Here is a 57,671-nt window from a genome sequence, read left to right as displayed (position 1 = left end):
CAGAAGCGCTGCAACCAGAATAATGCCGATCGTGACGTTGCTTCCGCTTGAGATGATCCAGAACAAGAGCGCTGCCGAATAGACGGCCACCAGGATATAGCAGCCGAGCTGCAGCTTTCTTTTAAACGACAAAGAACTCATCAAAATCCTCCTTCAAATGACATTCGTTGGTAGTTTAGTTGCATTATATCACTGGGATTCAAAACGGTCTATAGCTTTTATACAGCCTTTTGTACTAGTACCTTTAGTGCTATCGTCCGTGCACATCTGTGACTTATAATGAAAGTAAATTGTTGTCGGAATGAGGGATTGGATGTCGCTGGCCAACTGCAAACATTGCGGGAAATTGTTTATTCGGCAGAAGGAGCCGTACTGCACCGAGTGCCATTCCAAACAGGCAAGCATGTACCGCGAGATGCGGGAATATTTGAAACGCAATCCGAAAAGCACGGTGCTTGACGTTCACCGGAACACCGGTATCCCGCTCGCGACCGTCCTTCAGTTGCAAAAGGAAAGCTTCGTCCCGTATAGTTAAGCTAGCGATCGAAGAGGGGATGGAGCCGATGATTGAATATACGATGCTGCATCATGTGAGCATTATTGTACAGGATCTGGACGCCGCCAAACGCTTTTACCGGGAAGTGCTGTGTTTAAAGGAAATCGAAAGGCCGCCGTTTGATTTTGCGGGCGCCTGGTTCGGCATTGGGGACGGACAGCAGCTGCACTTGATCGTGCACCGGGGCGAAACGCAGCGTCATGGCGGCATCGATACGCGGGACGGTCATCTGGCGCTGCGTGTTTCAAGCTACAAAAAAACGCGGGAGTGGCTCGATCGGTGCGGGGTTCCATACGAAGCGAGGCCTCATGCGAAGGCGGGATTTCCGCAAATTTACGTGCTTGACCCGGACCGGAATGTCGTGGAGCTGAACGCGGACGTTTTGGACGAGTAAGCGGTACGGATTATAGCCGGTTGATGCGAAGCTCTAACCAAATATTATGCAAACAGGCTGCCGGTTGCCGGCAGCCTGTTGTTTTCGCAGGAGGTCACTCATCTCCAAAACGAACTTCCTTATCCAAAATGACTTCTTTAGGGGCGGTGTCCATCGGCATTGCAAAAGGAATTAAAGAGAAGACCAGCTCCGAGACGTCTTCCGGCAAACGCGGGGTTACGAAAAAATTCAGGTGGGCTTGTCCGCCTCCGCCATGGGAACCGTGTCTGTGCACATTGTATGGCTCGGCGCCGGTGATTTCAAGGTGGAGGTGCGGCCGTACATGGACTCTGGCGTCCTGCCGGATTTGCCTGATGTCGAGATGCACCATGCTCCCGTTTTCGTGCTGCATCGAATGGGTCAGCACATATTCGAACCCGTCGACGGTCGTTTTTTTCATGATCGAAATGACGTTAAGCAGCTCCCCGGGGCCATCGGAAAAGACGGGCGCGTCCCCTTCGTTCAAGCGGTGCAGCAGCCAATTGATTTGGGGAACGGGTATTTCATAAGTTTCCGCCCATTGCCGGATCAGTTCTTTCGGCGGAGAAAACCTTTTGCCCCCGGCGAGGGTTTTGCGCTCGACGATAAGCTCGAGCAGCTTCTGGTCGATTTGCTTCACGGCATCATTATATTCGCTCGGCAGCAATCGCAGTTCGGACCATCCCATTTCCGCTCATCTCCTGAAATAAATATGCAGCAATATCCTTTTCCAATCATACCAAATTTAGGCGGTCGGTGGAATTTTTCCGAATGAACGCGAAAAAGACGGTCCTGGTGGAGGGCCGTCTTCGGTTAAGTATGATGAATCGATTTATCTTGCGAATTTGCCGGCGAGTTGCTGCTCGGCGATTTGTACGAGACGGCGGGTGATATGACCACCGATTGCGCCGGTGTCGCGAGTAGCCATGTAGCCGTAGTAGCCGTCTTGAGGAATTTGAATGCCCAGCTCCTGAGCCACTTCATATTTCAGTTGATCCAGCGCCTGATTAGCTTGAGGCACAACCAGTTGGTTGCTGCTGCGAGATTGTCCTGCTCCCATTGTTATCACCTCCTTCGTTACGTTAGGTAGTATGTGCCAAAACAAAGATTATACGCATAGGAGCGTCTGGGAATTTTATCCTGGATCTTTCGTGTCGCGAAACGCCGCCCATGTTATAATAAATCATCGAATTTTTCATATACCGGAGGGCGCTATGTTTATATTAAGCTGTACGAATTGGTCGTTTGATCACGGGCTGCAAATCATCCATGCCGATGTGAAGATGGAGGCGGATGGAGCTGTTTTGATAGAGGAACCTTTATGCGTCGATGTCGGGCTGCCGGCGCTTTTGCTGAGCGGGCTGGAGGATACGGACAGCAACAGGTGGGCCAGCCCCGAGGAATGGCGGAAGATGCCGTTTTTTTGCTGCGGCTGCGGGGACCCCGAGTGCAGGGCGTTTTCGTTTCGCGTGCGGCATGACGGAGATTTCGTCAGGTTGACGGAACTGGAGGAAAGGCCGGACAGAGAGCCGCGGGAATTGTTCGAAGCCGAGATTGCCGCGGATGAGTACCGCCGGGAAATATTGCAGGCCGGCCGGCAGTTTCTTCGTTTTATCGAAGGTTTGGATTACCGGCCTTACTACGGGAATACGGTTTCCGAAGTAAAGCAGCTGATCGGCAGGCTGGAAGAGGCGGTCCGGAAGATCTGATTTTTGCATAAAAATAGTTATGTACTCCTTTAAAAAGAACGGGTAAAATTAGAGCCAGGAAGGCATGAATTCGGCACTTGGGCGTTAATTCCGGCCGCTGGAAGTTGCGGCCGGGTTGCCGCAGTTCGCAAGTCCCGTCGCTGGAGGAGGGATTGTCATGTTTTTGGAGCGTATTTGGCCGAAGCGTCGGAGTATCGTGCTCAAATGGCTTTTCTCTTATATCGTCGTCCTGCTGCTGCCGATCGTCATCAACGTTGTCGTGTACTACGAGTCGAGCAAAACGCTCGAGAGCGAAATCCATCAAGCCAACAGCTCCTTGCTGAAGCAGGTGAAGGAGGACATGGATAATCAATTCCGCAACATGGAGCGGCTGAATTTCGAGCTGACCTGGAATTTGAAAGTACAGGACATGCTCTATTCCAATAAATATGATTCCTATCCCAACGAACTGCCTTACGACCAATACCAGGTAACGCAGGATATGAAGGTTTACAAATCCGCGTATCCTTCGATCGACGATTTTTATATGTACATCGGTTCCCAAGACGCTGTGCTGCTGCCGGGTACTCGAAGAGACAGCGATTTGGCTTATAAGCTGCTCGTTGATTATAAAGCGCTTACATTTGAACAGTGGAAAGGGCTGATGAGACAGCGCGAGCTTCGCGGATTTATGCCCATCGTTCGCCTCGATGAGGAAGGGAAGCCGAGGAAGGCGATTGCTTACGTGAGCAGCTACCCGGGCCGCACGTCCGACCAGACCGTCGCAACCAACGTGATCCTGGTGGACCGGTCGCGCCTGATCAAATCGATGGAAAACGTCCAGCTGTTTACAAGCGGCCTGGTCATGGTCATGAACAAAAACAACGAAGTGCTGCTGGCCAATACCGACGCTCCGTTGCCGGCCGCGCTGCCTTTGGATAAATTCAAAGACGCATCCGGTTTGTTTTATTACGAAGAGGGCAGCAAAAAATTCGAAGTATTTTATATTCAATCCGCCGCTTCCGAGATGAAATACGTTTCGATCATCCCGAGCCAGCTGTACTGGGAAAAGGCGGAGCATGTGCGCACGTTCACCTACATGAGCATACTTATCAGCATTTTGGGCGGCAGCGTTTTGATGTACATTTTCGTGTGGAGGAACTATGAGCCGATCCGGCGGCTGGTCAAATCGTTCGCAGGTAAAATCAGCTTCCCGTATGCGAAAGATGAGAACGAGCTGAACTTCCTGCAGCAGGCGATGGACGTCACTCTTCATGAAATGGATAAGCTGTACGACCGCATGAAGCAGCAGAACAGCCAGCTGCGCTCCAATTTTATCGTGAAGCTGCTTAAAGGTCGTCTTGACAGCCAGTTGCCCGTGGACGAAGCTTTGACCGCCTACAACATGCGGTTTCAGTCGGAGGAGTTTGCCGTGCTGCTGTTTTATGCGGAAGACAGCCAGCCGTTTTACGAAAGAATTCCCAATATGGATATAGGGGAAAAAAGGAAGCTGATGCAGTTTGTCATTACGAATGTGGTTGAAGAGCTCGCATCGCAGAAGCATCGCGGCTTCGTAGCCGAGATGGACGATACGATGGCATGTTTGATCAATATTGGCATCGCGGCGGAAGGCGGTACGGAGGAACTGATGAGAATCGCCCGCGAGGCTCAGCAGTTTTTGGCGAACACGTATCACATCCGGCTCACGGTATCCGTCAGTGCCGTTCACTCCGGCTTGAACGGTATTCCCCAAGCGTATATGGAGGCGCTGGACGCGATGGAATACAAGCTGGTTATCGGCAGCAAGGAAGTGCTCTCTTACGAGGAGATCCAGAAGGATGCGGGGAGCGACGCGGAAAAGGCGTATTATTATCCGCTGCAGGTGGAGCAGCAGTTGATCAATTACGTCAAGATCGGCGATGTGGAGAAGGCGAAGCGGACGCTGGAGGATGTGTTCGCGGCGAACTTCTCCAAGCCGGTGGTCCCGGTCCAGCTCGCGAAATGCCTGATGTTCGACCTGGTCGGCACGATGATCAAGACGATTAACGAAATCGGCGACATACACGATACCTTTTTCATCGAAAATCCGAAGAGAATCGAACGTTTGATGGCTTGCGAAACGGTCCGGGACATGCAGCAGCAGCTCGGCGAGCTTTTGATCAAAGTATGCGAATACACATCAGCCAAACGGCAAAAGCATATCCAGCAATCCCGGCAGCGGGCGCTAAGCGAGCTCGTGCAGGAGGTCAGCGCTTTTATCGAGGAACACTACAACGATGTGAATTTGAACATTTCGATGATCGGCGACCATTTTGACATGAAGGCGACGTATTTGTCCAAGCTGTTTAAAGACCATACGGGCGAAGGACTGCTCGATTACATCAACAAGGCGCGCATCCGCAAGGCCAAGCAGATGATCGCCGACCACAAGAAAAGCGTGACGGACGTGGCCGGGCTGGTCGGCTACAACGATGTGAACGCGTTTATCCGCACCTTCAAGAAATACGAGGGAATCACCCCCGGAAAATATAAGGAATCGCTTGATGCATAAGCCGCCGCGAGGCGGCTTTTTATGCGTGCTGGAGTGGAATAGAGCACAGAGTCAAGCGAGCCGGCATCAGATTTTGCGCAAGCAAAATCCATGCAGGCAAACGCGGGCAAGAGGCACGCAGGAGCTCACAAGGCATCGCGCCAAAAGTAAAGCGAGCCGGCATAGAATTTTTTAGCCATAGGCAAAAAATTCATGCCGGACAAACGCGAACTAGCAGCGAGCAGTCACGCACTACGGGCGGGTCCAGGGCGCCCGAGCGCCTGGGGTCCCCCCGGTGGGGGGAATTAGGGGGGGCCTTCATATATTTTGCATACCGTTTTGGATATTTTGCAGATACCGATTGGAGGTTTTGCATATGCCGATGGATATATTCAGCATACCCAAAATGAAAACGCTGTCATATGATTGGAATGTGAGATTCATCTCTCGCCACTTTGCTTATATGATCAGGAGGTCAACAAAAATGACAAAGAAAAGCAAACTCATCTCTGTCTTACTGTCAGCCACCATGATGAGCAGCTTTGCAATCGCTTGCTCCAAGCAAGACGCTCCTGCCCCAAGCAACTCGGGTTCGTCGTCACCTCAGTCGGGCGCTACCGCAACAACGTATCCTATAAAAACAGACAAAACGCTGACATACTGGGGAGAACTCCCGGGCAACCTGACCGGCGTGAAGTCGAGCCATCAGGATACGCCGTTTTTCCAGGAATGGCAAAAGAAAACCGGCGTGCCGATTAAATTTACTTCGGCTCCGACCAACCAGGCCAAGGAAGCGCTTAACGTGATGCTCGCATCGGGCGATTTGCCGGATATGATCGAATTTGACTTTCTGAACGGCTTCCCGGGCGGGCCGGAGAAGGCGATCAAAGACGGGTACATCTTGAAGCTGAACGATGTCATCGACAAATATGCACCGAACCTGAAAAAATATTTGAAGGAGCATCCGGAAGTCGACAAGATGGTCAAAACGGACAACGGCAGCTACTACGCCTTCCCGTTCATCCGCGGCGACGCCGACCTGATGGTGTACCAAGGCCCGATCGTCCGCAAGGACTGGCTTGACGAGCTCGGTCTGCCGGTTCCGCAGACGGTCGACGATTGGACCGCCATGTTGAAAGCGTTTAAGGAGAAAAAAGGCGCTGCCGCCGCATTCTCCGTCAACAGCAAGCCGCGTGTGTTCAACGACTTTGACAACGGCGCATTTTCCGGCGCATTCGGGGTCACCCGCAAGTTTTACCAGGAGAACGGCCAGATCAAATTCGGCCCGGCGGAAAAAGGCTACAAAGATTTCCTCGCCTTGTTCCGCAGCTGGTACGCGGATGGGCTGCTTGACAAAAACATCGCTACGATCGATACGAAGGCGATGGACTCCACGCTCGCCACAGGCGCAACAGGCGCGACGGTCGGCAACGCGGGAGGCGGCATCGGCAGATGGCAGCCGCTCGTTCAGGAGAAGGATCCGAAGGCTCAACTGATCGCAGTGCCGTATCCGGTGCTGAAAAAAGGCGATACCCCGAAATTCGGTCAGCTGGATCAGCCTTATTCTCCGGGCGGCATGGTCGCCATCACGGCGAAGTCCAAAAACGTCGAGCTCGCCGCACGGATGCTGGACTACGGTTATTCCGAGGAAGGGCATATGTACTTTAACTTCGGAACCGAAGGCGTCAGCTACAAGATGGAAAACGGCTATCCGAAGTATACGGACCTGCTGATGAAAAACCCGGATAAACTCGCTCCGGCGCAGGCGATGTCCTTGTACGTCAGAGCCAACTACAACGGGCCTTTCGTTCAGGATAAACGCTATATCGAGCAGTACCTGGCTCTGCCGACGCAGCGCGATGCGATCAAAATATGGCAAAAAACCGACATGGCCAAATACCAGCTCCCGCCGATCACGCCGACGCCGGAGGAAAGCTCGGAATACGCGAAGATCATGACCGACGTGAATACGCTGGTTGACGAAATGACGCTGAAAATCATTTTGGGCGCTGAACCGCTCGACAGCTTTGACAAATATGTGGAAAAAATGAAATCCGTCAAGCTCGACAGAGCGATTGAGATCCAGAAAGCCGCGCTTGACCGTTATAACAAACGTTAAGGATGAAAAGGGGGAGGAGTCTCTTCCTCCCCCCCATTTACCTCGTCATGACGGCGAAAGATGAGGAAGGAGGGGACGCAGATGGCCAAAACTGTGGCGATGGAAGCCACCCGAGCTGCGGCATCCCGGCAAAATACGTTTGCAAAACGGGTTGTCAGGGATTTTTTGCTGAACAAATATTTGTACCTGATGATGGTTCCGGTTCTTGCGTATTACGGCATATTTCATTATACGCCGATGTACGGCGCCATTATCGCCTTCAAAGATTACACCCCGATGAAGGGGATTACCGGAAGCGAGTGGGTCGGCCTTGAGCATTTCAAAGCTTTCATGGGGAGCTATTACTTTTGGCGAATTTTAAAAAACACAGTCATCATCAGCTTGTATTCCCTCTGTTTTGAATTTCCTATGCCTATTATATTGGCGCTTCTCATCAATGAAGTTCGGCACCAGTTGTTTAAGCGGGCGGTGCAGACGATCACGTATATGCCTTACTTCGTTTCTTTGGTCGTCATCTGCGGTATGATCGTCGACTTTACGAATAGCGACGGGGTTATCAATACCCTGCTCACCTATTTCGGTTATGACGGCAAGTCGATGCTGCAAAAGCAGGAATTATTCCGATCCATTTATATCATTTCCGAAATTTGGCAAAAAATCGGCTGGGAGTCGATTATTTATATTGCGGCGCTGATGGGCATCGATCAGGAGCAATTTGAGGCGGCCCGGATCGACGGGGCCAGCCGCTGGAAGCAAATGATTCATATCACGCTTCCCGGTATTCTGCCGACGATTACGATTCTGTTCATTTTACGGATGGGCAACATGCTGAACGTCGGGTTTGAAAAGATCATTTTGCTCTATAATCCGGCGATCTACGATACGGCGGACGTCATTTCCTCATTCGTCTACCGCAAAGGCTTGCTGGAGCTCAGCTGGAGCTACAGCTCGGCGGTCGGTATCTTTAACTCGATCGTTAACCTCTGCCTGCTGATCTCGGCCAACTACATCAGCCGCAAGGTTAATGAAAACAGCTTGTGGTAAGGAGGAACTGTCATGAATCGAGAGTCCGGCGCGATCGATAAACTGTTTGACATCATCATCCATGCTCTCCTGATCCTGCTTGTTGCAGCGACGCTGTATCCGCTGCTTTATGTCGCCTTCGCTTCCATCAGCGATGCGGGAGAATTGATCAGACATAAGGGATTTCTCTACAAGCCGCTCGGTTTTAGCCTGGAAGCGTACAAAAGCGTTTTTTCCAACCCCGGTATATTGACAGGATATCGCAATACGCTGTTTATCGTCGTTTTTGGTGTAGTCATCAATCTGCTGATGACCGCTCTCGGCGCGTACGTATTATCCCGGAAAAACGTCATGTGGAACAAATTGTTTACGTTTCTGATCGTGTTTACGATGTTTTTTCAAGGCGGCATGATTCCGGTCTACCTTACGGTCAAAAACGTAGGGTTAGTCAATTCCTTATGGTCCCTGATCCTGCCGTTTGCGATTAATACGTTCAACCTGATCATCATGCGCACGGCGTTTTTGGCGGTGCCCGACAGCCTGGAGGAATCGGCCAAAATCGATGGAGCCAACCACTTTACGATCTTGTTCAGAATCATTATGCCTCTTTCCATGCCGGTGATCGCCGTCATGATTCTGTACTATGCGGTGGAAAAGTGGAACGGCTGGTTCTGGGCTTCGATCTTCCTGAAGGACCGTGAGCTGTTCCCGCTGCAGATCATCCTGCGCGAGATTTTGCTGGCGAATTCGACGGACAGCATGTCCACAGGCGCCGCGGCCGCGGAACGCTTCCAAATCGGCGAGACGATCAAATATGCGACGATCATGGTTTCGACGATTCCGATTTTGTGCGTGTATCCGTTTGTGCAGAAGTATTTTGTTAAAGGGGTAATGATCGGGGCGGTGAAGGGATAAAACGACGACGGCATGCCAAGGGGCGTGCCGTTTTTTTTGGGGAGGAACTCGATGATGAGACGCTGAATCCATTTGTCTTTCGTGGGGGTATTCCCTTCGGCCTGCTCTTGAAATCGTATGATTTGATTGAAACTAGCGGATTTCATACGATTTCAAAGGCAGGACGTAAACTCCTCCGGGAACACCCCTCACCTTGTCAAGGGATTCATCGAACAGTCAAGTTCCTAACAAATGACGGCATGACGTCAACGTTTTATCCCGTATTTGGTGAAGCAGGCAAGAAGGGACTACCGGGAGTGTATCCGGACTTCCTTGCCGGCGAAGGCGATGCCGAGATTCGCGATGTCGCTTACTCCGCGCTCGATCAGATCGTTTGCGTACCGTTTAGCTTCAATTTGCCGCAGAGCGGCATCGGCCGCCTGCTCCAGCGTTTCGCCTTTGCGTACTTTTTTGAACTCAAGGATGACTCCTTCGCCGGGGTTTTTGGAATAAGCATGACATCGTACCGTCCGTAACCGGTCTCCCGGTTTGATTTTACCTCGTAGGTATCCTGCTGGCTAACCAGAAGGCCGGGGACGAACGCGTGGTAAACCTTTTCCGGCTCACCTTCTCCCGTATCGAACATGCTGAACGTCTTCTCCACAAAATCGCTGAAAATGTCGGCAAAGGTCTCCGTATTCCCGCTTGTCAGCGCCTCCAGCATCATGCGGTGATGCCTGCTCTGGATGCTCGTGTTGAACCAACTCCTGATTATGTCCTCGTACAAATATTCGACTTCCCGGTTGGGGATTTTCAGCTCGCAGATCAACTGCTTGTCCTGCTCTTTCGCCACCGGTTTGAGGTATCCGCAAAACAGCAGGAAGCTCCAGAGGGCAGCCGAGCTGCTCTCGATTTCCTGAAGGCGGTATGATCGGTGATTTCTTTGCGGATTCCTTCTCCACGGATCAAATCTTCGAGCTCCTGCTTCACTTCACCGCCGCTGCGCATAAGCATGAGCCGCACCAGATCATTGCTGCTCGTATTGACCCAATATGGACGGAATCCGTCCTTCGGGTTGCTTGCATAATTCAAGACGACCAAGGATTATAAATGACGGTTTCGCCAAAAATGTAACCGTTGTACCACTTTTTCACTTCAGCCATTTCCGTGCCGATGACGTAATATTCCAGCAGCTGCTCGACCTCCGGTTCCTCAAGTCCGAAAAAGCGGCTGTATCGCTCATTCAGTACGGCCATCTCGCCCTTTCCCGAATCTTAATAACCATAGTTTACCAAACTGTTCGGGAGTTCGAAAACGGAGCAGAGTCCCGTGAGAAACTCACGGCAGCAAACCGATACGCTGAAGGAACCAATACAGCGCGACCAGAAGGACCAGGGCGGAGGCGCCGACAACGCCGGTGCGGTAGCGCGGGGACCGCTGCAGCCTCAGCAGCAAAGGCAGGGCGAGCGCGACCAGGGCGAGCTGGCCGGTTTCGACGCCGATATTGAACGAGAGCAGTGAGCTGATCATGTACTGCTCCGGCAGACCGATTTCGCCGATCGCTCCGGCGAAGCCCATGCCGTGAATGAGCCCGAACAGGAAGGTGACGGGCCAGCGCAGGCGGAAGGAGCGGGCCGTCATATTTTCTACGGCGACGTAGGCGATGGTGAGTGCGATACCTGACTCGATCCAGCGGGAATCGGCGGCAATGTGGCCTGTTGCGGCGAGAAACAGCGTGATGCTGTGTGCGATCGTGAAGGCGGTGACGATCTTGACGATCTCCTTCAGCTTTTGGGCAACGAGGACGAGCGAGAGCAGGAACAGCAGATGGTCGTAGCCTCCCAAAATATGTTTGAGGCCCTGAACAAAAAAGGTCCAGGCGGAGCCCAGCATGTTTGTCCTGACCATCGGCTCGTAGTGATATATGCGGTTCATCGTATCGAAGACGGTTTGGTCCATATCGTTGCCCCGCGTAATGACGGCGAAATTCAGATGCAGCGGATCGGCATCGTCAAACAGCAGGCTGTAACGTATGGTGAGGCCGGTGACGGCGGATTGTCCGGCGAAGCTGAGGCGGAACGAAACGGCGGGAATCCCCGTCTTTTCGGTGGTTTCTATGGAATTCAGGGCAAGCGGAAGCGGGCCGGACGGCGTTTCCAGCTCCAGATGCGCGCGAATATAAGCTTCGAGCGCCGCGCGCTGGGCATCCAGCTCGGCGGGCTCCAGCTTGTTGTCTTTGTTCGTATCGTACGCGAGCAGGCTGGGCTCAGGAATCGTCAGCTCGTATTGAACGGTCTTTCCTTCGATCGAGATTTGCGAGTAGCCGTTATTAAGCGGGTGCGCCTCGGCGGCAGGCAGCCATCCCCATCCGAGGGGCAGCGCCGCCAAGAGCCATATGCCTGCGCGAAGCAGACGGAACAGACGGGTCAGCATGTTATCGTTATGCTCCTTTAAGCGTCAAGAGAACTCCAGCGTTCCTCCAGCCGGAACCATTTCCATATGGCGACGGAGACGGCCCACGCCAGCACGAACAATGCGACCAGCATATAGCCGAGCGTGCCGAAGTCGATGTTTTGGACCTGGTCCCAGATGCCGCCGGACAGGCCGAGCTTCTCGGAAACGACTTGAACCAGCTCGATCGTGCCGATCAAGAGAGCGGCTACGACGGCCAGCGCGGTGACCGACAAATTATAGTATAACTTTCGCATAGGAGTATTGAAAGCCCAGCGGTAAGCCCTGTTCATGAAAATGCCGTCGGCGGTGTCCATCAGGCTCATCCCCGCAGCAAACAGCAGCGGAAACGACAATATGCCGAGCACGGGCAGCTGATCCTGGGCCGCTCCGGCCGATATCGCCAGCAGCGCGATTTCGCTTGCCGTATCGAAGCCGAGGCCGAATAAAAAACCGAGCGGATACACGTGCCAGCTCCGGCTCACGAACCGGTACAGCGGGCTCAGCAGGCGGGAGAAAAATCCGCGCGACTGCAGCAGCTGCTCGAACTCGTCGGGCCCGCTGCTTCCTTTGCGGTACTGGCGAAACAGCCGGAACAGATTGATTAAAATGACCAGGTTGATGATGCCGATGATCACAAGGAAAGCGCCGGATACCGAAGCGCCGATCATGCCGCCGATTTCCTGCATTTCCGGCATTTCCTCCTGCACCCAGTGGACGGAGAGCGCCGTGGCGATCGCCATCAGAAACACTACGCTAGAATGACCGAGAGAAAAATAAAAGCCGACTCCGAGGGCGTTTTTCTTTTGCTCGACGAGCTTGCGGACCGTATTGTCGATAGCTGCGATATGATCGACGTCAAACGCGTGGCGCAGTCCCAGAGTATAGGCGAGCAGCCCCATTCCCCACAGTCCCGGATGCTGCCGCGCAGCGACGAACAAAAAGGCGATGCCCGCCACGTGCAGCAGTGCGACGACTCCGGCGTAGCCGAGCCAGGAGCCTTGTTTTGCGGCATTATGCCGATTTTTTCGCAAAAAGATCCACCTTCTCCCGAAACTTCGTGTTACGAATCGTTTTCAATGTAACACAGATTGCCTTTAGTGTGAAGATAATGGGAGGAATCTTTTTCTACCAATGCTCCGAAATAGATTGACAAATACAATATATTGATATAAATTTAAATTCACTAACTACATATGGTTTTGAATAGGTGCGATTCGACCGTTAAACGACGAATCGCTTAAAAGGGAAGCCGGTGAGAAGCCGGCGCGGTCCCGCCACTGTAAGAGAGGAGTATCGGTCCGGGCAGCCACTGGCATTGTCTTGTCGGACAAGCCGGGAAGGCGGACCTTACGTACGTTGAACCTCGAGCCAGGAGACCTGCCTGTTCATAGATACACACCCTGCGGAGAACAGGAAGGTGTTCGCTTCGTCCAAGACGCAAGTGCGCATTTGTTGCGTGCACGTACTGGCGCATTCGGCCCTTCTTTGCCGGATGCGCTTTTTCATTCGGGTGAATTCTTCGCGAATGCCGGAAGGAGACGAGAGATTTGCTCATTGTTTATGATTCCAAGACGGGAAATGTCCGGCGGTTTGTCGGCAAGCTGGATATGCCCGCGGTACAAATCGAAGAGCAATTGACGGTGGACGAGCCGTTCGTGCTCGTTACATATACGACCGGGTTCGGTCAGGTGCCGGATAAGGTGGCCGCTTTTCTGAAAAGAAACCATCGCCGTCTCGTCGGCGTATCGGCCAGCGGCAACCGCAACTGGGGCGAAGGCTTTGCGCGGAGCGCGGACCGGATCGCCCGCGAGTACGGAGTGCCGGTGCTGAGCAAATTCGAGCTGTCCGGAACAAGCGGCGATGTGGAAAAATTTAAGAGAGAGGTGAGCCTCGTTGCGGCACATTGAATTAAACAACTTGCTTATGCGAAGAGGAACGGACGGATTTTTCCAATTGGATAAAGATAAGGAAGCCGTTCGGGCTTTCATGGAAGAAGTACATACGAAGAGCATGCGCTTTGCCGATACGGCGTCTAAAATTCGCTACATGATCGACAACGACTACTATGAGAATGTGTACGAGCGGTATTCGCAGGCCGATGTGGAGGAGATTTTTGCGATCGCGCACGGCTACGGCTTCGAATTTCCTTCCTATATGGCGGCGTCGAAATTTTATACCGATTATGCGATGAAAAGCAACGACCGCTCGCTGTATCTCGAGCATTATCCCGACCGGGTGGCGATCGTCGCCCTGCATCTCGCCCGCGGCGATATGAGCGCGGCGAGGGCGCTCGCTTCGGCGATGATGGAGCAGCGGCTGCAGCCGGCCACGCCGACGTTTCTGAATGCGGGCAAAAGCCGGCGCGGCGAGATGGTGTCCTGCTTCCTGCTCGAAATGGACGATTCGCTGAATTCGATCAACTTCATCCTTGGCGTCTGCATGCAGCTTTCGAAAATCGGGGGCGGCGTCGCCGTCAATCTGTCGAAGCTGCGCGGCCGGGGAGAGCCGATCAAAGGCGTGGAAGGCGCGGCGAAAGGCATTATGCCGGTGCTGAAGCTGATGGAGGACGCGTTTTCCTACGCGGATCAGATGGGGCAGCGCAGAGGTTCCGGAGCGGCGTATTACAACATTTTCGGCTGGGATGTCATGGAGTTTCTCGACAGCAAGAAAATTAACGCCGACGAGAAAACGCGCCTGAAGACGCTGTCGATCGGACTCATCGTGCCGGATAAGTTTTACAAGCTTGCCGAGGAAAACAAGCCGCTTCACGTGTTCGCTCCGTATACGGTCCGTCAGGCTTACGGCGTGCATTTGGACGATATGGACATGGACGAGATGTACGACACCCTGCTCGCCGACGACCGCGTGCGCAAGAAAGCGGTCATGAGCGCGCGGGATATGCTGGTCAAGATCGCCACGATCCAGCTCGAATCCGGCTACCCGTACATCATGAACAAAAGCAACGCCAACCGCGTGCATGCATTGAAAAATCTCGGTTCGATCAAGATGTCGAACCTGTGCACGGAAATTTTCCAGCTGCAGGAAACGTCGGAAATCGGCGATTACGGCGTGGCCGATCTGATCCGCAGAGATATAAGCTGCAATCTTGCGTCCCTTAACATCGTCAATGTGATGGAACGGAAAAAGATCAAGGAATCGGTGCACGAAGGGATGATCGCCTTAACGGCGGTCAGCGACATGACGAGTGTCGCCAATGCGCCGGGCGTAGCGAAAGCGAACCGCGAGCTGCATTCGGTCGGACTCGGCGCGATGAATTTGCACGGCTATTTGGCGAAAAACCAAATCGCGTACGAAAGCGAAGAAGCGAAAGATTTCGCCCGCACTTTTTTCATGACGATGAACTTCCACTCGCTGGAAAAAAGCATGGACATCGCCAAAACAACCGGCATCACGTTTGACGGCTTCGAGCGGTCGGACTATGCGAGCGGAGTCTATTTCGACCGGTATACGGAAACCGACTTCCGCCCGGTAACGGACAAGGTAAAGCAGCTGTTCGAGGGCATTCATGTCCCGTCTCCGGAAGATTGGAGGAAGCTGAAGGAAGCGGTGCGGGCTCACGGGCTGTACCACGCCTACCGGATGGCGATTGCTCCGACGCAAAGCATTTCCTACATCCAGAACGCGACGTCCAGCGTCATGCCGGTAGTGGAGACGATCGAAACGCGGACTTACGCCAATTCGACGACTTACTATCCGATGCCGTATTTGAGCCCTGATAATTACTTTTTCTATAAATCGGCTTACCAAATGAATCAGTTCAAAGTGTTGGATCTGATCGCGGAAATCCAGGCACACGTCGATCAGGGAATATCGACCGTGCTTCACGTCAACAGCGACGTCACGACGAGGGAGCTCGCCCGCTATTACATTTACGCGGCGAAAAAAGGCTTGAAGTCGCTGTATTACACCCGGACGAACCGCTTGTCCGTTGAGGAGTGCGTCAGCTGCTCCGTATAAGATACATACAGAAATGGGAGAGACAAGGATGAGTTCTTGGAAAGCTGTGAATTGGAACCGCCCGGACGACGATTTTTCGATCACGTTCTGGAATCAAAATATTATGCAGTTTTGGACGGACGAGGAAATTCCGCTCTCCGACGACAAGATGTCGTGGCTGACTTTGAGTGAGGCTGAGCGAGAATTATACATGAAGGTGCTCGGAGGGCTGACGCTGCTCGATACGGTGCAGGGCGGAGTCGGCATGCCGAAAATACTCGAGCATGTGGAAGGGCTGCAGCGCAAGGCGGTGCTCGGGTTTATGGGCATGATGGAGCAGATCCATGCGAAATCGTACAGCAGCATTTTTACAACGCTGGCGACGACCGAAGAAATCGACAGCGTCTTTCGCTGGGTCGAAAACAACCGCTTCCTGCAGATCAAGGCGGAGACGATATCGCAGTATTACAACGGCATCGAAACGCGCAAGGACTTGTATTTGGCGATGGCGGCGTCGGTGTTGCTGGAAAGCTACCTGTTTTACAGCGGCTTTTTTTATCCGCTGTATTTGGCCGGGCAGGGCAAAATGACAAGCAGCGGCGAAATCATCGACCTTATTTTGCGCGATGAAAGCATTCACGGGCTGTATGTCGGCCTGCTTGCTCAAGAAGTGTATGCGCAGCTGGAGCCGGATGAGCAGCAGGCGGCTTACGAGACGCTCTGCGGTCTTCTCCGTTACTTGCACAGCAACGAAGAGCAGTACACGGAGGAGCTGTATACCGCCATCGGGCTTGCGGACGAGGTGAAGGCTTTTCTGCGCTATAACGCGAACAAAGCGATGATGAACCTCGGGCTGGAGCCGCTGTTCCCGGACGAGGAGATCAACCCGATCGTCTTCAACGGCATCAGCACGCGGACGAAGCAGCACGATTTCTTTTCCAAGAAAGGGAACGGGTACGTTCGCACCATTCATGTCGAGCCGCTGAAGGACAGCGATTTTCAGTTCGATTTTTAATTACACGTTTTCAAGAGTGGCCGGAGGGGTACAGCCCCCCTCGAAAAAATGGATTCGTCCGTTGTTTGGGTCGCTCAATAAGATAGCCGCCGGGAATCGGCGGCTTTTTGTCTTTGTCGCGGCGATGGTGAACCGCGCGCCGCTTAATGCACGAGCTGCTGTGACTGCGGCGCTTGCGGCGTAATGATATAGCTGGCGCGGTCGGTCGTGATGCGCAAGCTTTGGCCGTCCGCCTGGCTGTGCCAATGGCCGTCCAGCGGAATTTCGAAGACGCCGTTCGGGAGCGGCACGTCGCCTCCGTCGCTTGTGACGGTGCCGTCTCCGTGCAGGCGCAGCGCGGAGCTTGCGACGTAGTCGTCCGGGTCGCTTCGCTCGCTGCGGGCAAATACGGCGTTTTCCAGCGTCAGGCGAACTTCGTCGACGTCGTCCTGTTCTTTTTTCACGATATGTACGGGGCGGTTGCGGCAAGTCTCCAGCCACTGGGCGAGCTGTTCGGTTGAGTTCTGCATGATTTGCTGCCTCCTTGCGTCATTCTTGCAACGTATACCGTTAGGTTATCCCTGCGGAGGGCGGACCAACCATGGATCGGGTTGACAATCGCTTCCAAACCGCATACACTATAACTAATTCATGCTAGGGAGATGTGTTGATGTCCGGGGTCGTTCTTAACTGATCAATTTCATAGGTTGATGCGGAAGCTGCACCGCCTGTCTGTTCGTAAAACGGCAGGTTTGTTAAGTTGTGCGCGGATTCGCATTAACGTGAATTGAGGTTAAGAACAAAACGGTCCATCCGACATGCTCCGGCCATATAGCCAGCAGCCTATCGAACCGTGCTTTCTTAAGCGCGGTTTTTTGCGTTTTCCGGGCGGGGAAGCGCTGTATGCTGCTGCGTAGGGCCTTGGATTGCATGAACATAACGGAAGGTGGCGTTTTTGGCCGTCTTCCGTTTTTTTTGTTTTGCCTGCGAGCGTGTTGAGGTTGTTTTTTTGAACGGCGCTCTGCGCTTGCGCAAATATTTTTCAGGAGGTATCCCCATGAACGAACTTAGCAAACAAAGGCTCGAGTACGAAAAAGTGAAGGAAGTGCTGCATTCTTACTGCATGTCCTACCTCGGCAGAGGTCGGGTCGACATGCTCGAGCCGATGTACGACGCGCGGCTGATCCGCAAGCTGCTTGCGGAAACGGAGGAAGCGAAGCGCATCCTGCGGCATGGCTCCAGCGTACCGCTGCCTGCGCTGGAAGGCATCGAGCCGCTGATGAATCTGCTCGGCAGCGGCTATGTGTATTCCGAGCAAGAGATGTCGCTGTTTGCCCGGCTGCTCGAGAGCATGGCCCAGCTCCGCCGGTTTATGCTGCATAAGCGGGAAGCGGCACCTACGATCGGCGACGTCGCCTCGTCGATGTATGAGCTGGCTTCGCTCAGAAGCGAGCTGGACCGCTGCATCCGGGGCGGCCGGGTAACCGATCAGGCGAGCAAGGAGCTCGCCAAAATCCGCAAGATGATGGCGGTATGCGAGGAGCGGATCAAAAAGAAGCTCGACGCGCTGATGCAGAAGTACCGTCCCTATCTGCAGGATTACGTCGTCAGCAGCCGAAACGGCCGGCATGTGCTTTCGGTGAAAAAAGAGCACCGGAAGATGATCGCCGGGACGGTGCTGGATGAGTCCTCCAGCGGGCAAACAGTGTTTGTCGAGCCGGCCGATCTCGCGGGCCCGCAGCTGGAGCTAAGCGAGCTGAAGAGGGAGGAGGTCCGGGAGGAGGCGAAAGTGCTCAGCATGCTTACGGCGGAGCTGGAAGGGCATGAGCATGAGCTGAAGGTCAATTTGGAGACGATCGGCTATTACGATTTTTTGTTCGCCAAAGCCAAATATGCGCTTTCGCTGGATGCACGCGAGGTGACTGTCAACGAAAACGGAGTGCTGAGGTTTCGTGGCGGCAAGCATCCTTTGCTCGGCAGCAGCGGGGTTCCTCTTGATTTTGCGCTGGGGGAGTCGTACCGTGCGCTGATCATCACCGGTCCCAATACCGGCGGCAAGACGGTTAGTCTGAAAACGGTCGGCTTGCTGAGCTTGATGGTGCAGTCAGGGCTTCAGGTGCCTGTAGAGGAAGGCGGCACTTTCCCGGTTTACGATCGCGTGCTTGCGGATATCGGGGACGGACAGAGCATCGAGCAGTCACTCAGCACGTTTTCCTCGCACATCCGCAATGTGATTGACATTTTGCGGCAGGCCGGCCCCCGTTCGCTTGTGCTGCTCGACGAGTTGGCGACCGGCACGGACCCCGGGGAAGGCGTCGCCTTATCGATCGCCGTGCTGGAGGAGCTGGCGCGGCTGAAGGCCAGCGTCGTGGCGACGACGCATTTTAACGAGATCAAGCGGTTCGCCGCCCAGGCAGAAGGGTTTGAAAACGCGCGGATGGAGTTCGACACGGAGACGCTGCGTCCGCTGTATCGCCTGACCATTGGCGAAGCGGGCAGCAGCTATGCGTTTTATATCGCGCAGAAGCTGGGGATCTCTCCGCGCATTATCGAGAGATCACGGGAGATTGCTGCGCGTGCGCAAAACCGCGAAGCGCCGGTGGAGGCGATTGAGCCTGGAGAAGCCCGGAGGGACGGCGACACTCAGCGCCCCGGTATGCATCCCGGAAGTGCGCAGCCGCCTGACGGGATTTGGCCGGCGCCTGAAGGGAAGCCGGATGAGCGCGGAGCAGTACCCTGGACGTCTAACATGCTAGCGAGCACGGCGCAGCGAGTCAGTTCCGCTGACGACGGACCGCAGCTGTCGGCTTCCCAAAGTTCGGCCCCGCATCTGCCAGGGGCCGCCGATCCCCGCGCATCGCAAAAGCCGCAGGCTGGAGCGGCGCAGCATTCGAGTGCGCGTCCCCAGCCGAAGCTCGAAGTGGGAGACTGCGTATGGATTCACTCGCTGAGGCGCACGGGCATCGTCTGCGAGCGTCCGGATGCGCGGGGCAATGTGCTCGTTCAAATCCAGAAAGAAAAGGTCAAAATCAACATCAAGCGGCTGTCGCTTTACATCGAGCGAAAGCAGCTTTATCCCGGCGACGACTACGACATGAACATCGTTTTCGAATCCAAGGAAAACCGCAAAAAGCAGCATCTGATGCAGCGCAAGCACGCCGAAGGCGTCATGATCGTCAAGCCGCCGGATCAAGAATAGAGCGCGAGCTTTTTGGCCCCGGGTGGGTTATGAACTGCTCGCCGGTGCACTAAGCTTTGGGATGCGAACACGAGATTGTAATGAGGGCTGAGAGGAGGAAAAATCGGCTCTCAGCCAAAAGGACACGCTCCGCCGTCACCCGATAGCGGGAAAAAGCGCTCTCGGGCGGGCCAAGGAGACAAGAAGGTCGAAGAGGAGGGCTGAGAGGAGGAAAAATCGGCTCTCAGCCAAAAGGACACGCTCCGCCGTCGCCCGAGAGCGGGAAAAAGCGCTCTCGGGCGAGCCAAGGAGACAAGAAGGTCGAAGAGGCAGGCTGAGAGGAGGAAGGAAGCACAGCGGCGTAGGTTTGCCCAGCAAAAACCATGCAACAGGCGCGAACACGAGGCAGGCTGACACTCTTTCGGCATCGCGCAAAACGTGTAGCGGTCGGGCATAGGATTTTGGCAAGCAGCACAAAAATCCATGCCCGGCAAATGCGAACCAGAAGCGATTACCGCCTCGATCCAGCCATAGCGGAACTATGATTCGCTAAATCATCTCCATTTCGGATATATTTTTGAAAATTAGCGGAACTCAGATGCCCTATTTGCCCGTTCGCCGGGTACAAACGCCATTTTCCATCGATTTAGCGCATGTCAGTTCCTTTATTTTTTCGATGCACCCATTTTTCCGCAGATAGCGAACGTAGGTTCCGCTATGTTTGCGCTATGTTTATAAGCCGAATAAGCTGGTTTTTCAAACAGCCCGGTCTGTCATTCGGCCCCCGCGGATCCATGCGAACGCGTTGGCCTGGCGACATTGCGCCTGAGCGCTCTAAGAGCTTTGCGAAGCAAAGCCGGTTGCGGAAACTGGGTCCCCCTGCTGGGGACTTGATGGGAAAATAGACGATGGCGCCCATTTTCATTCCCCATTGTGACACTCGGTCATCTTGTTTAAGGGGCTTTCTCCCTGCATACCCATGCCAAATTTTGCACAACTTATACGGTGAACGAAGAGAGGGATGTGCATGGGTAGCTTTGCGAAAACGATAAAACAAATTTTCAAGCGGACTCCCGCCAAGAAAAGAAACTTTCAGCAAGACCAGGCAGCCGCAGTCCGAAAAGAGCCGCTAAAGATTAGCCTTCAGGACAATCTTCAAAAAATCTCCGAAGCTTTCGGGGGCAGCGACGATATCGTCATCAAATCGATACCCGTCGGAAGAAGCGGGGATATCCGGGCGGGTGTGATCTACACGGACGGGCTCGCCGACACCCAGGATATTTTCGAAGCACTGATGCTGAAGGTCAGAGAAGCCGACTTGGATCAGGAGGTCGCTTCCCGGGATCATCCTCTTCGTCTTTTAAAAGACTTTGTGCTGGCTGTCGGAGACGTCAGCGAAGTATCGGATTTCGACGCCTTATACACCGCCGTTTTATCCGGGGATACCGTCATATTGTTGGACGGATATGCCCAAGGCATCATTGCCAGCCTGAGAAAGTGGAGGGACCGCGGAGTGACGGAGCCCTCGGCGCAGACGGTCGTCCGCGGACCGAGGGAAGGATTTTCCGAATCGCTGCGCACCAATACGGCGCTCATCAGACGGAGAATCAAAGATCCGAACCTGTGGCTGGAAACGAAGCCGATCGGCCGCGTGACGCGAACCGATGTATCCGTCATGTACATAAAGGGCATCGTCAACGAAGCGGTATTGCAGGAAGTCAGAAGAAGGCTGAGCCGAATCGATATCGACGGTATATTGGAAAGCGGTTATATCGAGGAGCTGATTCAGGACGAGACGCTTTCCCCGTTCCCAACCATCTTCAATACGGAGAGGCCCGATGCGGTAGCTGCCGCACTGCTCGAAGGCCGTATAGCCATTCTCGTGGACGGTACGCCCTTCGTGCTGCTCGTGCCGGCGCTGTTCGCGCAGTTTTTCCAGGCGAGCGAGGATTATTATCAGCGTTGGGATTTCGCAACGCTTCTGCGCATATTGCGTTATATATCATTTTTCATCGCATTGCTTGCCCCGTCTTTATATATTGCGATCACGACATTCCATCAGGAGCTGCTGCCTCCGCCGCTGCTCATCGGTCTTGCCGCCCAACGGGAGGGGATCCCGTTTCCCGCTTTTATAGAGGCGCTTCTGATGGAGCTGACCTTTGAAATATTGCGGGAAGCCGGCGTGCGCATGCCGAGGGCGATCGGGCAGTCCGTCTCGATTGTAGGCACGCTCGTTATCGGACAAGCGGCGGTAGAGGCCGGGCTCGTTTCGGCCGCAATGGTGATCGTCGTGGCGATCACGGCGATCTCGAACTTTGTGTTTCCCGCCTTTAACATGGGGATCTCGATCCGCATCATCCGCTTCGGATTGATGGGACTGGCCGCTTCCTTCGGCTTGTTCGGCATCACGATAGGACTGGTTGCGATCGTTTTGCATTTATGCAGCTTGCGCTCCTTCGGCATTCCTTACCTGGCGCCGTTTGCGCCGCTCATTCCCGACGATCAGAAGGACACCATTTTTCGCCTGCCGCAATGGGCCCTGTTCTCGCGTCCGCGCTTAATCAGCCAGCAAAATATAATCCGGGAGCAAAACGAACCGACCCCTAAACCGAAATAAAGGAAGCAGCGGAAAGGAGTTGCCGCATATGCTGCGAAATCTCGGACTCTCGATCATGCTCATATTGCTGCTGCTCACGGCAACCGGCTGCTGGAGCCGGATGGAGCTTAACGATATCGCCATCGTGGTCGCGCTGGGAATCGACAAAAAGGACGGGCAATATTCGGTTTCCGTACAGCTTGTAAACCCGAGCGAGGTTTCGGGGAAAAAAACGGGCGGAGGCAAAGGCGCACCGGTAGTTACCCATGTGGCTTCCGACGCAACCATGTTTGAGGCGATACGGAAAATGACGACAAATGCACCCCGAAGGTTGTATTTTTCCCATCTGCGGATGCTGATCCTCAGCGAACAGGTAGCCAAGGAAGGAGTTGCCAAAGCTTTGGATCTGTTGTCCCGGGACCATGAATTCCGTTCGGATTTTTACATCGCCGTGGCTAAAGGGGCCCCTGCCGAGCGAATCCTCGAAATCTATACGGCTCCGATGGAAACGATACCGGCCAACAAAATGTACAAAGCACTGGATACTTCCAGCAAAATATGGGCTTATTCCGGCAAAGTCACCCTGGATGAGCTAATATCGGATATGCTGAGAGTCGGAAGGCAGCCCGTTCTGACCGGAATCGAAATCGTCGGGCAGAGAAATGGAGCCGCCCGTTCCCAGCAAAATATGGAGCGGATTAAACCGTACTCCGTATTACAGTTTTCGAACTTGGCCGTATATTTAATAAAGATAAGTTGGCCGGATGGTTAAATGAAGAAGAAAGCAAGGTCTATAACTACATCCGGGGCGATGTGAGAGGCACGGTGGGTCATCTCTCCTGTCCCGACGGCGGCCTATTAACCGTGGAGGTCATCCGCACGAAAGCGGATATAAAGGGCGCGGTCAAACAAGGGAAGCCGGAAGCAACGATCAATCTTGAGCTCGAGGGTAATATCGCGGATGTCGAATGTCATGTCGATCTGACCAAGCCGGAAACGATTGAGGAGCTCGAGACGAGGTCGGAGAAAGAAATCGAAGAGATGCTCAGACGAACCATTACCAAAGTACAGCAAAAGTTTAAAACCGATATATTCGGTTTTGGAGAAGCGATCCATCGTTCCAGCCCGAAGGAATGGAGCCGAATCAAAGAAGACTGGTCGCGGCAATTTGCCGAACTTCCCGTCCATGTGAAAGTGAAAGTGGAAATTCGGCGCGTAGGTACCGTGACCGACTCGTTTACAAACAGATTGGAGGAGTAGATCCGCATGTGGCCGATAACCGGAATCCTGGCGGTATCCGCGCTGATCGCGTTCATGGAAGTTCCCGCGATGCGCAGGAAAAACATGAAGAAGGAGCTGTGGGTTTTTTTCGCATTGCTGCTTTTGGGAACGGGTCTGAGCATCGCTCAGGTCATGAGGGTCCGCATTCCGAATCCGCTCGATTGGATCGCTTATATTTTCAAGCCGATGAACGACGCCATATTTTCCATTTTAAAGTAAAGGTCGCTGGTGGCTATGGAGCTGGAAAACGGAAAAATCAATATACGTCAATACACGATCCTGGTCAGCATTTTTACAATAGGCAGCTCCGTCCTGGTCGCTCCGTCCGGCCTCGCTCAAGAGGCGGGGGAGGATGCCTGGATTGCGGCTATTTTGGGAATGTGTATTTCCTACTTGTTTATATGGCTTTACAACTTGCTGGGGAGCCGCTTTCCGGATAAAACGCTGCTCGAATACAGCGAGATTTTACTCGGCAAATGGCCGGGTAAAATCGTTTCGCTGCTGTTCATTACTTATTTTTTCATCCTTGCCGTCCTGCTGCTTCGTGAAATCAGCGATTTCGTGACAACCCAGGTCATGCCGGAAACGCCGATCCAAGCTATTCATTTGCTGTATTTGAGTATTGTCGTTATGGGGGCGCGGCTCGGACTCGAGACGTTTACCCGCGCTGCGGAAATCTTTTTTCCATGGGTCATCGTGCTGTTTGCGCTGTTGTCCTTTTTTCTTCTTCCCAAGCTCGAACCGGACAAGATTATGCCGATTCTGGGCGAAGGAATGAAGCCGGTGTTGCGCGGGGCGTTCCATTTTCTGGGCCTGCCTTTCCTTGAGCTTGTCGTTTTTTTAATGATCTTTCCTTATGTGAATAAACCGGGGAGAATCGGCAAGGCGTTTTATACCGGTACGACCGTAGGGGGGATCGTTTTAATTATTACGACTTCCCTCAGCATTCTTGTGCTCGGGACCGATTTTTCGGAGCGGAGCACGTATCCGAGTTATGTGCTCGCCAAAAAAATCAGCATCGGCCATTTCCTGGAGCGGCTCGAAGCCGTTATGGCGGGAATATGGTTTCTTTCGCTTTTTTTCAAATTGACCGTTTGCTTTTATGCATCCGCCTTGGGCCTCGCCCAGACGTTCAAACTCCGGGAATACCGCATGCTGCTCCTTCCTTTGGGCATGATCATGCTGGTCAGCTCCATCTATATGATGCCTGACATAATGTACTTCAAAAGGTTTCTGATAGAGGTGTGGACTCCATATTCTTTGACTTACGGATTGATCCTTCCGCTGCTGATGTTGGCTGTGGCAAAGATTCGGAAAAGGTGAGGCGACATGAATGAGATCAGCAAAATATCGGTCCGGCAGTTTACCATATTGGTTATGTTTTATACGATCGGAACGACGATTCTGGTTATTCCTTCGACTTTGGCCGCCGACGCGAAGCAGGACGCCTGGATCGCGTCAATTGCCGGCGTGGGGCTCGGCATGCTGCTCGTCCTGCTGTACAACAAGATAGGGATGCTGTTTCCCGATAAGACGCTGGTCGAATACAACGAGAAGCTTTTTGGAAAATGGGCCGGAAAAATCGTATCTCTGCCGTTTGTTTTCTTTGGGTTTGTCGGGGCGTCCACACTGCTCTTTTATATGGGAAACTTTATGGTGACGCAGGTCATGCAGGAAACGCCGATTGAATTCATCAACATTTTATTCGCATCGATCGTTCTTCTGGGGCTTCGCCTGGGACTCGAAACGATGGCTCGTTCGGCGGAAATTTTCTTTCCCTGGTTCGTCGCTTTATTTTCCTTGCTTGCCGCGTTCGTTTTCCCTGAGATCCGAATGGAAAACATGGAGCCGGTTTTGGAATCCGGCCTCAAACCGATTGGCGAAGCGGCGATATCGGTTGCAGGCACGGCCTCCCTTCCTTTTATCGTCTTATTCATGATTTTCCCATCTCGGGTAAGCAATCCGGACAAGGCACGAAAAGCGTTTCTGATCGCAACGGGGATCGGAGGACTGTTTATCGTAGCGATCACCTTGCTGACGATCTTGGTTCTGGGAACCGATCTGACGGAAAGACTCGTATATCCCGGCTATGAGCTCGCCCGGAAAATCAACGTAGGCAACTTCGTCGAACGGGTCGAATCGGTGATGGCCGGCATTTGGTTTATGGGTATTTTTTACAAAACGTCGTTTTATCTCTATGCATGTATTGCGGGACTTGCGCAAATGATCGGGATCAAAGACTACCGTCCGCTGGTTTGGCCTTTTGGGATGGTATGGGTCGTATTTTCCTTGGTCGTATATCCCGACGTCGTTTATATGGCGGAATGGGATACCAACGTGTTTATTCCTTACGCTGTGTTCATGGGCCTGCTGATGCCCTTGTTCGTATGGGGAGTTTCTTTGTGCAAAAGGAAATGGAGCAAAAAGAAAAGCCGGATGGGCTGACATCCGGCTTTTTGGCGGGGAACCGTTACGCCCCGAAATCGGGATTCGGGTACGTGTACTGCGTTTTCGGGGCTTCGATTTTCTCGATTTTTTCGATTTTGAGCAGCATGATGTCCATGTCGTTAAAATGCGTCTTCTGCAGCGTTCCGGTCGCCTTCACCCATGTATCGTCCGCAAACGATTTGGCGTTGGCATAATCGGTGAGCACCCCGAACGGGGCGGCGTCCGCGGAGCAGCACTGAATGGCGAAGCGCCCGACGACGAACTGCTTGTCGGTCATCGGCTCCTGGCGGTAAACGAAGCCGGTCAGCTCGAGCTTTTTGCCGATAAATTGGTCCATGTACAGGTCCATCGTGGTTAGCGTTTCAATATACATATTTTCAGGAACGGCGATGACGTCCTTTTTGTATAATTCCCTTGCGTATTTGGCGTAATGCTCCGTAAATTTGTCGTACGGGAACAGCTCATTCAGCTTCTCGTCGGACCATGCGGATGCGCTTGTTCCGCCGGCTTGGCCTGAGGATGCGGGAGGGGCTGCCTCCGCTTCTGTGCGGGGAGCGGAACCGCTGCTTTTGACGGTGCTGGAGCTGCTCAAATTCATCCCTTTTTTTGCGGCAAGGCTGCTTCCCATCGAAGCGTCGGGGAGCACGAAGCCGAGCAGGAGAGGGGCGATGAATGTTCCGTAAATCAACACATTTTTCACGATCGAACGGGAAGGGGTATGATCGTGATCGCAATCGCATTCGGCGGCGGATTTGCCCCGGAAAGAGCGGATGCCGAGATATGCCTGATAAGCGGCTATCACATAAAGCGCCAAGGCCGACCATTTGACGTAATCGACCATGCGGGGGGCGATATAATATAAAATGTTGTCCGATTTGACAAGCTGCGCTATGTATAAAGCAAAGCCGAACAGGATGACGGCTTTTAGCATGTGGTGCAGGCTCAGCATTCGAGCGCTCATTATGTGAATTCACTCCTTCTATAGGAAAAAGATACGTTCGAACAGCAGAGATCCGGCCAGCACGACCACTGAGACGAGCGCGATCAGCCCAAGCACGAATTTCGTGCGGAATGCAGACAGCAGCATGAGGGTGCCCTTGATGTCGAGCATCGGCCCGAATACAAGGAAGGTGAGCAGCGATCCGGCCGAAAACGTCGTCGTGAACGATGAGGCGACAAAGGCGTCGGAGGTGGAACAAAGCGACAGCACGTAGGCGAGCCCCATCATGAACAGGTGAGATGCGATCGGCCCTTGCCCGATGGAGACGAGGCTTTCCCGCGCGACCAGCGTTTGGATGAGCGCCGTAATGCATGCGCCGAAAATCAAATATTTGCCCATATCGAAAAACTCATCCGAAGCGTGTCCGAGTACGCCGAAAAAACGGTTTCCGCGACCGTGTTGGTGTTCATGCGTATGTGTGTGGCCTGCCGCGCTATGATGGTGCGTATGAACGTGGCTGTGGGCATGATGGCTTTGGCGGGAGCCGATCCGCATCGAATGACGATGAGCGCCATGGTCATGATGGCTGTGACTGTGGTGATCGTGTTCATGCGATTCGGCAGCGCCGCGAAGCGGGTTCGATTTGACGAACTTGTACACGATGAGCCCGATGACAACCGCTACGACAAAAGCAAGCCCCATCCGCGAATACGCGATTTCCGGGCGGCTGCGAAACGCCATGAACGTCGAGGCGTAGACGACCGGGTTGATGATCGGCCCGACCAGAATAAAGACAACGGCGACATACAGCGGCATTCCTTTTCTCATCAGGCGGCGGATGACCGGGATCATCCCGCATTCGCACAGCGGGAAGATAAGGCCCATGACGCAGGCGAACAGCACGCCGAGCACCGGGTTTTTCGGGATGAGCCGCTTGATCGTCTGCTCGGAGACGAACATTTGCAGCACAGCCGATACCAGCACCCCCAGCAGCACGAAGGGAAGCGCTTCGAGGATGATGCTGATGAACAGCGTCTTAAACGTCTGCATGCCCGGACTGGTCAGGAAAGAGAGATCGGGCGGATGCTTTTGCGTAAAAATCAAATAAAGCATTACAAGGCAGAGCAGGGCAAGAATGTTCGTAGCCCAGCGCGTGAGTGTCGTTTGCAACAGGCATTCTCCTTTCCCGCGAAGAAAGCATTTTTCGGGGCGCCGGGGGCCGCCGTTTACTTTCTTTAATTATAGCCTATGCCGCAGCGGGAGTATATAGGACAGGTTTGCGCGCATCAGGCGCAGATAAAGGCAGACGCCAGCCGGCGGGCGCAGTTTTCCAACGCTCGCGAATCCAGGGCGCGCGTTTCGGGCTGAACGGCGGTCACTCAAGCCCAACCCTCATTGGCTGGAACCCGGCCGCCCTCCGACGATAGTCCCAAAAGTTGCGCTTATAGCGGCTGTGGGAGCCGGTTTTGGCGTCATAAGCGCAAAAACTTGTTTAATATGCAGAGGGTCCCCCCATTTCGGGTTGTTAGGGGCTGTGATAATACAAGCAACTGCGCTTATACTCAACGAATTGCCGTCCCGGACAAGCGATAATACAACTTTTTGCGTCTATCATCAGTCGTATTGAAGTTTCGGAGCGGCAGTCATTGCACATGAAGTGCTTTATAAGGTAAAATGTGGATATCGTGAAGCACACGCCACCGTACCATGCGAACAACGCATGTCGGTGGCGTTTTTTGTCGGGAGGATGACTATGTTTGAAGAAGCTCATGAACAGTGGATGAAACGACACATCTTAAAACGAAGCGGAGAGCGGCTGCGTCGGCTGAAGGAAGGGCACGGGTACGCGGAAAAACTGTTTTTGCAGCACGTCTGGTGGCCTTCTTTCGGTCATTTGAACGACGATCTTCATCCGGAATACGAAGTGATGGATTTCAGATTCGGCGCATACTTTTTGGATTTTGCCTATATCCCGGCCCAGCCGTTTCCGCGGATAGCGATTGAGATTGACGGCTTCGGCCCGCACGCGAAAAATATAGACCGCAAGCAGTTTGGCGAGCAGCTGAACCGGCAAAATTTTTTGGTCGCGACGGATTGGCGGGTGCTGCGTTTTTCGGTGGACGACGTGAAGGAGCAGCCTTTCCGGTGCAGCCAGTATTTGCAGCTGCTTCTCGGCAAATACTTTACGTACGGGGGCCAGCCGGCCGCCGAGAAGGTGGAACTTGTGGAGAAGGAGCTATTGCGGCTGGCATTGACGATGTCGCGACCCATCAAGTCGACCGATGTGATGAATCATTTCCGGGTAAGCCGGAATACGGCGCATCATTGGCTTAAGAGGCTGGCGGACAAGCAGCTGATTATTCCGCATGGCGGCAGAGGAAGGCGGATCCGTTCATTTTTGCCGAATCGTGAGAATACAGTCGGTATTTTTTAACATGCTATTTTTTCGAAGCCGCATTTGACAAGCCTGAACGGTTTGTTTATCATGTCAATATTAACTGAACATTGCAATTCGCGATGATAGGAAAAAGTAGACGGGAGAGGCCTCCTCAGAGAGCCGGCGGTGCTGTGAGCCGGTGTGCGCTTCCCCGGGTGAATGGGTCCTGGAGCGTTCCGGCTGAAGCTGAAGTAGGCCGGCTCGGAGGCTCTCCGTTACAAGAGCGATAAGGCTTCGCATGCAGGATGAATCCGTGCGGCGCGGAGCGAATTAGGGTGGCACCACGGTCTCTCGTCCCTTGCGGGGAGAGGCCTTTTTTTATTGTTAAAAAAACTGAAGGGATGGATGGTCATGAAAAGGGTATTATCGGGGATTCAGCCGAGCGGACAGCTGACGCTGGGCAATTACATCGGAGCTTTGCGCAATTTCGGCAAGCTGCAGCATACGCATGAATGTTTCTTTATGGTGGTGGACCTGCATGCGGTGACCGTACCGCAGGAGCCGGCGGCGCTGAAGGAGCAATCGGAGGCGGTGGCGGCGTTGTTCATCGCGTCGGGCATCGACCCTGCAAAGTCGAACGTGTTCATGCAATCGCACGTGACCGCTCATGCCGAGCTCGGCTGGCTGCTGACGACGTTGACGTATATGGGTGAGCTGGAGCGCATGACGCAGTTCAAGGATAAATCGTCCGGCAAAGAATCGGTCGGCGCGGGGCTGTTCACTTACCCGTCGCTGATGGCGGCGGATATTTTGCTGTACAACGCGGATCTCGTTCCGGTGGGAGACGACCAGAAGCAGCATCTGGAGCTTACGCGCGATCTGGCGCATCGCTTCAATACCCGTTACGGGCAAACGTTCACGATTCCGGAGCCGTATATTCCACAGGTCGGGGCCCGGATCATGTCGCTCGACGACGCATCCAAAAAGATGAGCAAGAGCAACCCGAATGCGGGCAGCTACATCGCGATGCTCGACGAGCCGGATGTCATCCGCAAAAAAATAAGCCGGGCCGTTACCGATTCGGGGCGTGAAGTGAAGTTCGATCCGCAGGGTAAACCCGAGGTCAGCAACCTGATCAGCATATACGCCCAGTGTGCGGATATGACCGTGCAGGAAGTGGAAGCGATGTATGAAGGGCAAGGCTACGGGCCGTTCAAAAAAGATTTGGCGGAACGCGTCGTTGCCGTCCTGGAGCCGATTCAGCAGCGTTACCGGGACATCCGCGGCTCCGGCGAGCTGCACAGCTTCCTGCGCCAAGGCGCCGAGCGAGCAGCCGCGGCCGCACAGCCTGTCCTTCGTCAGGTGAAGGAAAAAATGGGCTTTCTCGTGTTCTAGTCCTGCCTTTTTCGAAGCTTTGCTTTGGTGATGAAGCCGGCTCCTATGAACAAGATGGAGACGATGGAGAACAGCAGAACAAGCCAAATGGAATGCAGGCTGATGGCGAAGCCGATGCCGGCAAGCAAAGCCGCACCGACGACAGCGAAAAATAATGCTAGACCTTTACTCATGACGGACGCCCTTTCGAATAGGAGTTGCTCGTTTTGAAAAAATTTTTTTCAAAGCGCGCATAACAATTCTCGTGTGAAACATAATAAGTTTGCAAGCTTGCAAATACATCACAGATTGATACCTGAAAGGAGTGCTGAAACATGGGTGCAGGACAATCCCGCAGCAGCAACCAACTGGTAGTACCTCAAGCTAACCAAGCATTGGACCAACTGAAATTTGAAGTAGCTCAGGAACTGGGCATTCAAATTCCTCAAGACGGATACTATGGTTTTATGGCTACTCGCGACACAGGTGCGATCGGTGGTCATATCACTCGCCGTCTGGTGCAAATCGCTGAGCAAACTTTGGCAGGACAAAGCGGTCGTTAATCATTTTTAAGACGGATGCGGATCGCCGCATCAATCAAGACTCAAGGGAGCTGCTCCCTTGAGTCTTTTCTGCGGTTTAGGCCCGCAAAAGAGGCGCGCCGGCGTTTGGCAACGTCAGGCGCGCCTTATTTTATAATAATTTACGAAGTGTGGTGAAAAAAGCGGAAGGGACGGAATCGTGCTGGAGAAGCGAAAGCTTTCGCCTTTGTTCTCGGATTTCTACCGCCAAATGGCGACAGATTTATTATCCTGGGGTCCCCGCAAAGTATTCGGAATAAGCTACGAAGATTATTCTTCACTTTGTGGGGCCAGGGAGCGATCGGAAGCACGATCCGAGACCCGCAGCGACCATTTTCACCACACTTCTCCGCTCAAGAGTACGAATCGACCCGCAGTTTTTTCTCCAGCCGGCTTTCGTTGCGCCAACCTACATACGAATCGAGCGGCTTGTAATCGTGATTCATCAGCAGCACGGCAACGAACGGATACTGCTTGCGGTGGCGGTAGCGGACATCGGCCCAGCGCACCTCGTAGCCCCAGGAATGCTCGCGGTATTCGGCGCAAGAATACTTCGAGTAATACAAAAACGAAGCGATGTCCGGATGCGTCCGCGACGCTTCGACGGCAGGATGGTTCGCGCAGGATACGCGATCGACCCAGCGGATCCGGTTATTGCGGTATTCGCCGAGCTGGAAGGAGCCGTCGGGCTTCGTTTTCACAATTTGCCAATGGTGAAAATGGAACGTCGGCGTCAGCATGTATTTATCTCCGGGCTCGTAGGTCGTATCCTTGATCGGCAGGTTTTTTTCCAAAATGTAATGGTACACGGTCCGCCAAATATAATAAATGGCGATCACCCCGTACAGGATCGGGAAAATCGTCTGCGGTTCGCCCAGGTGAAAAGACCACATAAAAATAGCGATGACGTGGGACATGAAAATGAACGGGTCAAAAATGTGTATAATATTCCATGATATCCATTTTTCCGTGATCGGCCTTAGCGCCTGTGTCCCGTAGGTGTTGAACAAGTCGGTAAACACGTGGAAGGCGACGGCGATGAACACCCACAGCGCGACGTGGCCGATCGGCAAAGGCCCGAAAAGAGCGGATAACAGAAGCGTGATAAGGATCGTCCAAATCGCGAGCGCCGGCAGCGAGTGCGAGGCTCCGCGGTGGTTTTTGATGTAGGCGGCATTGCCTTTAAAACGAAGCAGAGTATCCGCGTCCGGTGCCTGCGAACCGAGCACGGTGCCGATCAGTACCGCGGTGGTAAAAGTATGATCCGCTGCGATAACCGGATCGACGTAAGCCAGACCCGCGAGGCCGAGGCCGATCACCAGGTGAGTTCCGCTGTCCATGAAGTTCCTCCTAAAGCATGAGCTTTTCCAGTGAAGTTCCTTAATACATTATGCACATTTATATCCATAGTTTATCATGTTCGTGGGGAAAATAAAGCGAAGGAGCGCAAAAAGTGAATAAAGTTTTTGTCGAATACAAAGTGAAAACTGAGGAACGGCAACGGTTTTTGAGCTGGGCGGAACGTTTGACCGCGTCCGAAAAAAGGGTGTCCGTCTACGAAGGCGCCGATCAGCCGAACCTGTTCGTCGAGCTGTGGGAAAATATCGATTATGCGGAATATGAGGAGATGAAGGCGCAGCGGACCGGCGATGCCGCACAAGTCAGTCGTTTTTCCGATCTGACCGCTTTGTCGGACTTTGTGGAAGGGGGAAAAGCGAAAATACATATTTGGTATTTTCGAAAAGTCAAATAGTCCATGTTTTGCGACAACTTCATCCATGGCATCTTTTGCCGACTAGTTGTAACCTTACTATAGCTTCCAAAGCTATAAGCGTCTTTTCGGGTTTTGCGCCGGAAGTGACAAGGGGGTCCTTGGATGGAGAGAAACGATATTTTTCGCAGCCACGTATCGCAGCACAAGTGGCAGTATGCAGCGGGCTTTGCATTATTGTCCATATCCAGCTTGACGCAGCTGCTCATTCCGTGGCTGCTCGGCCGGTTCACCGATCAGCTTCAGGCGGGTGCGATGAACTATGAGAATGCGATTCGTTACGGCATATGGATGATTTTGATCGGGTTCGGCGTCGCTTTTTTTCGCTCAACCAGCCGGATATACATATTTCGGCTGTCCCGCATGCTGGAAATGCGAATTCGCGGAGAATTGTTTCAGCACTGGGAGAGGCTGTCGGCCACCTATTTCAACAATCAGCGGATCGGGGATTTGATGTCGCACGCGATCAGCGATGTCGGCGTCATCCGCGAGGTGACGATGCAGGGGTATTACAACGTTCTGGAAGCATTCGTGCTGATCACGATTTCGGTCGTGGCGATGGTCACTTCCGTCAATCCGTGGCTTACGCTGCTTACGATGCTGCCGCTGCCTTTTCTCAGCCTGATCGCATACCGGTTTAATAAAAAAATCTTGAAGCAGTCTTCCGACATGCAGCAGGCGATCAGCGACCTGACAAGCCGGGTGCAGGAATTCACAGCAGGCATCCGCGTCGTGAAAGCGTTTGTACAGGAGAAACATGAGCGGGAATTGTTTACAAAAGACAACGAAAACGCGGTGCTCATGAACCGCCGGTTCGTCCGCTCGAACTCGATGTTCGGCGCGCTCAGCAGCGGTATCGTCGGCATCAGCTTTCTCGTCTCCGTCATTCTTGGCGGAACGATGGTGCTGAAGGGAACGATTACCCTCGGCGAGTTCGTTGCTTTTAATACGTATTTGTCCCTCCTGATGGGCCCGATCGAAAACCTCGGCAAAGTCGTCAACCAGCTGCAGCGCGGCTGGGCGTCCGAAGCCCGGCTGATGGAAATTTTCCGCACGAAGCCGGACGTGGTGGACGATATGGTCGCCGATCAGGCGATCGACGAAATCGGCGGCGACATCGAGATCCGGAACTTGACGTTTTCGTACCCGGAGGCGGACCGCCCGACGCTGCAAAACGTCTCGCTCAAGGTGCCGAAGGGCTCCAGCCTGGCGATTGTCGGGCGAGTCGGCAGCGGCAAGAGCACGCTCGTCCATCTGCTTGTCCGGCTGTACAACCCGCCGAAGGGGACGATGTTTATCGACGGGCACGACATTCATGAGATTCCTTTGAAAACGCTGCGCACCCAGGTCGGCATCGTGCCGCAGGACCAGTTTCTGTTCTCCTCCACGATCCGCGACAATATCGGGTTCGATCCGCAGCCGTATACGACGGAGCAAATCGAAGAGGCGGCGAAAATCGCCCAGGTGTACGACAACATCGTCGAGTTTCCGAATCAGTTCGATACGGCGCTCGGCGAACGCGGCATTTCGCTGTCCGGCGGCCAGCGCCAGCGCGTGAGCATTGCCCGGGCAATTATCAAGCGGCCGTCGATTCTGATTTTCGACGACAGCTTGTCGGCGGTGGATACGATTACCGAGGATCTGATTTTGGAAGGGCTGAAGACGGTCATGCACCAGCGGACAACGATCATCATCGGACACCGGATTTCTTCGGTGCAGTCGGCGGATCAGATCGTCGTGATGGACGAAGGCCGCATAGTCGAGAGAGGCACGCACGAGCAGCTTCTCCAGGTGAACGGCATCTATGCGGACATGTACCATAAGCAGCTGCTGGACCAGGAAGCGGAGCGGCAGGAAGGGCACGATCATGAGAGAGCCCGGCTGCAGCCGGAAGCGGGCGCATTTGGCGGCAAATTTGCAGGCGGCGGTGCCGCTGCGAAACTGTCGGGAGGTGCCGGAGCATGAACATCCATGCCGAAAAGGAATTTAAAGCGGGCAAGGATTCGCAGATGATCGCCCGCCTGATGGGTTTTGCGAAGCCGTATTGGAAAATGATCGTGCTGTGCATCGCCCTTGCTTTTGTCATCGTGATCGCCGATTTGGCCAGGCCTTATATTTTGAAGGTCGCCATCGACGAGAACATCAACGGACTGACTCGGCCGATGATTGCCGTGCCGAAGCAGGAGGCGGGCAAGCTGTCCGGAATCGGGCCGGTCGTGGAGTGGCAGGACAAGACGTATGTGCGGCTCACCCCGGCGGAAGCGGAAAGCCAAGCTGCGGCGCTGTCAGGCGCGAAGGCGGAAAAGCGGCAGCTCGTGGAAGCGGGCGGAGCCGTCTGGATGATCGACGGCTGGCTTCCGCCGCAGCATGAAGAAGCCGAGCTGAAGCAGGAGAGCGGCTCCGCGAGCATCGTTTCCGGCGGGCACAGCTTCAAGGCGGTGCAGCTTGATCCGGCGGCTCTCGGCAGCTTCAAGCAGCAGGACTACACCGGGCTGCTGCGGCTCGGCGGCATGTTCCTTACGGCCGTCGTCGCGGCCTCGCTGCTGAACTACCTGCAAAGCAATCTGCTGCAGTACACGGGGCAGACGATTATTTTCAACATCCGGCAAATGCTGTTCACGCACCTCAGCCGCATGTCGATGTCGTATTTCGACCGCAATCCGGTCGGCCGTCTGGTCGTCCGCGTGACGCAGGATACGGAGGCGCTGAACCAGTTTTTCTCCCAGGTCATCGTCAACCTGTTCAAGGATATTATCGTGCTCGTCGGCATTATCGCCGTCATGCTGCACATGAGCCTCAAGCTGGCGCTTTTGTCGATGGCGGTGCTGCCGATTTTGTTCGGGCTTACGTTCTGGTACCGCAAGGCGCAAAGGCAGGCGCAGCGCGTCGCCCGGACGATTTTGTCGAGACTGAACGCATTTCTCGCGGAAAACTTGTCCGGCATCCGCATCACGCAGCTGTTCACCCGCGAGGAGCGCCAATGGGAGCAATTCGATTACCATAACTCGGAGTACTACCGCGCGGGGATGCGCGGCACGACGATCAACTCGATTTTTCAGCCGGCGATCGGCTTTATCGGCAACCTGTCCATCGCGCTGCTGCTCTGGTACGGCGGTGCGAGTGTGATCGACGGCAGCATCACGTTCGGTATCGTATACGCGTTCACGCATTATGTGCGCCAGTTTTTCCAGCCGCTGCAAAGCCTGGCGGAAAAATATAACCAGATCCAGACCGCGATGGTCGGGGCGGAGCGCATTTTCGATACGCTGGACGAGAAGGCGTCGATCGTCGATCCCGATAAGCCGGTGCGTCTGCCATCGCAGATCCGCGGAGAAATCGAATTCGACCACGTGTGGTTCGCTTATAACGAAGGCGAGTGGGTGCTGAAGGATGTCAGCTTTACGATCCGGCCGGGGCAGACAGTTGCCTTCGTCGGGGCGACGGGAGCGGGCAAAAGCTCGATCATCCAGCTCATCAACCGCTTTTACGATATTCAGAAGGGAAGCATCCGTCTGGACGGAGTCGATATCCGCGACATTCCGCTGGATGAGCTGCGCCGCACCATCGGCATCGTGCAGCAGGATGTGTTCCTGTTCACCGGCGACATCCTGTCGAACATCCGGCTCAACAATCAAGACATCACCGACGAGCAGGTATATGAAGCGGCCCGCATGGTGCATATGGACGAATTTGTCCGCGGGCTGCCGGAAGGATACCGGACGCTGCTTGGCGAACGCGGCATCAACCTGTCGCTCGGTCAGCGACAGCTCCTTTCGTTCGCCCGCGCGATCGCGTTCCGGCCGCAAATTCTCATTCTTGACGAAGCGACGTCCAACATCGACACGGAAACGGAGTTTGTCGTGCAAGATGCGCTGCATACGATTTCGGAAGGGCGCACGACGCTGATCGTCGCGCACCGGCTGTCGACGATTCAGCACGCCGACCAGATCGTCGTCATGCACAAAGGCAAGGTGCGCGAGATCGGCAACCACTTCCAGCTGCTGGCGCAGCGGGGGTATTACCATCGGTTGTACGAGCTGCAGTACAAGGAGCAGGGATCGATGCGGACGGCGAGATAGGGTGCGAGGGGCTGCGTTGTAGTAGTGTGTGAGCGTGATTATTGAGAAAAAATGTGACTATGCATAAAAAATAAATATGCATCGAAGACGCGCTTCAGTAGTAGTGGGGTTCAATCCACTCGGAGCGCGTCTTCGTTTTCGGAGCTGATGATGGGTACATTAGCGATAGAAGTCAACCATATCTCCAAACAGCCGTTTGATAAATTCAAGCTCGCTTTCGTTGTATCTTTCCAAAAATTCGTACATTCTTTGCTTTTCCTTCGTATGGAGCTCATCATGAGCAGCAAATAGCTTTTTGCCGACAGGCGTAAGCCGAAAATACACTTCCTTTTTGTTATCGTTGAGTTGGGCTTTTCGCACCCAACCTGCCTTTAGTAATTTATTTGCGATCTTGGAGGTATTCCCTTTGCTTAAATTTAACCTTTCCGCGATGGAAGTGACATTGATCGGCTCCTGCTCTCCGATGCACGCAATGGTGTGCAGTTCCGTCATGTTCAATCTGAATTCCGGTTCGATATGCTTCCGGATATCCTCGAGGTATGTTGCAGTTATTCGGGTTTCATATTGCTCTTTTTGCTGAAGAAACTGAACGAAAAATTCATGAATTGCGGTTTTGTTTTTATTGGCAGTATCCATGATTATGCTGGCTCCTTGACTCATTTGTTTCATTATATCATAGATTATTTTCTGAGAAACAAACGGACATGCTCATATCGGGGTTGACAGGATAAGGAGTGACCCAGTACAATTATATTGTTTCGTATGAAACAATATTTATATATTATATTCATTTTTTACTTTTACAACAAAGATTAAAAGATTTCCTGCGAAACAATAATTGATGAAGGAGGTTCTCCGAAAACACTTATCCACTTTTCAAGAGAAGATTTATAAATATGGAAATGGAGCATGCTTGCCTATGGAAATCGTGAATCCAAAGACATTGACGGATAAGGTTACATCTGTAATTTCTCATGTCGTGGTAACTACCGCCTCTAAACTGGCCTTCATCTCAGGTCAGGTTTCTGTAGATGAAGCAGGAGCATTGGTCGGTTCAGGAGACTATTACACGCAAGCGATTCAAGCGTTCACCAATCTAAAGTATGCATTGGAAGCCGTGCGAGCGGATCCATTGTACATTGCAAAAATGAATATTTTTGTGGTAAACCACAATCCGGAATTGATTTCGATTATTTTTGACGCCGGATTTCATGTGTTTGGCCCTAACTGGCCGAAGACAGCAAGTACCTATATAGGCGTTCAAGCACTAGCCGATCCTGAATGGCTTATCGAAATAGACGCTATCGTGATCTTCCCATAATGTTTAAGAAAAGAGGTTATTTATATGAAATATGAAGTCATCCTTATCGGTGGCGGACCTGTCGGCATGATGTTGGCTGGAGAATTGGCATTAGCCGGTGTAAAGGTCTGCGTCATTGAGCGATTAAAAGAGACAACCCCATATTCACGTGCGCTTACAGTACATCCACGAACCCTTGAAATATTAGATATGCGTGGAGTGAAATCAAAATTAATCAGTAAAGGCCGCTTACTTTCAAGAGGGCATTTTGCCGGATTAGAAACTCCTTTGGATTTCTCGGTGTTGGACTCTTCTTCCAATCACACTCTCTTTTTACCGCAGAGTGAGACGGAGAAGGTGCTGGAGGAATGGGCTCTTAGCCTTGGCGCAGAGGTCTGGAGAGAGGTTGAGGCTCTATCTGTGCATCAGGATGAGGATGGGGTCGACGTTAAGATCGCGGGACCTAATGGAGAAACAACGTTAAGATCTGCTTATGTGGTAGGTACGGACGGAGCCAGAAGTTTGGTTCGCAAACATGCAAATATATCATTTGAAGGTACAGACGCGACCTTCACGGCTATTCTGGGGGATGCTGCTCTATCTGATTTGGCTCCTATGAGCGTCATATCCCGGATTACAGAAAAAGGTTTGGTCAGCATCATGCCGATCAATGATCATATGTATCGGGTCTTAATTATCGATATGGAGAGACGTAACATCTCTAAGGACGAGACCGTTACATTTGAAGAGTTTCGTTCATCGATCATCCGTACGACCGGAAGCGACCTGGGATTGAACGATGTGAAATGGATGTCCCGTTTCGGAAATGCGACGCGGCAAGCGGGACGCTACCGGAATGGTCGATTATTTTTGGCGGGAGATTCGGCGCACATTCATTTTCCGGCTGGTGGGCAGGGAATGAACGTCGGCTTACAAGAAGCGATGAACTTAGGCTGGAAGCTTGCAGGAGCAATCAAAGGCTGGGCTCCGGGCTGGCTATTGGACAGTTATCATACCGAACGTTTCCCATGGAATACGGCCTTGCTCCGGAATACCGAGGTCCAAACCCTGCTTCTGGACGTGACTCCTCCCATCACGGAACTGCGAAGCATGCTGGCTAATCTGATTCAAATACCGGAGGCTAATTATCGAATCGCCGCACAAGTTTCCGCAATTGATGTACATTATGCTCCAGACGCCGAAGCGCCTCCCCACCCTTTAAACGGGAAACGTTTCAAGGATCTAAGCTTAAAGCTGAAAGACGGGCAATTGATAAACTCCTATCCGTTCCTGCACAAAGGTACTTTTCTTCTGTTGCACTTCCATTTTAATGAACAGAATAGCAGTCAATGGGAAACGTATAGCAACCTTCAAGTTGTACATGCATCTTTGGCTGAGGCAGACGCGGATTGGAACGACGTCCACACGGCACTTATTCGGCCGGATGGACATATTGCCTGGGCGATTTCTCCATCAGATCCGAATCCAATGCAAACAATAAATGAAGGAATCACTCGCTGGTGCGGAAACATTACGGATTAGTAATTCGTTTGAGGTGTGTAACCGCCTCCCCCTTACCCAAGTAGAACAAAAGTCCCGCCTTAGTTTAAGCGGGACTAACATTTACTCACTATCCGGTTATAATATCCGGGCAGGAGATGATGACCCTCATCGACAGGGCTATGGTTATCGCCAGGAAGAGGCGGCTCTTTTATGTCGAAAAAACACAAATACGTATACTTGGATACGTCCTGCCATTCAAGAGGGCAGTTTACGGATGTACCGTACCTTTCAACTTCTCCACCAGCCGCTTGATCTTCTCTTCCGTCCGGCCGATCGGCGTATTGATCATGACCTGCAGGCCGGGAGCATCGCTTACTTGAAACGTGATATACTCCAGCGTCAGTTCCCCGGCTTCCGGATGGAAATAATGTTTGTTCCCTTCGGATATCTGAATCACCTCATGTTTCGCCCACCACTCGCGAAAATGAGGACTTACCGCGGAAAGACGGGCGATGAATTCCTCCCACCAAGGGTCTCCGACATTCGTACCGTAGCTTGCCCGGAACTGGGCGAGTCGCGTCTTGGCATGCTCCTCCCATTTGTCCCGCAGCAGCTGCCGCAAATATGGCGAGGTGAATGCCCGCCATACCATGTTTCGCTCCTGCTCCGGCATGACGCGATAATCGCCGACAACGGCGCACGCCGCCAAATTCCATCCTACCACGTTCCAGCGCGCATCCGTTACGATGGCCGGGCTGTATTCGAGCCGGTCCAGCACATGCTGCAGCGTATCGCTTACCTCGGTTCGTTCCATTTGCAGAACATCCGCGGGAAGCTGCCTCATCGCCAGCATATACAAATGTTTCCTTTCGCTGCCGTCCAGCTGCAGCGCTTTTGCGATGCTGTCGAGCACCTGGGCGGAAACCTGGATGTTCCTTCCCTGCTCCAGCCATGTATACCAATCGACACTAACCCCGGCGAGCATCGCTACCTCGCTGCGCCTAAGGCCGGGAGTCCGCCGTCTGCCGTCATTGGGAAATCCCAACGCTTCCGGCGTGAGCCGCTCCCGCCTCGTTCGCAGAAACTGCCCCAGCTGCTCGAGCCTGGCCGCATCCGTCGTTTGCTCCATTTCTTGTCACCCCTTATATCGGAACGTCCGCCATGGTAGGAGTACGAATCCTATGACGAACCGTCATCTCGTCAACCTGTTTCCTTCATTATACACTCAATCTGCGAGATTAAGGAAACAGGAGGTACGTTATGACTACATCGGCTCAATCCACATCCACATCATCTTCGACTGCAGCTTCGTTGGCGGCAGCGGCCAAAAGCAGAGCTCTCGCTTTGTTCGGGCTTTCTCTCGGTTACTTCATGGTGCTGCTCGACACGACGATCGTAACGGTTGCGCTGCCGGCCATCCATACCGATATGGGCGGCAAGTTTACGTCGCTCGAATGGGTGGTCAACGCTTACACCGTCTTGTTTGCCAGCCTGCTGCTCAGCATGGGCTCGCTGTCCGACCGGTACGGAGCCAAACGCATCTTCGGCGGCGGACTTATCCTTTTCGCAGCCGCATCCGCTTTATCATCCGCAGCGCCTTCGCTGGGACTATTGATCGCGCTGCGGGGGGCGCTCGGTATCGGCGGCGCGGCAATGACATCCGCTTCGCTGGCGCTTATTGCTTCCATTTACCAGGATCCGAAGGAACGGACGAAAGCGCTTGGCGTCTTTGCCGCCGTTTCCGGCATAGCTTTGGCTGCAGGACCCGTCATTGGGGGACTGCTTGCCGATTGGATCGGATGGCGAAGCATCTTTGTGGTCAACATCCCGATCGCCGTCTTGAGCTTGCTGCTTATCGTCCCCAACGCCGGAGAGACAAAGCGCAACACGGAGCGCAGCCTTGATCTTGCAGGGCAGTTGACCGCAACCTTATTTTTCCTTGCGCTGACCTTCGCACTCGTTGAAGGAAGCTCGCTAGGCTGGAGCTCCCCCCTCGTGATGACGGCTATTGCCGCAGCCGCAGTCAGCCTGCTTCTGTTTGCCGTCGTCGAGGCCCGCGGCAAATCGCCGATGCTGCCTGTTCGGCTGCTTCGGCAGCGCAGCATTTCGGCGGGACTCGCTGCCGGACTGGCCGTTAACTTCGGGTTATCCGGCTGCCTGTTCGTGCTCACCTTCTTCTTTCAGCAGGGCCGCGGTTATTCCGCGCTGTTAACCGGGCTTTCGTTCCTTCCGCTCACTCTGCCGATGATGCTATTTCCGATGCTGACGAGCCGTATCGTCAACCGCGTCGGCGTAAGGCTGCCGATGATATGCGGTTTCTTCGTCACCGCCGTCGGCACGGCCATGCTGACGGTGGCAAGCGGCGCCTTCTACTGGCTGCTGTTCGCCGGTTTATTGTTGATCGGCACAGGTCTTTCTTTAACGATTCCGCCGCTGGTGACGTCTGTCGTAACCGCCGCTCCCCCCGGGCAAGCCGGCGTCGCCTCCGGCGCTCTGAACTCGATCCGCCAGCTCGGAGCCGCTCTGGGCGTTGCCGTTCTCAGCTTGTGCATGAACGGCGCCGGCGCACGCGCTGAAATCGCCGCTTCCGCAGACGGGGTCAATACGGCGCTGCTTGTTTCAGCTCTTGTGTTTGCCGGCGGAGGGGGGATTACGCTTTTGTTTATCGGCCGGAAACCGGCTAAAGGGTGATGAAGTTGCCAGCGTCGCCGCATCCGAGGTTTAAATTTTTGTCGGATGTCCATTATGAGGAAATAAGGAACATACTCGCAGCGGGGGATCACTCAACCATGCTCTTTTTCCTCAGATTCCTGACAAGCGGACGGAACCGCCCGAAACAGGAGCGAAGACAAGCAAATCCGCCGAAAAATCCGGCAGCGGAAAACAAGACGCTTCATTCCGATTTATCTCAAAATATCGAGGAAGCCAGGCGGCTGTTCCCGGCCTCTCCGGACCTGATCGTTTACCGGTTTGCCGCCGGAGAGCGGAAGACGCCGGCTGCCTTGCTTTATTTGGACGGATTGTCCGATAAAAACGCAATTAACAACAACATACTGCGTCCGCTGTTAAACGCCTCTCCCGGTAAGGACCAGGGCATGCCGGTACCGGCAATCAGCGGCGTCGGTATCGCCTCGTCATGGGCCGACGTAGAGTCCGCCATTCTTGTCGGAAAAAGCGTGTTGTTCCTGGAGGGACAGCAGCAAGCGCGGATTTACGATACGCAGGGCTGGCCGCAGCGCGCGATTGAAGATCCCCAGCTGGAAAGCTCGCTGAAAGGCGCGCATCAGGGCTTTGTCGAAACCGGGATGCAAAATATCGCTCTCCTTCGCAGGTATGTGCCGAACAACGAGCTTCGAATCAAGGAACATACGGTGGGCCGGCGCGGGAAGTCGAAAGTGTGGATTATGTATCTGGAGGACGTCGCTCATCCGGAAGTGCTTGGGGAGCTGGAAACGAGAATTGAAAAAGTCGAAGTGGATGACGTGATCAATACGGGGGAATTGGCCCAATATATTGAGGATAATCCGTATTCGCCGTTCCCCCAATTCATCACGACGGAGCGTCCGGATTCGGCGGCATCGCAGCTGCTGCAGGGACGTTTCGTCGTTGTAGTGGACCGTTCTCCCAGCGTGATCATTGCTCCGGCCACATTTACCGCTTTTTTCCAGAGTGTGGACGATTACAGTACGCGTTGGGAGATCGCGTCGTTTATACGCCTGCTCCGCTTTACCGCTTTTATGATCGCGCTGCTGCTGCCGGCTCTTTACATTGCGGTGATCTCGTTTAACTACGAAATTATCCCGCTTCAATTGCTGCTGTCGATAGCCGAATCGAGGGCGAGCGTTCCGTTCCCGCCGCTTCTGGAAGCGGTGCTGATGGAAATAACGCTCGAAATGATGCGCGAGGCCGGTATTCGGCTCCCTGCGCCGATCGGGCAGACGATCGGCATCGTGGGAGGCATCGTCGTCGGCCAGGCGGCCGTCCAGGCCGGCATCGTCAGCAACATTATGGTGATTGTAGTGGCGTCGACGGCCATCGCTTCCTTTATTCTTCCGAGCTACGACATGGGGACGGCGGTCAGGCTGCTGCGTTTTCCGATGATGCTGATGGCTTCGCTGTTCGGGTTCATAGGCATCGTGATCGGCTTCATGACCCTGGCTGCCCATCTGACGGCGCTCGAATCGCTCGGAACCCCTTACGGAAGCCCCTTGGCGCCGTTTCGCTGGGCGGATATGAAAGACACGTTTATCCGGTTTCCTCTGAAAAAAATGACGATCCGCCCCAAAAGCGCGAGGCCGATTCAGGACGTACGGTTCGGCGATACTCGTCCGAAGGGGGACGGTTCATGAGAAAATACGCATTCAATGAAATTACTTTGATGCAATACATTTTTCTGATCCAAGGGACGCAGCTCGCCACCGGAATCTTTTCCCTGCCGCGGACGCTCGCCGAAAAGGCCGGAACGGACGGATGGATGGACATTCCGATCGCGTGGCTGATCAATTTGTTATCGGGCTGGGTCATCCTGCTGACGCTCAGAAAATATCCGGACTACACGCTTCCGGACCTGCTTAAACACTTGTTCGGCAAATGGCTGGGCAGGCTGCTTCTGCTTCCGTTTATTGCCTATTTCGCCTTTTTCGGATGGATCATCATGATCAATACGATGCTTTTTGTCAAAGCATGGTTTTTGACGAAAACATCGCAGTATTTAATCGTGCTTTTGTTTGCGGTCCCGGGTTATCTTCTTATCCGTCATGGGCTTCGCGTTCTGGCAAGGTATACCGAATTCGTGCTGTACATCATGCTGTGGATGCCGTTTCTTTTTTTGGTGACGTCAAGGCAGTGGCACTGGATTCATCTGCTTCCGCTGCTCAAAGAAGGCTGGGGGCCCGTTATGAGCGGTTTGCCGAAGACGGTGTTCGCTTTTGCCGGCAATGAGATCCTGTTTTTTATTTACCCGTTTCTGCAGAAAAAGCAATATGCCTTTCGCGGGTTGGTGATTGCCAACACGCTGACGATGCTTTTGTATTTGTACACGACCGTCATTTGCTTTGTGTATTACACTCCCGATGGAATCACGTCTTTGAACCAACCGCTGATGAGCATGCTCAAGACGATCGAATTTCGTTTTCTGGAGCGGGTCGATATGATCTTTCTGGCTCTTTATTTGATAGTCGTGTCCCGGTCGTGGAACGCCTATATTTATTGCGCGGTTTTTTCGACCGGCCAAATGCTGAACAAGCAGGATCACAGCCCTTACGCGCTCGTTTATTTTGCGCTCGCCGTCGTATGTACGGCGGTGGTCATGCCGACATGGAATCAGTCCGACGAATGGTCGAACATGTTGGGCAATGCGGCGACGGTCGTCCTGTATGTATTTCCGGTTTTACTGCTTGTCTATGCCGCTGGCTTCGAGAAGATCAGGAGGTGGAGGGCCGGATGATGAGACTAATCGCCGGGCTTGCGGCGCTGGCTTTGCTGACTGCCGGATGCACGGATAAAGTGGACATCGAAAATATCTCTTTATCGCTGCTGGTCAGCATCGATCTCGATGGGAACAATAACCTTGTGTTTACGACGTCCAGTCCGGTTTTCAGCAGAGAGGCGAAAATCAAGGAAGAAGAGTATATGTCACAAGCGGTAACGCTGCGAAAATCGAGGGATGAGGACGATAAAACGTTTATGGCTCTGACCGCAGGAGGGAAAACGCAGGCGCTGCTGATCGGTAAACGCGTGATGCAGCACGAAGGATGGTTCAGGCTGCTTGAGCCGTATTTGCGGGATCCCAAAAACACGGTGAATGCAAGGGTCGTCATGGTGGACGGCCCCGCCCACGAAGTCGTGAGATTCACGCCGGCGGATAAGCCCCGTCTCCCGCTTTATATATCCAAGCTGATCGATACCGCCTGCTCCCGCAATATTTGTACGAAAACACCGCTTCATGAACTGCGGCGGGCCGCTCAGGAAAAAGGGATGACCGCAGTTGTAACTGAGATGCGCAAGGACGGCAGATTGATCGTTACCGGCTCTGCGCTGCTCGATGAGGCGGGAAGGTACAAGCTTTCGATCGGCCCCGACGAAAACAGGCTGCTTCGCATTATACAGCACGAGACGAAGGGAGAGTTCCCGTTTACATTCAGGGCGGCGGATCAACCCTCCGGGGATATTTTCCCCGACAACGCGTACAGCTTTAACGCGCAAGACATATCGGTCAAAACGAAAGCGGGTTACTCGGAGGGCAAGTTCAAATTCGACATCGACGTCAAGCTGCGGGTCATTTTGACGGAGCGCCTGTTTCCGCTCGACGTCAGGAAAGAGGCGGAGAAGCTGGAACAGGATATTGCGCGGCAGATGGAGCAACGGTTTGACCGGTTGATCGCCAAAATTCAAAAAGCCCAGATCGATCCGATCGGGCTTGGTTTGTATGCCCGCGCCTACGAATATGCGCACTGGAAGCCGGTTCAGGACCACTGGGGAGAGGCACTGTCGAAGGCGGATGTGAACGTGCGGGTTCAAGCGACCGTTGCAGCCATGGGAACGATGAAATAGAGGGAAGTTTTTGGGGGGCGGCGGGAGGGGGACCCCCTCCCGTGACAAATGGATTCATCCAAGCCGACCTCATGCCGCGGAAAATATCCGCATCGCTAATTATGGAAAACCTGTCTAATTTATGCTACGATACGTTTGTACATTTTTAACCATACTCCTTGGTTTCTCGGTCGCATGCAGCTACCATCCCATCCTTGCTACTTCAGTATACACTCTCCCATCTTTAGAGACCTCTGGCACAGATCGGCGTTCACGCCGCCCTTCGTCAACACGAACTCAACCTCGGATAAATATAATCCTGCCGTCATCACGCACTGAACCGTTTACTTTTCGTCTACCGCTACGATATCAATGCCGGTCTTGCCGCACTCCGGCGAAGTCCGTCGATCCGGGAGGTGATCGATAAACCTGCAATCGCAACGTCCTGCCGTCTCCGTATGCCCCTTTGAGTACCGGACCTTGAAAAGAACCTGCGCTCAATCGAATACATTGGAGGGATGAGTTCATGAGGATGAACTTTGCCAAGTTTAACGGCGCGCTGCCTTATGCAAGCGAGCTTTACGGGGTGTATCAGCCGCTGATCGGCTGGAAATCCCGGCTTACATCGGATCGGGGCAACGTTGCCCTGCAAATGCCCGCCTTCCCGCACGAAATAGATCTCGTACCGCCGCAGCGCGATACCCGTGAATGGGGGATGCTTTTTGACCACTTTGTTCCGCAAATCGAGCGGGCGATAGGTCGGGATCCGTTTGAGAAAAACCCTGACGCCGTCCAATTCGCGCCGGCTGCGGAGATCGACAGCCTGGTCCTTCGCTCTATTCAGACTTATCTCATCAAAGAAATTTTGCAGTATCCCGATGAGAAGGAGTCTTTCTGGAGCGCGCATTTCCAAAACAAGTTCACAACCGAGACCCTTCGCTCCCTGTTTCAAGAGGCGGCGGGTTATTTCCTGAAATGGATGCGCGAACTGCGCTACGAACCGCAACCGAAGCCTGAGCCGATGCATGAATATTTGAGCCGGGCGATGACGTTGTTTAACGGCGAACAATCCCAAAATATGGAAACCTTCTTCGAATATATTTTGAACAAGGAGATCTTTGTCACCCGTTATTTGGACGAGCTTTCGAGGAACAATCCGAAACGGCTCGCCGCACTTTTTCTTAATGCGGTGAAAATACAGTCCACCGCGGAGGTGATCCGTTCGCTGGACCCGGCTTATTTGTCCCCGCTTGCCGGGCGCGAGGCCGTGTTTTCGCCGATCGGAATTTTGCACCTTTATCGGCAGTACTTTTTCGAGTTCGACACCTTCCTCGGGCCGCCGGTCGAACATATTTGGCTCAGTCCCGGAGCTACGACCGAGCTGTATGAGATCGCTACGCGGCGTACGTTGGTCGAAAAAAGCTTCGAGCAATTCTCGGAAACCGTGCTGCGGACCGATACCCAGACCACGGACGAGGAGGAAATCTCGCAGGCGCTTAAAAAAGAGAATCTGAATGATACCAAGATGGGATCTTCGGTGGAAGGCGGCGTGAACATCCTGATCGTCAGCATCGAAGCGGGAGGCGACATTTCCAACCAGCAGACGCAGAAGATCGCGCGGGAGGAAAACCATCGCCGCATGCGTCAACAAAGCGCCAAGCTTTCCAGCGAAATCCGCAACAACTTCAAGTCGGTTTTCAAAACCGTGACTGAAGTTACCGATACGCGCTCGAAGAGATACGTCATCTCCAACGACACCGGAAAACTGGCCAACTATGAGCTGCGCCGCAAGATGCGGCAGGTCGGCGTTCAGGTCCAGGATGCCGGAACGCAGCTTTGCTGGCAGGTCTACGTCGATGACCCCGGGGCGGCGCTCGGCGTCGCCGAGCTCGTGCATCTGGCGTCCAAGGCGGACCTGTCGCCGTATACCGCCTTACCGATACAGCCCGAGCCGAAGGGGCTCTTACAGGTGATGAACATCGATCTGGTCGTTCCGAATCCGGGTCAACGCAGCAACGTTACGGCCACAATCGCCGCCGGGGCGGCCGGCTTCGCCGTCGCGAGCGTGCCGGGCGCGATTGTCGCCGTCGGGGTGAAGGAGGTTATCGACGATCTGTTCGGCGACGACGAGCCGGAGGATAAGTCGTACGGTGTCAACACCGTCAACAAAATTATTCAGCAGTACAAGATCGGCTTGCCGAACGGCTACCAGCTGGCATCGGCGGTCGAGCAGCTTAAAGGTCTCGACGATGAGTTCGTTCGCAATGCGGACGGCTCGGCCACAGGCGACATCCCGATCCGCTGGCTCGGGCGCAACGGACAGAACCTGAACTGGCGCGCCAAGCTGCTTAACCCGGCCGAAGGCACCATTGAGCTCGTCATTGACCGCGGCAAAGTGACTCCCGGCGAGGTCATCGAGTTTCAAGCGCGCATCGCTCTGGAGCCGACCGCCGATTACATCAACAGCATAAAAAACGCCAACGCCGCCAACGTCGAAAAAAATAAACAGCTCGACATCGAGAAAGCCAATGTGATGAAGAAGGAGTTTATCCAAAATGTTCAGGAGCGCGTAAAGATGGCCGCCGACATACGTTCGCGGAAAACCGAGGATTTGCGCGAGGAGGAGCGGACGGTCATTTTTCGCAGTCTGATCGCCAAACTGATGCGGGAAGCATGGAGCGTATCGGCAACCCGCGAGCTCGCCCATATCCGCTCCGAGCTGCTCAAGTCGATCTTTGAGATCGATCGCATGCTTTATTTCGTAGCTCCGGAATGGTGGCAGCCGCGTCTGCACCGATCGACGCAGGATCTGGGCCATTCGGTGCCGGTGAAGCGCATGAATGCGACGAGCATCGCCGCACTGAACAAGCACGTCAAGCTTAGCGCCGTTCTTCAGAAGGCGAAGTCGTTCGCCTCGCGCGGCCGAACGTTAGGTACGCTCGAAGAGGACGACACCGTGAGCTGGGGAGGCGAGGGCCGTCCCGACAATTATCTCATCACCCAAGATTCCGAACCGGCGCGCCTCGGTTCCTCGCTGGGATGGCTTCTGCAGCTTGACGGCGACAATCTGCGCAACGCATTCTTGAACGCGCCTTGGGTTAAAGCGGTGATCCCGATCCGCCCGGGCAAGGAACGGGAGGCTTTGGAATGGCTGATGCTGTCGCAAGTCGAGGGTACCGCCGGGCTGGACGCGCCGTATGCCGGCAGCGAGACGGAGCTTCAGGGACTGACCAACAAAGAGGCGCTGTTCAAGCTGGTCGACGAAGTGCATGCCAAGTGGGAGAAGAGCCGAAAACTTGTCAGCGAGCAGGTATCCGAGCCGGCAGGCGATACGGGTGCGGCCGGACAGGAACGGTCGATCGCTTATTTGCCGGCCGAGCGGATTTTTGAGCGCGGGTTCGATCCTCTGGCTGCGGGCTTCCGCGCCGATCCGCTGAATGAGTTCGAGGTCGTCGATTTCTGGACGGAAATACTGCCGACGGACCAAGTCGTGGCCGTAGAGGTCAAATATGACCCCGCAACCGGCTTGCAAGTGCCTGTGGAGGATTAAATGGGGGATAAAGACATTGTCGCCCCGGCTTCGCCGGCAAAATCTGTTCCCGGTGCTGTCACACCGCCGAAACGGCCCGTGCCGCCGCCGGTACCGGCCTCAAGCCGGATTGCGCCGCCGGGCCAGCCGTTCGCAAACAGCTGCAGCACGGACGCCGCCGAAATCGTCAAACTTCCCCATCAAGGGATCGATATCGGATGGCCAAATGAAAGCAAGAAGCTGAAGAAGCTAAGTGAAAATGCCCTGAAATGGTTTGAAGGCGCTCCCGCTCCTTCTTCAGGAAATGTGGTCGTACCTTACATCTATGGCCGCTGCGCGTTCGACGACATCGCCGAAGCTCTTGCGTCCGCCGTTTCGCCCGACCATCGCATCTATCTGGTTGGATGGCACGTCCTGCCTTGGACCCGGATGAAAAATCAGCCGGGCGGCGAGCCCCCGGCGAATACGCTTCTTCAGGACTACTTGAGAAAAACGAAAGCGCAGGTCCGCGGTTTGTTTTGGAACACGCCGTTCAAGGGCAAAGATGGCGATAACAAGGCGATAGCCGACTTCATCAACAGTCTGCCGAACGGCGCCGCCCTGGAGGACGGACGTCTGGTTCCGGCCGATCTGCCCGTTCGAGGTCCTAACGCTCACCACCAGAAGCTCGTCGTCGTCAGCGGCGATCGCGGACTTGTGGCTTTCCTCGGCGGAATGGACTTGCACATTTCACGGGTTGATGTGGGCGGAGTGAGTCCCCTCCATGACGTACACATCCGTTTGAACGGTCCGTCCGCAGCGGCAGCCCTTGCCGTTTTCCGCGACCGATGGTTGGATCATCCGGCAACGCCTGCGCTCGATAAAGCCAAATTCCAAATGACTGCGGACGATGTCAGGCAGGATTTTTCGCGTGTCGCAGGCTTGCGGTCGGAAGTCATGGATACGTGTACTGTGCCGGGAGGCAAAGTCAAGACGAGAAGGATGCTCGTTTCCATTGGAAGAACGTTTCCCGATCTGACGAAATTCAAACCCGGGGATTCTTATAAATTTAAATACCCCGACCAGTCCGCCTGGCAGCTCGTCAAGAACGGCATCGCCAACGCGCGGGAGTACATTTATGTCGAGGATCAATACCTGGTCAGCCGGCGTGCGAAGGAGGCGCTGGTTGCAAAGCTGAAGGAGCCCGGCTTCAAATTTCTGCTCATCCTGATGAGCAATTCGTATCATTTCGAGCACAGCAATATCATTCAAGATAACGAATTTCCCTACTTGATAGGCGTTCGAAACGAATTTCGTACAGACTTTGCAAAGGTCGATCCGGGGCGCAAAAAGTGGCGCATGTTCAGCCTGAAAGAAACGAAGGATCCGGGGCGCAGACCGTGGTGCGGCGACTTTGTCCATTCGAAGCTCTGGATATTCGACGATGAGTACGTCGCTGTCGGCTCCGCCAATTGCGACGACCGCGGATACACTTACGATACCGAGATTATGGCGGGCATTACGGAGGAACCGCTCGAACGTGCGGCGGGAGGAAGGTTCGCCCGCGACCTGCGGATAGCGCTTTGGCGCAAACATCTCGGCCTGCCTCATGCACAATTCGTCGACATAGCCGCCGGGCTGCGGCATTGGCTGAACCTGCCTCCCTCGGCCATGGTTTATGATTCCTCCGACCTCGAAACGAGCCTCTGTTAAACGGAACCAAAGGGTTGACACGGGACGACGCAAACGCGAATTACGCCTGGACCCACTGGTTCGATCCTGACGCGGACAAACTGCCCTAGGCGTTGATGGGAGCTAACCTGATACGGATTGTACTACCGGCAAAAGCATGTTTGTGTCATGAAGCCATGACGCAAGCATGCTTTTGTTGCAAATAAGTAAAACGATGGGCTGATGTACGTTTCGCTTTCCGCCTATGCGGCATTAGAGTATATCAGCGTGCAGGGCGGTTGCTTCGAACCCAGCGCTCTTTATTAGTCGGAGGGTGCGGCAGTCGCCCGTACCAATAAAGGAAGAGGCTCACAGCTCGCGAATATATTATATAAAGGTAGTGATTCTGCCTCATCTGACGGCTTCAAGTCCTGATTTTATAGGGTGAAAATTTCGTCGGATTGACGGGAGGGCAGTCATTTTGCAAATTAAAAAGGATATTCCCGAAAATCACGGACTTTCTTCACAGGCGGTGTTGGATTTTTTCGCGCACATCGAGCATCTGGGATTGAAAGTAGGCAGCTTCATGCTGCTGCAAAACGGCAAAGCGACCGCCCGGTTTTGCCGGAAGCCTTACCGCGAAGACGGCGTGCAGCTGCTTTTTTCGCTCAGCAAAAGTTTTACGTCGATCGCAGCGGGCATTGCCCGGGACAGCGGGCTGCTCGATCTGAACGATAAGGTGATATCGTTTTTTCCGGACAAGCTGCCGGAGAGGATTTCGGATAATTTGGAGAAAATGACCGTACACCATCTGTTATCGATGAATACGGGGCATCATGAAAACATATACGGCGCAGTAGCCAAGGAGGAGGACTGGGTCAAAGCCTTCTTGTCTTTGGACGTACGCCGCGAACCGGGCAGCTTCTACCTTTACAACACTCATGCCACTTATATGGTATCGGCCATCATCGAACGGGTCGCTGGGCAGAGTCTTGTCGATTTCTTGATGCCGCGGCTGTTCGAGCCGCTCGGTATCCCGAGGCCTTCGTGGGAAACGTGCCCGAAGGGGACGATAGCGGGAGGGATGGGGCTTAGCCTCGCCACCGAAAGCATAGCGAAATTTGGGCAGATGCTTCTGGACAAGGGCATGTATGACGGACGGCGGATCGTTTCGGAAAGCTATATTGAACTGGCGACCAGGAAGCAAAGCGATAACCGCAGCACTGCGGCCGGCAGGCCGGATTGGGGGCAGGGCTACGGGTACCAGTTTCATATGTGCCGGCGGGGTGCTTTCAGAGGGGACGGTGCGTTCGGGCAGCTGTGTTTTGTCGCGCCCCGGGAAAAGATCGTGATCGCAGCCACATCAAGCTTTACCGATATGAAGCCGCTGCAAACGCTTCTCGATTTAATTTACGAGCATATTTTGGACAAATTGGACAAGCACAGCTCGATGCTCCCGGATGAGCATGCTGAACTGGAGCAGCGCATTTCGTCCATGATGTCTCCCGTTGCGGAAGCGCAGCCGCTGCCTGAAAATACGCCGAATTTGGACGGTCACCTTTATGCGATAGGCAAAAACCCTCATCAATTAAGCACGATACGTTTCAGCATGAGAGGGGAACGGCTGGAGGTGGAATTCGGTTATGAAAATGAAACCGGCCGCAAAGTTTTGCCGTTTCACTTGACTCAGCCGGAACGCGCTGAAGATGTCTTTGTGAAAGACCTGTCGCTTCACCGGCAGGAAGTCGTCACATACTCATCCTGGCCGGACTGCAGCACTTTAAAGCTAACTTTGGTATACATCGAAACGCCGTACGTTGTTGCATATACGTTCAAATTCTCCGGGCCGGTGCTGCAGCTGGAGTTCTATCAGAATGTATCGTTTTCTCCCGTCAAAGAATTACACATTAACGGCGAGCTGATTTCCGTACAAGATTGATCGTATCGGCTGCCCGGCACGCCTCTGTCCAATGTGTCAGGTTAGATCCCAATATGCTCGTGCGCTTGTCCCCGGTTCCCGGGTTCATAAAGGAACTACGGTGCGCTAACGTGGCCATTTCGAGTGGTTTGCCAAGAATAAAGGAACTCAGGTGCGTTATTTGCATGTTTCGCCGCTCCTCACGCGATTTGTCCCCGATTTAGCGCATCTCAGTTCCTCTATTTTTTCGGATATGCCCACTTACCCAAGGATAGCGAACGTCAGTTCCTTTATGCCGATGAAAAGTGAAACATCCATTTTAGCGGGAGAACAGTTCCTTTAATTGGTTCGGACTGCCGGGGGATTGGTTTGCTATTGGACATGTAGAGCAAAGAATTCGACGGCTTTGAGCAATTTTGCGGCAAGAATTGCATGCGGTTATCCGTTACAATAAAAAGTGTAGATCCATTCTCATGGATCTATTTGCAAACAGCATTTCGTAATCGCTTACAATTTTGATCGAGGAGGTTGAATTTACGTCCATGTTAGCGAAAAAAATGAAAAAGCGGATGCTGCTTCCCGCTGTATGCACGCTCGGGATGCTGATGCTTTCCGTCCATCCGGCCGCTGCAGGAGCGGACGCGGCAGGGGCCGAGCCTTCGGCTGCGGAAGCGCTGAAAATCGTCAAAGCGGAGGCCGTCGCGCCGACTCAGGTGAAGGTGACCTTGAGCGGCAAGCTGAGCACTTTTAATGCCGCCGATTTCGAGCTTGACGCCGCACGGGGCGATTGGTACAGCCTGAATCCGCAGCTGACGAACTCGTTCACCATCAAAAATGCGACGGAAGGAACGGACGCCTCCGGCAGAACGACGGTCCTTCTCGAAACGGAGCAGGCGCTGAACCCGGACGCCACGATTACACGGCCTGCGGTGGAGAACCCGAAGAGCGTTCCTTTTTTGAAGGCGGCTTATTATACGGGGGATGCGGCGAAAGATGTTCAGACGGCGAATAACCTGCTGACTTGGCAAACGGCGGAGGGCGGCTGGTATAAATACAGCCTGAGCGACAAGTACGGGCGGGCCTGGGACGGCCAGGAGGTCAAGTCCGACTGGCGGACCAAGGACGGCCAGGATATCGGCACGATCGACAACAACGCCACGACGAACGAGATTTTGTTTCTTGCGGTCATGTACAAGCAGACCGGCGACGCGCGTTATAAAGAGGCCGTTAACAAAGGGCTGCAGTTCCTGCTGACGATGCAGTATCCGAGCGGAGGCTGGCCTCAGGTATATCCGGCGCGCGGCAATTATTCCGATTACGTGACGTTTAACGACAACGCGATGATGCGCGTGATGAACGTGCTGACGATGGTCAAGAAAAAGGAATACCCTTTTAATACGGATATCGTAGCGGACGACATAGCGGCCAAGCTGCAGGGAAGCCTCGACAAAGGTCTGGAGTACATCCTGAAATCGCAAATTGCCGTGGAAGGCGCACTTACCGCGTGGTGCGCCCAGCACGATCCGGTCACCTACGAGCCGCGCGGGGCGAGAGCTTACGAGCATCCGTCCATTTCGGGCTCCGAGTCGGTGGATATCGTCAAATATTTGATGGCGCTGCCGGACCAGACGCCGGAGGTGAAGAAAGCGTGGGAGAGCGCGCTCGCCTGGTTTGACGTGAGCAAGCTCGTCGGGATCAAATATGTATCCGGGGACAAAAACAACGTGTACTTCGTGCCGGACCCGGCCAGCACGGCGTGGTACCGGTTTTATGAAATCGGAACGAACCTGCCGATATTCTCGGGACGCGACGGAGTGATCAAACATAATATTTTGGAGATCGAAGCCGAGCGCCGCAACGGGTACAGCTGGGGCGGCTCCTGGCCGCTGAATTTGCTCAAGATCGCCGGAACTACCGGTTATTATGAGAATCGCGTCTATGTAAAAGTCGCAGGCAGCGGCTCGCAAACCGCAGACGGCCAAACTTTAACCGTCGGCGATGTGAAACGGGTCGAAGATGCGATTGCGCCTGTGATCACTGTTCAGCCACCCGGCAAGAAGACGGGCAATCATTACAACATCGTTAAAACTCCTTGGATACTAAGCGGCACGTTAAGCGAGAAGGCGGAACTGCAGGTGAACGGCGTCCCGGCGCAAGTGGGCGATAACCTGGTCTTCACCTCCGCGCCGGTCGAACTGCATCCGGGAATGAACGACATTACGATCACCGCGGTGGATAAAGCCGGTAACGCGGCCGCTCCACTCGCGCTTCAGGTGGTGCCGACGGAAGGAACGGCCAAGCCTTGATTTACGGGAATTCAAGAGGAAGTGCGATATTTTTCGCGAATAGGAAGAATAATGAATCGTAGGCTCCCTTTGCAGGGACTTCGAGAAAAAATCTTATTCGCGGAGGAAAAAGATGACTGCTCCTATTACGGACGAGTACATGAAAGAAATGATGACCAAAACGAAAGGGTATACTCTCGTTATTCTCAAATCCACCCCGTTAATTGCTCAAACCGAGGGCGCCCAGCGGATTATTTGGGAGCACGGGCGAAGCAATTTCCGCTTGCGGGCGGAGGGGCTCCTTTCCATTGTATGTCCCGTTACGGACGGAAGCGAAATCAGCGGCATCGGCATCTTCAATGCTTCCGTGGACGAGGTTAAGGCGATCATGGACGCCGATCCCGGCGTGCAGGCAGGCATCTTCACCTATGAGGTTCATCCTTGCCGCAGCTTTCCCGGCGACAGTTTGCCGGAGTAACGAAATAGCCCGACGGCACATCCTGTAAAAAGAAAACGGCGGCGGACCGAGACGTAAAACGAGTCTCGGATCGCCGCTGTTTTTGTTTTGTTAAAAGTAAGCGGATTTACACGCTGCGAACCGTAAACACATCGCGGAAATCGTGCATGTCGGTATGCCGCTGGTAGGCCAGCTCCATCACGTCCAGCGCCAGCTCGAAACGGAATGAATCCGAATCAAGCTCCCGCAGCCGGCTGTAGAGGGCGGCGATCTGCTTCGCGTCATAAGGGCGCGGCACGAAGTAGGCCAGCGAGACATGCGGCACGTAAATCTTATGGAGCGGAAGCAGCGACTCCAGCCGCTGGAACAAGTCGCCGAGAATCGCGGAATCCCGCTCCCCGGACGGAGCGAACTTCAGGCTGACCACATCTTTGCCGCTCGTGCTCGGGCCCAGGGTGCGCAAGCGGATCTTCTCTCCGCCGTATTCCTTCCGCACGCTGCGGAACAAAGCCGCTACGGCCTCTTCCCGGCGGGCTATATCGGCCAAAACCGCTTCCGTCGATCCGCCCTCCACGTTATACGGATTGCTGAGCGCATGGACGGTCACGTGATATGTTTCCGGCAGGATAACGACCAGCGGCAGATCCAAATCTTCAAGCAGCCGGTCCCGCAGGGCACGACATTTAAGCTTGTCCTCCTCGTTCAGCTTCAGTACGGTTGTAGCGCCGCAGAACGGCTGCATCCGGCCGTCCTCGGTTATTTTGCGGTGCAGCGCCGGGGAGACGGTCCATTCCGCCGGCTGCTCCGAGAGCTCTCTTCGGTAGTGGGATTCCAGCAATTGGGCGAAGGTTTCGGTAGACATAGGATCGGATTCCTTTCTTTAGCTTTGATGGGTGGCTGGACGAAGCCTCGTCATTTGACGGCTCCGTCCGTTAAGCCCGCGATGAATTGCTTTTGCAGCAGCATGAAAGCGGCGAGCACCGGCAGCACCGCCAGAAGCGCGGCGGCGGAAGCGGCGTTCAGGTCGGACGAATATTCGGTGAAGAAGCCGGCGATGGACAGCGTCACCGTGCGCAGCTCCGGCTTTTGCAGAAAATAAAGGGCGAAATGGTAATTGTTCCACGCTCCCAGCCCCTTCAGGATGAGCACGGTGGCGGTGACGGGCCGCAGCTGCGGCAGAACGACCCTAAGGAACGTGCCCACCGCGCCGCAGCCGTCCACGATGGCCGCCTCATCCAGCTCCTTC

General features: G+C 53.9%; 49 protein-coding genes, 1 pseudogene, 1 riboswitch and 1 other annotated feature (2 of these 52 only partly in view). Of the genes and pseudogenes, 34 read left to right on the top strand and 16 right to left on the bottom strand.

Translation table 11 applies throughout. The annotated features are described in order from the left end of the window. Positions 1-141, bottom strand: the 5' end (the start) of a protein-coding gene (locus MYS68_RS22960) for a methyl-accepting chemotaxis protein (protein ID WP_248928092.1). The gene continues 1,110 nt to the left of window position 1, outside the view; the window shows 141 of its 1,251 coding nt (coding positions 1-141); it begins with the start codon at positions 139-141; the stop codon falls past the left edge of the window. A gap of 172 nt (positions 142-313) precedes the next feature. Between MYS68_RS22960 and MYS68_RS22955 the strand changes: the two genes are divergently transcribed. Together MYS68_RS22955 and MYS68_RS22950 are read left to right on the top strand one after the other, a co-directional pair. Beyond that, on the top strand, positions 314-535 hold the full coding sequence (locus MYS68_RS22955) for a hypothetical protein (RefSeq protein ID WP_248928091.1): 222 nt from the start codon (positions 314-316) through the stop codon (positions 533-535). A 28-nt stretch (positions 536-563) separates the two neighbouring features. Further along, on the top strand, positions 564-950 hold the full coding sequence (locus tag MYS68_RS22950) for a VOC family protein (RefSeq protein WP_248928090.1): 387 nt from the start codon (positions 564-566) through the stop codon (positions 948-950). A 94-nt stretch (positions 951-1,044) separates the two neighbouring features. Here the strand turns inward: MYS68_RS22950 and MYS68_RS22945 are convergent, their stop codons facing one another. After that, entirely contained in the window at positions 1,045-1,656 is a 612-nt protein-coding gene (locus tag MYS68_RS22945; protein WP_248928089.1) for a hypothetical protein, read from the bottom strand. A gap of 144 nt (positions 1,657-1,800) precedes the next feature. Next, positions 1,801-2,028: an alpha/beta-type small acid-soluble spore protein gene (locus MYS68_RS22940; RefSeq protein WP_248928088.1), complete on the bottom strand. Its 228-nt coding sequence runs from the start codon at positions 2,026-2,028 to the stop codon at positions 1,801-1,803. Positions 2,029-2,182: 154 nt separating this feature from the next. Between MYS68_RS22940 and MYS68_RS22935 the strand changes: the two genes are divergently transcribed. The 5 genes from MYS68_RS22935 (at position 2,183) to MYS68_RS22915 (ending at position 9,243) form a co-directional block, all read left to right on the top strand. Beyond that, on the top strand, positions 2,183-2,677 hold the full coding sequence (locus tag MYS68_RS22935; protein ID WP_248928087.1) for a hypothetical protein: 495 nt from the start codon (positions 2,183-2,185) through the stop codon (positions 2,675-2,677). A gap of 157 nt (positions 2,678-2,834) precedes the next feature. Then, complete coding sequence (locus MYS68_RS22930) at positions 2,835-5,207, top strand: helix-turn-helix domain-containing protein (RefSeq protein WP_248928086.1); 2,373 nt, start codon at positions 2,835-2,837, stop codon at positions 5,205-5,207. Positions 5,208-5,670: 463 nt separating this feature from the next. After that, positions 5,671-7,305 (top strand): extracellular solute-binding protein, encoded by a 1,635-nt coding sequence (locus MYS68_RS22925; RefSeq protein WP_248928085.1) that lies wholly within the window; start codon positions 5,671-5,673, stop codon positions 7,303-7,305. 99 nt (positions 7,306-7,404) lie between these two features. After that, positions 7,405-8,349, top strand: a complete 945-nt coding sequence (locus MYS68_RS22920; RefSeq protein WP_248930988.1) for an ABC transporter permease — start codon at positions 7,405-7,407, stop codon at positions 8,347-8,349. Between the two features lie 12 nt (positions 8,350-8,361). Next, entirely contained in the window at positions 8,362-9,243 is an 882-nt protein-coding gene (locus MYS68_RS22915; RefSeq protein ID WP_248928084.1) for a carbohydrate ABC transporter permease, read from the top strand. Between the two features lie 287 nt (positions 9,244-9,530). Here the strand turns inward: MYS68_RS22915 and MYS68_RS39130 are convergent. From MYS68_RS39130 to MYS68_RS22895, 4 genes and pseudogenes are all read right to left on the bottom strand, one after another. Next, positions 9,531-9,868 (bottom strand): annotated as a pseudogene (locus MYS68_RS39130) (PD-(D/E)XK nuclease domain-containing protein). Positions 9,869-10,310: 442 nt separating this feature from the next. Then, positions 10,311-10,478 (bottom strand): AAA family ATPase, encoded by a 168-nt coding sequence (locus MYS68_RS22905; RefSeq protein WP_248928082.1) that lies wholly within the window; start codon positions 10,476-10,478, stop codon positions 10,311-10,313. An 82-nt stretch (positions 10,479-10,560) separates the two neighbouring features. After that, positions 10,561-11,655 (bottom strand): HupE/UreJ family protein, encoded by a 1,095-nt coding sequence (locus MYS68_RS22900; RefSeq protein WP_248928081.1) that lies wholly within the window; start codon positions 11,653-11,655, stop codon positions 10,561-10,563. A 17-nt stretch (positions 11,656-11,672) separates the two neighbouring features. Then, on the bottom strand, positions 11,673-12,707 hold the full coding sequence (locus tag MYS68_RS22895; protein ID WP_248928080.1) for a HoxN/HupN/NixA family nickel/cobalt transporter: 1,035 nt from the start codon (positions 12,705-12,707) through the stop codon (positions 11,673-11,675). Positions 12,708-12,864: 157 nt separating this feature from the next. Continuing rightward, positions 12,865-13,075, top strand: a riboswitch (cobalamin riboswitch). 148 nt (positions 13,076-13,223) lie between these two features. Here MYS68_RS22895 and nrdI point away from each other — a divergent pair. From nrdI to nrdF, 3 genes are read left to right on the top strand one after another with little or no spacing between them, the layout of a single operon-like run. Continuing rightward, a complete protein-coding gene (nrdI, locus tag MYS68_RS22890) occupies positions 13,224-13,583 on the top strand; it encodes a class Ib ribonucleoside-diphosphate reductase assembly flavoprotein NrdI (RefSeq protein WP_248928079.1) in 360 nt (119 codons plus the stop codon). Next, the gene (gene nrdE / locus MYS68_RS22885; RefSeq protein ID WP_248928078.1) at positions 13,570-15,654 is read left to right on the top strand and encodes a class 1b ribonucleoside-diphosphate reductase subunit alpha; all 2,085 of its coding nucleotides are present in this window, start codon (positions 13,570-13,572) and stop codon (positions 15,652-15,654) included. The genes nrdI and nrdE overlap by 14 nt, the downstream gene beginning before the upstream one ends. A gap of 28 nt (positions 15,655-15,682) precedes the next feature. Next, complete coding sequence (gene nrdF, locus MYS68_RS22880) at positions 15,683-16,648, top strand: class 1b ribonucleoside-diphosphate reductase subunit beta (protein WP_248928077.1); 966 nt, start codon at positions 15,683-15,685, stop codon at positions 16,646-16,648. Between the two features lie 143 nt (positions 16,649-16,791). Here nrdF and ymzB read toward each other — a convergent pair whose 3' ends face one another. Continuing rightward, positions 16,792-17,157: a protein YmzB gene (ymzB, locus tag MYS68_RS22875; protein ID WP_248928076.1), complete on the bottom strand. Its 366-nt coding sequence runs from the start codon at positions 17,155-17,157 to the stop codon at positions 16,792-16,794. Positions 17,158-17,684: 527 nt separating this feature from the next. Between ymzB and MYS68_RS22870 the strand changes: the two genes are divergently transcribed. The 7 genes from MYS68_RS22870 to MYS68_RS22840 all read left to right on the top strand — a co-directional run bounded on the left by MYS68_RS22870 (position 17,685) and on the right by MYS68_RS22840 (position 26,127). Continuing rightward, entirely contained in the window at positions 17,685-19,826 is a 2,142-nt protein-coding gene (locus MYS68_RS22870; RefSeq protein ID WP_248928075.1) for an endonuclease MutS2, read from the top strand. Between the two features lie 1,006 nt (positions 19,827-20,832). After that, positions 20,833-22,422, top strand: a complete 1,590-nt coding sequence (locus tag MYS68_RS22865; RefSeq protein ID WP_248928074.1) for a spore germination protein — start codon at positions 20,833-20,835, stop codon at positions 22,420-22,422. Between the two features lie 28 nt (positions 22,423-22,450). Beyond that, a complete protein-coding gene (locus MYS68_RS22860; RefSeq protein ID WP_248928073.1) occupies positions 22,451-23,173 on the top strand; it encodes a Ger(x)C family spore germination protein in 723 nt (240 codons plus the stop codon). After that, positions 23,158-23,661 (top strand): Ger(x)C family spore germination C-terminal domain-containing protein, encoded by a 504-nt coding sequence (locus MYS68_RS22855; protein ID WP_248928072.1) that lies wholly within the window; start codon positions 23,158-23,160, stop codon positions 23,659-23,661. The genes MYS68_RS22860 and MYS68_RS22855 overlap by 16 nt, the downstream gene beginning before the upstream one ends. Before the next feature lie 6 nt (positions 23,662-23,667). Continuing rightward, positions 23,668-23,901: a hypothetical protein gene (locus tag MYS68_RS22850; RefSeq protein ID WP_248928071.1), complete on the top strand. Its 234-nt coding sequence runs from the start codon at positions 23,668-23,670 to the stop codon at positions 23,899-23,901. A 15-nt stretch (positions 23,902-23,916) separates the two neighbouring features. Continuing rightward, a complete protein-coding gene (locus tag MYS68_RS22845) occupies positions 23,917-25,005 on the top strand; it encodes a GerAB/ArcD/ProY family transporter (protein ID WP_248928070.1) in 1,089 nt (362 codons plus the stop codon). A gap of 6 nt (positions 25,006-25,011) precedes the next feature. Continuing rightward, positions 25,012-26,127, top strand: coding sequence for a GerAB/ArcD/ProY family transporter (locus MYS68_RS22840; protein WP_248928069.1), 1,116 nt, complete (start codon positions 25,012-25,014; stop codon positions 26,125-26,127). A gap of 25 nt (positions 26,128-26,152) precedes the next feature. Here MYS68_RS22840 and MYS68_RS22835 read toward each other — a convergent pair whose 3' ends face one another. Both MYS68_RS22835 and MYS68_RS22830 read right to left on the bottom strand, forming a co-directional pair. Then, positions 26,153-27,091 carry a TIGR03943 family putative permease subunit gene (locus MYS68_RS22835; protein WP_248928068.1) on the bottom strand — a complete coding sequence of 313 codons (939 nt, stop codon included), beginning with the start codon at positions 27,089-27,091 and terminating at the stop codon, positions 26,153-26,155. Positions 27,092-27,109: 18 nt separating this feature from the next. Next, positions 27,110-28,240, bottom strand: coding sequence for a permease (locus tag MYS68_RS22830; RefSeq protein WP_248928067.1), 1,131 nt, complete (start codon positions 28,238-28,240; stop codon positions 27,110-27,112). A gap of 583 nt (positions 28,241-28,823) precedes the next feature. On the opposite strand from MYS68_RS22830, the gene MYS68_RS22825 reads away from it, so the two are divergent. Together MYS68_RS22825 and trpS are read left to right on the top strand one after the other, a co-directional pair. Further along, a complete protein-coding gene (locus MYS68_RS22825; RefSeq protein WP_248928066.1) occupies positions 28,824-29,504 on the top strand; it encodes an endonuclease domain-containing protein in 681 nt (226 codons plus the stop codon). Between the two features lie 74 nt (positions 29,505-29,578). Continuing rightward, positions 29,579-29,809: a binding site (T-box leader), on the top strand. Between the two features lie 49 nt (positions 29,810-29,858). Then, positions 29,859-30,842 (top strand): tryptophan--tRNA ligase, encoded by a 984-nt coding sequence (gene trpS / locus MYS68_RS22820; RefSeq protein WP_248928065.1) that lies wholly within the window; start codon positions 29,859-29,861, stop codon positions 30,840-30,842. On the opposite strand, the gene MYS68_RS22815 is transcribed toward trpS, so the two are convergent. Then, entirely contained in the window at positions 30,839-31,015 is a 177-nt protein-coding gene (locus MYS68_RS22815; protein WP_248928064.1) for a DUF5325 family protein, read from the bottom strand. The two genes, trpS and MYS68_RS22815, sit on opposite strands and share 4 nt — an antisense overlap. Positions 31,016-31,156: 141 nt before the next feature. On the opposite strand from MYS68_RS22815, the gene MYS68_RS22810 reads away from it, so the two are divergent. Then, positions 31,157-31,384, top strand: coding sequence for an alpha/beta-type small acid-soluble spore protein (locus MYS68_RS22810; protein WP_248928063.1), 228 nt, complete (start codon positions 31,157-31,159; stop codon positions 31,382-31,384). Positions 31,385-31,755: 371 nt separating this feature from the next. Here the strand turns inward: MYS68_RS22810 and MYS68_RS22805 are convergent, their stop codons facing one another. Further along, positions 31,756-32,742, bottom strand: coding sequence for a metal-dependent hydrolase (locus MYS68_RS22805; RefSeq protein ID WP_248928062.1), 987 nt, complete (start codon positions 32,740-32,742; stop codon positions 31,756-31,758). Between the two features lie 113 nt (positions 32,743-32,855). On the opposite strand from MYS68_RS22805, the gene MYS68_RS22800 reads away from it, so the two are divergent. The 3 genes from MYS68_RS22800 to MYS68_RS22790 all read left to right on the top strand — a co-directional run bounded on the left by MYS68_RS22800 (position 32,856) and on the right by MYS68_RS22790 (position 37,252). Continuing rightward, positions 32,856-33,155: a hypothetical protein gene (locus MYS68_RS22800; RefSeq protein ID WP_248928061.1), complete on the top strand. Its 300-nt coding sequence runs from the start codon at positions 32,856-32,858 to the stop codon at positions 33,153-33,155. A 123-nt stretch (positions 33,156-33,278) separates the two neighbouring features. Then, a complete protein-coding gene (locus tag MYS68_RS22795; RefSeq protein ID WP_248928060.1) occupies positions 33,279-35,138 on the top strand; it encodes an ABC transporter ATP-binding protein in 1,860 nt (619 codons plus the stop codon). After that, on the top strand, positions 35,135-37,252 hold the full coding sequence (locus tag MYS68_RS22790; RefSeq protein WP_248928059.1) for an ABC transporter ATP-binding protein: 2,118 nt from the start codon (positions 35,135-35,137) through the stop codon (positions 37,250-37,252). The genes MYS68_RS22795 and MYS68_RS22790 overlap by 4 nt, the downstream gene beginning before the upstream one ends. A 159-nt stretch (positions 37,253-37,411) precedes the next feature. Here MYS68_RS22790 and MYS68_RS22785 read toward each other — a convergent pair whose 3' ends face one another. Then, entirely contained in the window at positions 37,412-37,888 is a 477-nt protein-coding gene (locus MYS68_RS22785; protein ID WP_248928058.1) for a MarR family transcriptional regulator, read from the bottom strand. A 283-nt stretch (positions 37,889-38,171) separates the two neighbouring features. On the opposite strand from MYS68_RS22785, the gene MYS68_RS22780 reads away from it, so the two are divergent. Beyond that, complete coding sequence (locus MYS68_RS22780) at positions 38,172-38,573, top strand: RidA family protein (protein WP_248928057.1); 402 nt, start codon at positions 38,172-38,174, stop codon at positions 38,571-38,573. Between the two features lie 24 nt (positions 38,574-38,597). Beyond that, positions 38,598-40,094 carry a monooxygenase gene (locus tag MYS68_RS22775; protein ID WP_248928056.1) on the top strand — a complete coding sequence of 499 codons (1,497 nt, stop codon included), beginning with the start codon at positions 38,598-38,600 and terminating at the stop codon, positions 40,092-40,094. A 229-nt stretch (positions 40,095-40,323) separates the two neighbouring features. Here MYS68_RS22775 and MYS68_RS22770 read toward each other — a convergent pair whose 3' ends face one another. Beyond that, entirely contained in the window at positions 40,324-41,184 is an 861-nt protein-coding gene (locus MYS68_RS22770) for a helix-turn-helix transcriptional regulator (protein WP_248928055.1), read from the bottom strand. Between the two features lie 131 nt (positions 41,185-41,315). Between MYS68_RS22770 and MYS68_RS22765 the strand changes: the two genes are divergently transcribed. The 9 genes from MYS68_RS22765 to MYS68_RS22725 all read left to right on the top strand — a co-directional run bounded on the left by MYS68_RS22765 (position 41,316) and on the right by MYS68_RS22725 (position 56,446). Then, positions 41,316-42,746: an MFS transporter gene (locus MYS68_RS22765; RefSeq protein ID WP_248928054.1), complete on the top strand. Its 1,431-nt coding sequence runs from the start codon at positions 41,316-41,318 to the stop codon at positions 42,744-42,746. A gap of 98 nt (positions 42,747-42,844) precedes the next feature. Continuing rightward, on the top strand, positions 42,845-44,404 hold the full coding sequence (locus tag MYS68_RS22760; RefSeq protein ID WP_248928053.1) for a spore germination protein: 1,560 nt from the start codon (positions 42,845-42,847) through the stop codon (positions 44,402-44,404). Beyond that, entirely contained in the window at positions 44,401-45,501 is a 1,101-nt protein-coding gene (locus tag MYS68_RS22755; protein ID WP_248928052.1) for a GerAB/ArcD/ProY family transporter, read from the top strand. The genes MYS68_RS22760 and MYS68_RS22755 overlap by 4 nt, the downstream gene beginning before the upstream one ends. Next, positions 45,498-46,607, top strand: a complete 1,110-nt coding sequence (locus tag MYS68_RS22750) for a Ger(x)C family spore germination protein (protein ID WP_476742044.1) — start codon at positions 45,498-45,500, stop codon at positions 46,605-46,607. The genes MYS68_RS22755 and MYS68_RS22750 overlap by 4 nt, the downstream gene beginning before the upstream one ends. A gap of 505 nt (positions 46,608-47,112) precedes the next feature. Further along, positions 47,113-50,136 (top strand): hypothetical protein, encoded by a 3,024-nt coding sequence (locus tag MYS68_RS22745; RefSeq protein ID WP_248928051.1) that lies wholly within the window; start codon positions 47,113-47,115, stop codon positions 50,134-50,136. Beyond that, positions 50,137-51,807, top strand: a complete 1,671-nt coding sequence (locus tag MYS68_RS22740; protein ID WP_248928050.1) for a phospholipase D family protein — start codon at positions 50,137-50,139, stop codon at positions 51,805-51,807. A 439-nt stretch (positions 51,808-52,246) separates the two neighbouring features. Continuing rightward, positions 52,247-53,704, top strand: a complete 1,458-nt coding sequence (locus MYS68_RS22735) for a serine hydrolase domain-containing protein (protein ID WP_248928049.1) — start codon at positions 52,247-52,249, stop codon at positions 53,702-53,704. Positions 53,705-54,225: 521 nt separating this feature from the next. Further along, positions 54,226-55,989, top strand: a complete 1,764-nt coding sequence (gene pelA, locus MYS68_RS22730) for a pectate lyase (protein ID WP_248928048.1) — start codon at positions 54,226-54,228, stop codon at positions 55,987-55,989. Positions 55,990-56,101: 112 nt separating this feature from the next. Continuing rightward, on the top strand, positions 56,102-56,446 hold the full coding sequence (locus MYS68_RS22725; protein WP_248928047.1) for a YciI family protein: 345 nt from the start codon (positions 56,102-56,104) through the stop codon (positions 56,444-56,446). Between the two features lie 106 nt (positions 56,447-56,552). On the opposite strand, the gene MYS68_RS22720 is transcribed toward MYS68_RS22725, so the two are convergent. Both MYS68_RS22720 and MYS68_RS22715 read right to left on the bottom strand, forming a co-directional pair. Beyond that, a complete protein-coding gene (locus MYS68_RS22720; RefSeq protein WP_248928046.1) occupies positions 56,553-57,287 on the bottom strand; it encodes a hypothetical protein in 735 nt (244 codons plus the stop codon). Between the two features lie 50 nt (positions 57,288-57,337). Next, positions 57,338-57,671 carry the 3' end of a carbohydrate ABC transporter permease gene (locus MYS68_RS22715; RefSeq protein WP_248928045.1) on the bottom strand. 479 nt of this gene lie beyond the right edge of the window, so 334 of the gene's 813 nt are visible here — the last part of the coding sequence; its start codon lies off the right edge, out of view; it ends in the stop codon at positions 57,338-57,340.

The organism is Paenibacillus hamazuiensis, from assembly GCF_023276405.1.
GTDB lineage: Bacteria > Bacillota > Bacilli > Paenibacillales > NBRC-103111 > Paenibacillus_AF > Paenibacillus_AF hamazuiensis.
This window is presented reverse-complemented; position numbering and strand designations above follow the sequence as displayed.

What these genes read in the sequence shown, in the direction of transcription:
- MYS68_RS22955 (WP_248928091.1), top strand. Translation starts at nt 314, where the DNA reads ATGTCGCTGGCCAACTGCAAACATTGCGGGAAATTGTTTATTCGGCAG.
- MYS68_RS22950 (WP_248928090.1), top strand. Translation starts at nt 564, where the DNA reads ATGATTGAATATACGATGCTGCATCATGTGAGCATTATTGTACAGGAT.
- MYS68_RS22945 (WP_248928089.1), bottom strand. Translation starts at nt 1,656, where the DNA reads ATGGGATGGTCCGAACTGCGATTGCTGCCGAGCGAATATAATGATGCC.
- MYS68_RS22940 (WP_248928088.1), bottom strand. Translation starts at nt 2,028, where the DNA reads ATGGGAGCAGGACAATCTCGCAGCAGCAACCAACTGGTTGTGCCTCAA.
- MYS68_RS22935 (WP_248928087.1), top strand. Translation starts at nt 2,183, where the DNA reads ATGTTTATATTAAGCTGTACGAATTGGTCGTTTGATCACGGGCTGCAA.
- MYS68_RS22930 (WP_248928086.1), top strand. Translation starts at nt 2,835, where the DNA reads ATGTTTTTGGAGCGTATTTGGCCGAAGCGTCGGAGTATCGTGCTCAAA.
- MYS68_RS22925 (WP_248928085.1), top strand. Translation starts at nt 5,671, where the DNA reads ATGACAAAGAAAAGCAAACTCATCTCTGTCTTACTGTCAGCCACCATG.
- MYS68_RS22920 (WP_248930988.1), top strand. Translation starts at nt 7,405, where the DNA reads ATGGAAGCCACCCGAGCTGCGGCATCCCGGCAAAATACGTTTGCAAAA.
- MYS68_RS22915 (WP_248928084.1), top strand. Translation starts at nt 8,362, where the DNA reads ATGAATCGAGAGTCCGGCGCGATCGATAAACTGTTTGACATCATCATC.
- MYS68_RS22905 (WP_248928082.1), bottom strand. Translation starts at nt 10,478, where the DNA reads ATGGCCGTACTGAATGAGCGATACAGCCGCTTTTTCGGACTTGAGGAA.
- MYS68_RS22900 (WP_248928081.1), bottom strand. Translation starts at nt 11,655, where the DNA reads ATGCTGACCCGTCTGTTCCGTCTGCTTCGCGCAGGCATATGGCTCTTG.
- nrdF (WP_248928077.1), top strand. Translation starts at nt 15,683, where the DNA reads ATGAGTTCTTGGAAAGCTGTGAATTGGAACCGCCCGGACGACGATTTT.
- ymzB (WP_248928076.1), bottom strand. Translation starts at nt 17,157, where the DNA reads ATGCAGAACTCAACCGAACAGCTCGCCCAGTGGCTGGAGACTTGCCGC.
- MYS68_RS22870 (WP_248928075.1), top strand. Translation starts at nt 17,685, where the DNA reads ATGAACGAACTTAGCAAACAAAGGCTCGAGTACGAAAAAGTGAAGGAA.
- MYS68_RS22865 (WP_248928074.1), top strand. Translation starts at nt 20,833, where the DNA reads ATGGGTAGCTTTGCGAAAACGATAAAACAAATTTTCAAGCGGACTCCC.
- MYS68_RS22860 (WP_248928073.1), top strand. Translation starts at nt 22,451, where the DNA reads ATGCTGCGAAATCTCGGACTCTCGATCATGCTCATATTGCTGCTGCTC.
- MYS68_RS22850 (WP_248928071.1), top strand. Translation starts at nt 23,668, where the DNA reads ATGTGGCCGATAACCGGAATCCTGGCGGTATCCGCGCTGATCGCGTTC.
- MYS68_RS22845 (WP_248928070.1), top strand. Translation starts at nt 23,917, where the DNA reads ATGGAGCTGGAAAACGGAAAAATCAATATACGTCAATACACGATCCTG.
- MYS68_RS22840 (WP_248928069.1), top strand. Translation starts at nt 25,012, where the DNA reads ATGAATGAGATCAGCAAAATATCGGTCCGGCAGTTTACCATATTGGTT.
- MYS68_RS22835 (WP_248928068.1), bottom strand. Translation starts at nt 27,091, where the DNA reads ATGAGCGCTCGAATGCTGAGCCTGCACCACATGCTAAAAGCCGTCATC.
- MYS68_RS22825 (WP_248928066.1), top strand. Translation starts at nt 28,824, where the DNA reads ATGTTTGAAGAAGCTCATGAACAGTGGATGAAACGACACATCTTAAAA.
- trpS (WP_248928065.1), top strand. Translation starts at nt 29,859, where the DNA reads ATGAAAAGGGTATTATCGGGGATTCAGCCGAGCGGACAGCTGACGCTG.
- MYS68_RS22815 (WP_248928064.1), bottom strand. Translation starts at nt 31,015, where the DNA reads ATGAGTAAAGGTCTAGCATTATTTTTCGCTGTCGTCGGTGCGGCTTTG.
- MYS68_RS22810 (WP_248928063.1), top strand. Translation starts at nt 31,157, where the DNA reads ATGGGTGCAGGACAATCCCGCAGCAGCAACCAACTGGTAGTACCTCAA.
- MYS68_RS22805 (WP_248928062.1), bottom strand. Translation starts at nt 32,742, where the DNA reads ATGGACAGCGGAACTCACCTGGTGATCGGCCTCGGCCTCGCGGGTCTG.
- MYS68_RS22795 (WP_248928060.1), top strand. Translation starts at nt 33,279, where the DNA reads ATGGAGAGAAACGATATTTTTCGCAGCCACGTATCGCAGCACAAGTGG.
- MYS68_RS22790 (WP_248928059.1), top strand. Translation starts at nt 35,135, where the DNA reads ATGAACATCCATGCCGAAAAGGAATTTAAAGCGGGCAAGGATTCGCAG.
- MYS68_RS22785 (WP_248928058.1), bottom strand. Translation starts at nt 37,888, where the DNA reads ATGGATACTGCCAATAAAAACAAAACCGCAATTCATGAATTTTTCGTT.
- MYS68_RS22780 (WP_248928057.1), top strand. Translation starts at nt 38,172, where the DNA reads ATGGAAATCGTGAATCCAAAGACATTGACGGATAAGGTTACATCTGTA.
- MYS68_RS22775 (WP_248928056.1), top strand. Translation starts at nt 38,598, where the DNA reads ATGAAATATGAAGTCATCCTTATCGGTGGCGGACCTGTCGGCATGATG.
- MYS68_RS22770 (WP_248928055.1), bottom strand. Translation starts at nt 41,184, where the DNA reads ATGGAGCAAACGACGGATGCGGCCAGGCTCGAGCAGCTGGGGCAGTTT.
- MYS68_RS22765 (WP_248928054.1), top strand. Translation starts at nt 41,316, where the DNA reads ATGACTACATCGGCTCAATCCACATCCACATCATCTTCGACTGCAGCT.
- MYS68_RS22760 (WP_248928053.1), top strand. Translation starts at nt 42,845, where the DNA reads ATGCTCTTTTTCCTCAGATTCCTGACAAGCGGACGGAACCGCCCGAAA.
- MYS68_RS22755 (WP_248928052.1), top strand. Translation starts at nt 44,401, where the DNA reads ATGAGAAAATACGCATTCAATGAAATTACTTTGATGCAATACATTTTT.
- MYS68_RS22750 (WP_476742044.1), top strand. Translation starts at nt 45,498, where the DNA reads ATGATGAGACTAATCGCCGGGCTTGCGGCGCTGGCTTTGCTGACTGCC.
- MYS68_RS22745 (WP_248928051.1), top strand. Translation starts at nt 47,113, where the DNA reads ATGAGGATGAACTTTGCCAAGTTTAACGGCGCGCTGCCTTATGCAAGC.
- MYS68_RS22740 (WP_248928050.1), top strand. Translation starts at nt 50,137, where the DNA reads ATGGGGGATAAAGACATTGTCGCCCCGGCTTCGCCGGCAAAATCTGTT.
- pelA (WP_248928048.1), top strand. Translation starts at nt 54,226, where the DNA reads ATGTTAGCGAAAAAAATGAAAAAGCGGATGCTGCTTCCCGCTGTATGC.
- MYS68_RS22725 (WP_248928047.1), top strand. Translation starts at nt 56,102, where the DNA reads ATGACTGCTCCTATTACGGACGAGTACATGAAAGAAATGATGACCAAA.
- MYS68_RS22720 (WP_248928046.1), bottom strand. Translation starts at nt 57,287, where the DNA reads ATGTCTACCGAAACCTTCGCCCAATTGCTGGAATCCCACTACCGAAGA.